Genomic DNA, 55,933 nt, shown 5'->3' with positions numbered 1-55,933 from the left:
TGATCGCGGCGACCTCCTGGATGAACGTGGCCCGGATCGTCGAGGCCCAGATCCGGGTGCTGCGCGATCAGGACTATGCGGTGGCGGCGCGCTCTTTCGGCGCCTCGCATCTGCGGGTGATGTTCCGCGAGCTCCTGCCGAACGCAATGGCGCCGATCCTGGTGGCGGCGACGCTCAACGTCGCCCGCGCCATCTTGCTCGAATCCTATGTCAGCTTCCTCGGCTACGGCATCCAGCCGCCGACCGCGAGCTGGGGCAACATGCTCAACAACGCCCAGATCTATCTGACGAGCGCACCTTGGCTTGCGATCCTGCCAGGAGTTGCCATTACACTGGCGGTGACGAGCTTCAACTTTGTAGGAGACGGGCTGAGGGATGCGCTCGACCCGCGCATGGAGATCAGGTGAGGCGCGCGGCAAGGACAGCGCGGGCGAGCCTGTGCCCTCCGAGCCGGCGGCGATGACGCGCCGGCTGCCATCGCTCAACGCCCTGCGCTGCTTCGAGATCGTGGCGGCCCAGCTCAGCATCAAGAAGGCGGCGGTCGCGCTCAATGTCAGCGAGAGCGCCGTCAGCCGGCAGGTCAAGATCCTCGAGGACCAGCTCGGCACGCCGCTGTTCCTGCGCAATCACAGCGGGCTCGAGATCACCGATGCCGGCCAGCGCCTTGCGCTCAGCGTCAAGGAAGCGTTCGACCATATCGCCGATGCGATCACGCCGTTCCGCGCCGAGCAGGAGACGGTCACGATCAAATGCCTGCCGACCTTCGCACTGCGCTGGCTGCTGCCGCGCCTGAAGGCCTTCCAGGAGCGGCACCCGCTGGTGAAGGTCAGCGTCCAGACGCGGCTGAACGACATGGTGCTGAACGACGCCGACGCCGATCTCGGCATCCGCTATGGCATGGGGAACTGGCCGCTCGACTGTGTGACCGAGCTCTATCCGGAATGGATCCTGCCGGTCTGCGCCCCGTCCTATGGCGACGGCCGGTTTTCCGGCGAGGATCTCGCCGAAGCGACACTGCTCCACCCGCTGCCGGACCGGCGCGACTGGCAGACCTGGTCCGAGAAGTCCGGGATGCATATCGAGACACGCCACGGGCTCGATTTCGATGCGCTCGACATGGCGCTCAGCGCCGCCGAAGGCGGGCTCGGAGTCGCGATGACCGACGTCGTCCTCGCTCATGAGGCGATCCAGGCCGGGCGCCTCGTCGTGCCGCTGCGCAAGGCGGTGCCGACCGGCATTTCCTATTATCTCGTCCGGCCGCCCGGCATGCGCCGGCGCCGCGAGGTCAGGCTGGTCGACGAATGGATCTGCGACGAGATCTCGGCCGCGCGTGAGCTGGTGCGGCGCTACGCCGGCTGAGCTGCGGCCCTTCTGATTTTTAGAGGCCCCCTTCTAAAAAACGCGGTCGACGCCCGCCATGGCGGCGCGATACCGCATTGCAGGCAACGAAGGAATGTCGCGCGGGCGCTCGGGCGGCAGCTTAGGTGCGTCCTGAAAAATTCATTGTTTAAAGTTATTGTAAAGTATTCGTTGCGAATATGATACAATGCTGTGCAGCTTATCGCTGAATATATATTGCAACGTCTGCGTGCTTTTCTTTTCACGATGAAGCGAACAGGGTCCCTGCCGATTGGATACGCCTCTGGCGGCCGGTTTGAAGGGTCTCTCCATGTCTAAAGCTCGTTCCGCGATCGCGCGGCGTTGTTCTGTTCCAGCCCGGGCCTCGGTCAGTGGCAGGCTCCTGCTTTGCCTGCTGGCGAGCACCGGCCTCGCGGTCGCCGCTGGTTCGGCGGGAGCGCAGGAGCGTGGCGGCGGCCAGGTACAGCTCGACGAGATCGTGGTCGAAGGCCCGGCCCGCGCCTCCGGCGTACCGGCGCCCTTCGCCGGCGGGCAGGTCGCGCAAGGCAGCCAGCTCGGCTTGCTGGGCAATACCGAGACGCTGAAATCGCCGTTCAGCACGACGAGCTATACCGCCGAGCTCGCCCGCAACCTCCAGGCCTCGACCGTCGCCGACGCGCTCATCCTCGATCCGTCGGTGCGCAGCTCGCATCCGTCAGGGGGCATCGTCGACTCCTTCAACATTCGCGGCTTTCCGATCGGCGAGGGCAATAGCGGCGAGATCGCCTTCGATGGCGTCTATGGCGTCGCGCCGAACTATCGTGTCTTCACCGATTATGCCGAGCGCATCGAGGTGCTGAAGGGGCCGGCTGCGGCCCTGACCGGCATCGCCCCCAATGGCGGCGTCGGCGGCGTGATCAACGTCGTGCCCAAGCGCGCCGAGGCCGATCTCACCCGCGTCGGCGCCGAGTTCTCCTCCAGGGCGCATGGCGGCGCCACCTTCGATGTCGCCCGGCGTTTCGGCGCCGGCCGCGAGTTCGGCGTGCGCGTCAATGGCTCCCTGCGTGGCGGCGACACGGCCGTGGACAGGCAGTCCGAGACAACCGGCATCGGCTCGCTGGCACTCGACTATCAGGGCGGGCGCTTCCGCAGCTGGCTCTATGCCCTGGCGCAACGGGATGAGTTCGATGCGCCCAACCGTCCGTTCCTGATGACACGCGGCCTGCGCGTTCCGTCCGCTCCGAGCGGACGCGAGAATGTCATCCAGTCCTGGGAATGGTCGCGCATCGATGACCGCTCGGTGCTCTGGAAGAACGAGTTCGACCTCACCGATCAGATCACCGTCTTCGGCAATATCGGCGGTTCGCAGACCCGCGTTGAACGCTTCTTTGGCTTGCCGACGATCCTCAACGCCCGCGGCGACACCAGCCACACCCCGCAATATTTCGATCTCGGTGTCGGCCGCCAGACCTATGAGGCGGGCATCCGCGCTCGTTTCGAGACCGGCTTCATCAAGCATTCGCTGACGTTGCAGGCCTCCTACTACCAGGAGACGATCGAACGCGTGCTGACGAACGGCACGCCTGTCCTCTCGAACATCTACGCGCCGGCCTGGAGCGCGCCGCAGGTTGCGACCCGCGGGGCCCGCACGCGGCTGTCCGACAGCGATCTCAGCAGCATCGCGCTGGCCGACACGATGTCGGCCTTCGGCGACCGCGTCATGCTGACGCTCGGCGTGCGCCGGCAATCGGTTGCCACGAACAATTACGCGCCGGGCAGCGGCATCCTGACCTCGGCCTATGACGAGAGCGCGACCACGCCGATGGTGGGCCTCGTGCTGCGGCCGCTGGACTACCTCTCGGTCTACGCGAACTACGTCGAGGGCTTGAGCCGCGGCGACGTCGCCCCGACCACGGCGAGCAATGCCGGCGAGATCTTCGCGCCCTACCGGACGAAACAGTACGAGGCGGGCGTCAAGCTGCAATTCGGCGGGTTCGGCGCCTCGCTGGCTGGCTTCCAGCTGACCAAGCCGAGCGGCGAATTGAACGGCGGCAGGTTCTCCGTCACCGGCGAGCAGCGCGTGCGCGGTCTCGAGCTCAGCGTCTACGGTGAGGTCACGCCGCAATTGCGGCTGCTCGGCGGGGCCTCACTGCTCGACGGAACGCTGACCAAGACTGCCGTCGCTGCCAATACCGGCAACCGGCCGATCGGCGTCGCGCCGCTGCAGCTCAATCTCGGCGCCGAATGGGACGTGCCCTGGCTCAAGGGGCTCACGCTCAACGGGGCGCTCGTCTACACCGGCAAGCAGTATATCGACGCGGCAAACACGCAGTCGCTGCCGGATTGGACGCGGATCGACCTCGGCGCGCGCTACGCCACCGAGATCGCCGGGCGCAAGACGGTGTTCCGCGCGACGGTCCAGAACGTCGCCGACACCAAGTACTGGTCGAGCGTCGCCTCCTTCGGCACCTTCTATGTCGGCGCGCCGCGCACCTTCCGGCTGTCGATGTCGATGGATCTCTGAGCATGGGGTTGCAACCGGCCCGCCGCATAAGGGCCCTGGCCTGGCTGGCGGTTGCGCTGCTGGGCTGCCTCGCGCTCATGCCGGCGCGCGCTGCGGCAGAGACGATCACGGTGACCGACGTGGCCGGGCGGCAGGTTTCCGTCTCCGTCCCGGTCCGCCGCGTCATCCTCGGCGAGGGCCGGCAGATCCACGTCACGGCGGCGCTCGACCGCGAGGACCCGTTCGGACGCATCGTCGGCTGGGGCGAGGACTTCGAGAAATCCGATCCCGACACATATGCCGCCTATCTGGCGCGCTTCCCGCAGGCAGCGTCACTGCCGCGCTTCGGCTCGCCCAATAGCGGTGCCTTCGACATCGAGAAGGCGATCTCGCTGCAGCCGGATCTCGTCGTGCTGGGCGCCGAGACGCAGCGCCCGGCCGAGGAGATTCGTCTGGTCGAGCGGCTGGCGGCGGTAGGCATCCCCGTCGTCTATGTCGATTTCCGGCACGCTCCGTCGCGGAACACGGAACCCTCCGTGCGCCTGCTTGGTCAGCTCTTCGGGCGAAGGGAGGTCGCCGAGGCGCTGATCGCCTTTCGCGCCACGGAGACCGCGCGCGTGACGACGAGGCTCGCCGCAGCCGGCCAACTGGCCAGGCCGCTCGTCATGCTCGACCGGATTCCCGGTTACACCGACGAATGCTGCCTGAGCTTCGGAAACGAGAATTTTGGCGCCATGGCCGCCGCCGCGGGCGGGGTCAATCTCGGCAGCGAGCTGCTCCCCGGCACCTTCGGAACGATCAATCCCGAGACGATCATCGTGCGCGATCCCGACGTGGTGATCGTGACCGGCGGCAACTGGGAGGCGCTGGCACCGAACGGCGCCTGGGTCGGCCTCGGTCCCGGCGCCGACCTCGGCAAGGCGCAGGCGAAGCTCGCTACGCTGGCGATGCGGCCCGCCTTTCGGTCGACGAAGGCGGTCAGGACAGGCCGCGTCCACGCGATCTGGCACCAGTTCTATACGAGCCCCTATCAGTTCGTGGCGCTGCAGCGGATCGCCCGCTGGGTGCACCTCGAGCTGTTCGCAGATCTCGATCCCGAGGAGACGCTGCGTCGGCTGCACGAACGCTTCCTGCCGATCGCCTATCGACCAGGCTATTGGATCGATCTTCAACACTAGCGTAAGGGCATTTTGCGCCATAAGCCGACATCAAGTCGATGCTTGGAAGCGCCCCCCTTGATTGGTTCGCTGAGATCCGATGTCGCTGTCGGCTAACGGGGGGCGAACCGGTCGCAGGCGGAGTTCTCCTATCCCGAAGCGGATACTCGCAAGTCCGCTGCTCCACACCTCAGCGGGACATCATTGCAAGCGGCCACATCACGATCTGCGGGAAGATCACGAGCAATACGAGCACGGTGATCTGGGCGACCATGAAGGGCATGACGCCCTTGATCACGCCGGTCATCGGCACCTTCGCGACGCCGCAGACGACGTTCAGCACGGTCCCGACCGGCGGGGTCACCAGGCCGATGGCGTTGTTCATGATGAACAGCACGCCGAAATAGACGGGATCGATGCCCGCCTGCTTGATCACCGGCATCAGCACCGGCGTCATGATCAGAACGGTCGGGGTGAAGTCGAGCGCGGTGCCGACGATGAGCACCAGCAGCATCAGTATGGCCGTGAGCAGCATCTTGTTGCCCATGAAGGGCTCCACCATCTCGGCGAGTTGCTGCGGGATGTTGGCCGTCGTGATCAGCCAGGCCGAGACGCCGGCAGCGGCGACCAGGAACATGATGACGGCCGTGGTTTCGGCGGCGCGGTACATCAGGCCGAACAGGTCGCTGACCTTGATCTCGCGATAGATCACGACGCCGACGAAGAGCGAGTAGGCGGCGGCGATGACCGCGGCCTCGGTCGGGGTGAACAGGCCGAATTTGAGGCCGCCGATGATGACCACCGGCAGGACCAGCGCCCAGAGCGCATTGCGGGTCTCGGCCAGCCGCTCGCGCATGCTGCGCTTGGGTTCGACGCGCGGATTGTCGCGCGTGATGCTCCAGCGCCAGGCCAGCATGATCGCCACGCCCATCAGGATGCCCGGAACGATACCGGCGATGAAGAGCTTGGTGATCGATACGCCGCCGGTGACGCCAAAGATGATCATGCCGATCGATGGCGGAATGACCGGCGCGATGATGCCGCCGCAGGCGATCAGGCCGCAGGAGCGGTTGATGTCGTAGCCGGCGGTCCGCATCAGCGGGATCAGCACCGAGGCCAGTGCTGCCGTGTCGGCCACCGCAGAGCCCGAAAGCGAGGCCATGATCACCGCAGCGATGACGGCGACATAGCCGAGGCCGCCGCGGATATGGCCGATCCAGGCCATCGCCATCGTGATGATCCGGCGGGTCATGCCGCCAGCATTCATCAGCTCGCCGGCGAGCATGAAGAAGGGCACGGCGAGCAGCGGGAAGCTGTTGGCGCCATCCCACATGTTCTGGATGATGATCTGCGGATCGGAGATGCCCATGTAGAGCATCATGGCGAGGCCGCAGCCGATCAGGGCGAAGGCCACGGGCATGCCGAGCGCCATCAGGCCCAGCAGCGAGGCGATGAAGACGAAAACGATCATGGCTTGGCTCCTCCAGCCATGTGCGCCTTCATATCGCGCTCGGCCTCGAGGCCTTCCGCCAGCCCCTCCTCGTGGACATCGATCAACTCGTTATCGGCGACTTCGCCCCGCGCGAGGCGAATGAGGTTCGACAGGCAGATCAGCGCGATCGCGGCCCCGGTGACGTAGCTGACGCCATAGACCCAGAGCATGCTGAGCTGAGCGACCGGCGAGGCATTGCCGGCGATGATGTCGTGCTGCAGCCAGGTCCCGTAGAAGATGAACAGCGAGCAGATCAGCATGATGACCTGGCTGATCGCCCAGCAGACCTTGCGGCCGAGCACCGGCAGGGCCTGGACGACCATGTCGACGCCGAGATGGCTGCGCCGATGCAGGCCGATGATACCGCCGAGGAAGGTCATCCAGACGAAGGCGAAGCGCGGGATTTCCTCCGACAGGTCGATGCCGGTGTTGAAGAACAGCCGCAGGACCACGTTGCCGAAGACCATGACCAGCATCGCGGTCATGCAGGCCACGAGAATGATCTCGATGATGCGGTAGAACCCGTCGACCGCGGTCTTGAGCAGGCTGCTCATCAGTCACCTCGCCGGCAATATGTGAAGGTGCCGGCTTGGCGCCGGGCCAGGACGGGCGGCCGGCGCAAGGCCAGCCGCCGCTGCGCGTGCCTCTATTTGGCGGCGCGCGCCTTTTCGATCTCGGCCACGAAGCCGGTCACGAACTCATCGCCGATCTGTCCCTTGAACTTCTCGACGACCGATTTGACCTTGTCCTGGACCTTGCGCAGGTCGTCCGCCGACACCTCGTTGACCGACACACCGGCTTCCTTGAACTTGCCGATGACGTCGCGGTCGCCCTCGTCGAGCAGCTTGCGCTGGAGCAGGCCGGCCTCGGTCGCGGCCTTCTGGATGCCGGCCTTGTCATCGGCCGAGAGCGTGTCCCAGAACTTCTTCGAGGCGACCAATGCGACCGGCGTGTAGACGTGGTTGGTGATGGAGATGTACTTCTGCACCTCCTGCATCTTGTTCGACCACATGTGCAGCAGGGGGTTCTCCTGCCCGTCGAGGGCCTTCACCTCGAGCGCGGTGAACACCTCGGAGAACGCCATCGGCACGGCGTTGGCGCCGATCGACTTCCAGGTGTCGAGCGCCACCGGATTGGCCATCACGCGCAGCTTGAGGCCGGAAACGTCCTCGGCGGTCTTTACCGGGCGACGACTGTTCGAGAGGTTGCGGAAGCCCATGCCGGTCCAGGTCAGGCCCACCAGTCCACTCGGCTCGATCTTGTCGAAGATCTTCTTCACCGAGGCGCCGTCGAGCACGGCGTAGACCTCTTTCTCGTTCTGGAACAGGAACGGCAGGTCCCAGACCTGTACTTCCTTCACCCGGGTCGAGAGCGGCGCCAGCGTGCCGATGTAGAATTCCTGCGTGCCGGCCTGGGCCGCCTGGAGCTGCTTCTCGTCACTGCCGAGCATGGCAGAGTGGAAGGCCTGCACCTTCACATTGCCCTTGGTGTAGGTCGCGGCCAGCTCCACGAACTTGTTGACCGCCGTCGCCTGCGGATGGGTGTCGGGCATGGCATGGCCGATCTTGGCCTTGACTTCGGCCATGGCGGCGACCGAGCCCAGCAGCGCTGCGGTCAAGGTCGCGATGAAAGCAAAGCGTGTCGGACGGAATTGGGTCACGGCTCTCGTCTCCTAAATCGATTAGGCGGGGGCTTGCCATTTGAGCGCTTGCCGGTTCAATGGACCTGCAAGGTTTTTCCACCACGAGGTGGCGGAGCTCATTTTCGCTGCTTCTTGATCTCGGCGTAGAAGTCGCTGACGAAGGCGGCGCCGATCACCTCGGTGTTCTTCTCGATCACGGGCTGGATCGCCTTGCGGATCGCATCGAGCTCGGCAGGCGGCATCTCGACCGCCACCATGCCCTTGGCCTTGAGCTCGTTCAGCACCTCGCCAGCCTCGCGAAGCTCGACCTCGCGCTGGAAGGCGCGCGTCGTTTCCGCCGCAGCCTGGACGGCCGCTTGCTGCTGCGGGCTCAGCGAGGCCCAGAATCTCTTCGACACGACCAGCGCGACCGGCGTGTAGACGTGGTTGGTGACCGTCAGGTGCTTCTGCACCTCGAACATCTTGTTGGCATACATGTCGACGAAGGGATGCTCGTAACCGTCGAGCGCCTTGGTCTCCAGCGCCGTATAGACTTCGGTGAAGGCCATCGGCACGGCGTTCATGCCCATGGCGTTGAAGCTCGCCAGCGCCATCGGGCTCTGCATGACCCGGACCTTCAGCCCCTTCATGTCGGCGAGCGAATTCACCGGGCGCTTGCTGTTCGACAGGTTGCGGAAGGCGCCGCCTGACCAGGCCAGGCCGTGGATGCTCATGTCCGCGAGGCTGTCCAGCAGGCGTTGGCCCGCCGGCCCGTCGAGCACGGCCGCAGCCTCCGCATCGCTCGCGAACAGGAAGGGGAAGTCGAAGATCTGCAGTTCCTTCTTGCGCGCCGCGATCGGCGAGAGCGCGCCCATGTAGAAGTCGATCGTGCCTGCCTGCGTCGCGATCAGCATCTTCTCTTCCGAGCCGAGCACAGCATTGCCGAAGGCCTCGACCTTGACGCTGCCGCCCGTCGTCTTGGCGACCTCTTCGGCGAAACGGCGCATGGCTGTCGCACGTGGGTGGGAGTCGGCGAAGGAGTGTCCCAGCTTGGCCGTCTTCGTCGCCTGAGCCGTGGCCGGCGCAATATGGATCGCGGTCAGCGCCACTCCCGCGGCGAGACTGGCAAGCATCGTCCGACGCGTTTGCTGGAGCATGGCAACCTCCCGTTGATTGGGCGCTCCTGTCCTCGCTCTGCTGGCGGGCGCCGATAAATTCTCAATAACGCCGCTCATGTCAGGTTGTCAAACAACTGATAGCATGACAACATGAGGAACCATCGGGAAACGTCCATGCAACTGTCATCGATCGGATCCAGACCCAATCTCGCCAGCGATGCCGCAGCCGCCCTGGCGAAATCGATCAAGACCGGCGCGCTGCAGCCGGGCGCACGCCTGCCCTCCGAGACCGAGCTGGCACGCCAGCTCGGCGTCAGCCGGCCCGTGGTGCGCGAGGCGATCGCCTTTCTGCGCGCCGATGGCATCGTCGAAAGCCGGCGCGGCCTTGGCCTGTTCGTCAACCAGCAGGATTCGCTGCGCCTGCGGCGGGCCGAGATCGAGGTGTCCGAGCAGTCGATCCTGCAGTTCCTCGAATTCCGCCTCGGGCTCGAGGTCGAGGCGGCGCAGCTCGCTTCCCTGCGCCACACGGCCGAAGACCTGGCGCGAATGGAGGCTGCCGATGCCGCTCTGAACGCGGCGGACGACATCGGCGAAGAGAGCTCTCAGCACGATTTGGCGCTGCACCTCGCCATTGCCGCCGCTGCGCAGAACCCTCTGTTCCTGAACGTTCTGCAGTTCGTCTCGAGCCCGCTGCTCAATTCGATCAGGGGCATGCGCGCCAAGGATCGCGGCGAAGCGTCGAACATCGCGATCCGCCGCGCCGATCATGCCGCGATCCTCGACAGCATCCGCGCGCGCGATCCGGCAGGGGCCGGGGAGGCGATGCGCAAGCATATCGGCGAGTCCTATCGCCGCTACGCCGCGCAGGTCACCACCGGCGGGCCGAAGCCGATCCATCCCGCGCTTCAGGCGACGGCGACCCAGGAGCGCTGAACGTGAATCACCTGTTCAATCTTTCCGGGCGCACCGCGCTCGTGACCGGCTCGTCGCGCGGGCTCGGCCGCGCCATGGCCGAAGGGCTCGCCGCCGCGGGCGCCGCGATCATCCTCAACGGCGCCGACAAGGGCCGGCTCGACGAGGCGGTCGCCGCACTGACAGCCGCTGGGCACAACGCGCGCGGCCTGCGCTTCGACGTGACCGACGAGGCGGCCGTCATCGCCGCATTCGAGGCGCTCGATGCGGAGGGCGTCGAGGTCGACATCCTCGTCAACAATGCCGGGATTCAGTTCCGCAAGCCGATGCTCGAACTTGAGACAAGCGACTGGCGCCGCGTGATCGACACGAACCTGACCAGCGCCTTTGTCATTGGCCGCGAGGCGGCGCGCCGGATGGCCAGGCGCGGCCGCGGCAAGGTCATCAATATTGGCTCACTGACCAGCGAGCTCGCCCGCGCCACCGTGGCGCCATACACGGTGGCGAAAGGCGGCATCAAGATGCTGACCAAGGCAATGGCCGCCGAATGGGGCGAGCTCGGCATCCAGGCCAACGCGATCGGCCCCGGCTACATGCTGACCGACATGAATCAGGCGCTGATCGACAATCCGACCTTCGATGCCTGGGTCAAGGGCCGCACGCCGGCGCGCCGCTGGGGGCGGCCGGACGAACTCGCCGGCACCTGCGTCTACCTCGCCTCGGCGGCGTCCGACTATGTCAGCGGCCAGATCATCTATGTCGATGGCGGCATGATCTCGGTGCTGTAGGCCGCCACGCCTTCCGACCACGAGGGTCGACGCGCCGGTCGCGCGGCGGCTCGACCAGACTAGAATTCAGGGAAAAGCGCCATGAAGATCACCGCCATCGAGACGCTGCGGACCGAGGAGTTCGCCAACGTCCTGTGGGTGCGCGTCCACACCGATGCCGGCATCATCGGCCTCGGCGAGACCTTCTATGGCGCCGGGGCGGTCGAGTCGCACCTGCACGATACCCTGTCGATGCGCCTGCTCGGCAAGAACCCGCTGCATATCGAGGCGCTGCATCGCGAGATGTCGAACCTGCCGATGGCCCAGGCCTCGACCGGCGTGGAATCGCGCGCCACATCGGCCGTCGACATCGCGCTCTGGGACATCTTCGGCAAGGTCTGCGGGCAGCCCGTGCACCAGATGCTGGGCGGCCTCTGCCGCGACAAGCAGCGCATCTATAACACCTGTGCCGGCTACAAATATGTGCGCTCGCACAACATCAAGCCGGTCTCGACCTGGAATCTCGGCGAATCCGCAGGGCCGTATGAAGACCTCGACGGCTTCATGAACCGCGCCGACGCCGTGGCCGAAAGCCTGCTCGAAAGCGGCATCACGGCGATGAAGATCTGGCCGTTCGATCCCCCGGCGATCGAGAACCAGGGCGTCCACATCACGCCGGCGCAGATGAAGAAGGCGATCGAGCCCTTCGAGAAGATCCGCAAGGCCGTCGGCGACAAGATGGAGATCATGGTCGAGTTCCACTCGCTCTGGAACCTGCCGACCGCGATCAAGATCGCCCGGGCGCTCGAGCCCTACAGCCCGACCTGGTACGAGGATCCGATCCGGATGAACTCGCCGCAGGCGCTCGCCGAATATGCGCGCTCGACCACCGTCTCGGTCTGCGCCAGCGAGACATTGGGCTCGCGCTTCCCCTACAAGGACATGCTCGACCGGGATGCCATGCACATCGTCATGGCCGACCTGTGCTGGACTGGCGGCCTGACCGAAGGCCGCAAGATCGCGGCGATGGCCGAGACCTATCACCGGCCCTTCGCGCCGCATGACTGCATCGGGCCGGTCGGCTTTATCGCGGCGATCCACGCCTCGTTCAGCCAGCCCAATACGCTGATCCAGGAATCCGTCCGGGCCTTCTACACCGGCTGGTACAACGAGCTCGTCACCACCATGCCGGTGTTCGAGGACGGCTATGTGCTGCCGATGGAAGGCCCAGGGCTCGGCGTCGAATTGCTGCCCGCCGTCTTCGAGCGCTCCGACCTGACCGTCCGCCGTTCGACGCTCTGAGCCCCAAACCTGTTCAGCTCCTCACCTGCGACATCGGATGAGTTCATGCGTATCATCTTCCACGGCGAGAACGCGGCGTCCTTCAGCCAGGGTTTCAAGGAACTCGTCGGCGCCGGGGCGGATATCCGGGTCCTGCCGGATGCCCTGAGCGACGAGACCGACCGGCGTGCCTATGCCGAGGCGGACGTCATCATCGGCGTGAAGTTCGACGGCACGCTCCCGAGGCCGCAGGGCCTCAAGCTCTTTCATGTTCCCGGCGCCGGCTATGACGCGGTCGATCTGGACGCGCTCCCGGCTGGCGCGAGTGTCTGCAACTGCTTCGGCCATGAGCAGGCGATCGCCGAATATGTCATGAGCGCCTTGCTGGCCCACCAGATTCCGCTGGCTGATGCCGACCGGCGCCTGCGCCAGGGCGACTGGGCCTATTGGGCCGGCGCGCCCGATCGCGTCCATGGCGAGATCGCCGGCAAGACGATCGGCCTGCTCGGCTTCGGCCATATCGGCAAGGCGATCGCCAAGCGGGCCAAGGCGTTCGAGATGAAGGTCCATGTCGCCAATCGCAGCCCTGTCGAAACGTCCGGGCTGGTCGATGCCAGCTTCACCCTCGACCGGCTGGCGGACTTCTGGGGCGGTTGCGATGCGATCGTGGTGTCCGTGCCTCTGACGACCGAGACCAGAGGATTGGTCGATGCCGAAGCCCTTTCGGCGATGCGGCGCGACGCCGTGATCTTCAATGTCGGACGCGGCCCGACGATCGACGAGGCGGCGCTCCATGCAGCACTGAAGGAGAACCGGATCGGAGGTGCGGTGATCGACACCTGGTATCGCTATCCAGGACCGGCGGACGCCAATCCGCAACCGTCGGAGCTGCCGTTCCGCGACCTGCCGAACGTCGTGATGACGCCGCACATGTCCGGCTGGACCAACGGCACGATCCGCCGCCGCCAGCAGACCATGGCCGACAATATCCGCCACAGCATCGCGGGCGAGCCGCTCGTCAACCTCGTCAGAGCCGCACAGGCCTGAACTCTCTTCAGTAGCCGGCCGGACGAAGCCGGAAACAACGAAGGCGGGCAAGCCGCCAACCAGGGAAACGTCCAATGAAACTCTTCAGGCATCTCAGAATCGCCGGCATGCTGCTGGCACTCGGCGCGGGCATGCTGACTGCGAGCCAAGTATCGGCCCAGACGGTCACGGAGATCGTCAAGCGCGGCAAGGTCAAGATCGGCGTGCTCATCGGTGCTCCGCCCTATGGCTCCGTCGACGCCCAGGGCAACGCCATCGGCTACGATGCCGACGTCACGGCACTGGTCGGCAAGTATCTGGCCGTGCCCGTCGAGATCGTGCCGCTCACGCCGCCTTCGCGCATTCCGGCGCTCGAGGCTGGCAAGGTCGATTTCCTGATCGCGACGCTGGCGCCGACGCCCGAGCGTGCCAAGGCCGTGATGTTCACCATCCCCTATAGCGCCTTCCAGACCGGCATCTATGCCAAGAAGGGCACGCCGATCAAAGGCTGGGCCGACCTCAAGGGCCGCAAGGTCGGCGTCAATCGCGGCTCCAGCGTCGAGCGCGAATTCACCAATCGCGAGAAGGAGCTCAACCTCACCATCCTGCGCTTCGAGGACGACGCCACCACCATGCAAGCGCTGTTCTCCGGCCAGGTCGAAGCGATCGCCGGGCCCGATGCCCAGGCCAATGCCGCGATCAAGGCGCGCGGCGAGACCGAGACGGAGCTGAAATTCTTCTTCGGCATGCAGCCCAACTCGATGACCGTCCGCAAGGATGCCTACGAGCTGAAGCAGTGGCTCAACAATACGATCTACTACATCAAGCAGAACGGCGAGCTGAACGCGATTTCCGAGAAATGGGTCGGCTCGCCGCTGCCGCAGCTGCCGACCTTCTGACCAGTCCCTGAACTGCCGGCGGAGCATTCCTCCGCCGGCTTTGCGCGACCTGCAGGGAAGGGATCATGCGGTATCAATTCCAGTTCGAAGCGGTCTTCGCCGAAGCCGACCGCATCTTCAACGGCGTGCTCCTGACGATCGGACTGTCCTTTGGCGCGATCGTCCTGGGCCTTGCCCTTGCCGTGCTGCTCGTCGCCGCCAAGAGCCTGTTCGGCCGCTGGATCGGCATGCTCGTCGACGCCTATGTCGAGCTGATGCGCAACACGCCCTTCCTGGTGCAGCTCTTCATGATGTTCTTCGGGCTGCCGCTGATCGGCATCCGCATGTCGGGTACCGAAGCGGCGCTGCTCGCCATGACGCTGAACCTAGGCGCCTACGCGACCGAGATCATTCGCGCCGGCGTCGACTCGATCCACCGCTCGCAGATCGAAGCCGGCCTGTCGCTCGCCATGACGAAGCGGCAGGTCTTTCAGTATGTCGTGCTGATGCCGGCGCTGGCGCGGGTCTGGCCGGCGCTGTCGAGCCAGTTCGTGCTGATGCTGCTGGCGTCCTCGATCTGCTCCTTCATCTCGGTGCCCGAGCTTTCCGGCACGGCGGCGATCATCGAGCAGAACACCTTCCGCAGCTTCGAGACCTACATCGTCGTCACGCTGATCTATCTCGCGCTGGCGCTCAGCCTGAAGGTCTCGCTGCTCTGGCTCGGCCGGCGAATCTTTCCGCGCCTCTCCAGCCTCGACCGGTTCGACGCCAAGGCGGAGGCTGCGTGATGGTGACCTTCGGTTGGCCTGAGGCCTTCTTCATCTTCCGCGCCGCGGGCTGGACGCTGCTACTGACCGCGATCGCCTTCCTGATCGGCGGCCTCATGGGCGGCGTACTCGCCATCCTGCGCCTGTCCCGGATCAAGCTGCTGCGCCGTTTCGCAGCCGGCTACATCCTGGTGATCCAGTCGATCCCGGTGCTCATGGTCCTGTTCATGAGCTATTACGGGCTATCGCTGTTCGGCATCGAGCTGCCGCCCTTCCTTGCCGCCTCGGCCTCGCTCGCGATCTATGTCTCGGCCTATCTCGCCGAGATCTGGCGCGGCTCGATCGAATCCGTGCCGTTCCAGCAATGGGAGGCCTCGGCCTCTCTGGCCCATTCGCCAGCGCAGACCTACCGCTATGTGATCCTGCCCCAGGCGATCCGCATCTCGCTGCCTCCGACCGTCGGCTTCCTGGTCCAGCTCGTGAAGAACACCTCGATCGTCTCGGTGGTCGGCTTCGTCGAGCTGTCGCGGGCCGGGCAGCTCGTCAACAACGCGACCTTCCAGCCCTTCCAGATCTTCACGCTGGTGGCGGCGATCTACTTCGCCATCTGCTTCCCCCTGTCCCGGCTCAGCCGCCATCTCGAAAAGGTGATGAATGCCAGCCGTCCTCATTGAAGACGTCCACAAGAGCTATGGTTCGCTCGAGGTCCTGAAAGGCGTGTCGCTCGATGTCGAGCCCGGCCAGGTCGTCGCGCTCATCGGCCGCTCGGGCTCCGGCAAGTCGACGCTGCTGCGTTGCGTCAACGGGCTGGAGGCCTTCCAGTCGGGGCGCATCGAAGTTGCCGGCCATGCGGTCGATCAGGACCAAAAGCGGCTGCGCGAGCTGCGCAAGGACGTCGGCATCGTCTTCCAGAGCTACAATCTCTTCCCGCATCTGACGGTCGGGCAGAACATCATGCTCTCGCCGCGCATCACCAAGAACGTGCCGCAGGCGGAAGCGCTGGCGCTAGCGAAGGACGTGCTCGCCCAGGTCGGCCTCTCCGACAAGTTCGACAGCTATCCGGACAATCTCTCCGGCGGCCAGCAGCAACGTGTCGCGATCGCCCGCTCGCTGGCGATGAAGCCGAAAGTCATGCTCTTCGACGAGGTCACTTCCGCGCTCGACCCGGAACTGACCGGCGAGGTGCTGCTGGTGATGGAAAAGCTCGCGCGGGACGGCATGACCATGCTGCTCGTCACCCACGAGATGAACTTCGCCCGCAACGTCGCCAACACCACGGTGTTCATGCACCAGGGCAAGATCTGGGAGAGCGGCCGTTCGGCGCAACTCTTCGCCGAACCGCAGACCCCCGAGCTGCGCAATTTCGTCGGCGCAGGCAGGCACTGAGTAGCCTGCGGATTGCGTCTCGCCAGGCTGGCGGGCGATTGCGTACTGAGCGCTCCGAAGCTACCGATCTGCGCCACTTCCTGACGTCGGGACACCGGCCCGGAAGCGGACGTTCCTAGAGTCAGCCACAGCCCGGGAGCTGAAATTCCGTGCATGCTCTCGTTGGTTTTAGGCCCCCGCAACCAAATACCTCCAGATCAACCAAAACCCCGCTTCGTCTCGAAGCGGGGTTTTGGTTGATCTGGAGGCGCTCGGCAGCACACAAGAAGCTCAGGCTAGCTGGCACTCAAGCTGTTTGATGAGCCTGACTGCCGCAATGCTGGTCTCTCGGGCATGGTCGGTTGTGAGCATGTTGAACTCGCGCTCCAGTTCTCGCCATTTGGTAGTGACCGCCTCCGATGAATAAAAATTTTGCCCAGTATCAGAGAAGCCAGCCGATGAGATCACCGTCGAAGCGCCCTCGTAGAAATAGCTAATTGACACTCCCAGCAAAGTTGCGGCGGCTGAGAGAGCGCCAGCGCCAATACGATGCAAGCCTCGCTCGTACTTCTGTACTTGCTGATAGCTGACACCTAATACGACTCCGAGACTGCTCTGGCTGATGCGCCGTTCCTTGCGGCGACCCCGCATGCGTGCTCCAACGTGGCGGTCGATCAGGCCGATCTGTTCTGCTGGCATAGTATAGCCTCGCTCAGCACGCATGGGTTGCGGAGCTTAGCCAGCGGATACGGACGCAGTCCAGAGGTCGTGCGTCCTCTCCTCATGGCGAGGTGAGAGCACAACCTATTGTAGTGAGCTGTTCGACGCCAAGGCAGATGAGATGAGGCTGCAAACAACCGCCAACGCAGCCGGCAAGATCCATCGCCTGGTCCTGGCCGGTGCATTGGTCCGAAAAGCAGCGGGTCGACCGCGCCCAATTCAGGCTTGGCGGAAGCCGAACCGCACGCGAGCGTGCAGCTAGCCCTTTTGGCGAAGCGACCGCGGTGTTTCTCCGAAGGTCGCCTTGAAATCCCGCGACAGATGGGCGCTGTCGGCGAACCCAGCCCCCATGGCGATGTCGGTCAGCGAGCTCTTGCTGTTGAGGATCAGCCATCGTGCATACTCCAGCCTGAGCTTGCGCTGGAACGCCGCCGGGCTCCGGCCCAATGAGGCGCCGAACAGGCGCTCGAGCTGGCGCGGGCTCACGCCGACATAGCGCGCCACGGCAGCGATCGGCGGGGGATTGTCGAGCCGCTGCTCGATGAACTGCGCCGCCTGCTGCACCCGGACGTCGAGATGGGGGCTGAGCTCGGAATAGAAATGCGGCTGCGGCATCTCGGATGGCCGCATGTCCTGCAGCATCATGTGCCGCATCGCCTGCTGGGCCTTGTCGCGGCCGCAATGGCGCGCGACGAGATAGAGGCCGAGATCGATCGCGGCCGTCGAGCCGGCGCAGGTGATCAGGTCACCCTCGTCGATGAAGAGGCGCTCCACACCCGCCGAGACCTTGGGAAACCGCTCCTTGAAGGCGTCCAGCACATTCCAGTGCACGCAGACCCGGCGCGGCCCGACGAGGCCCGCCCTGGCGATGGCGAAAGTGCCGGTGCAGATGCCGAGCAGGCGCACATTGGACGCTGCTGCGCGGCGCAGATAGCCGAGCAGGCTCTCGGGCAGGGCGTCGTTGAGATAGTCATTGCCGCCGCAGACAGCGATATAGTCGAAGCCGCCCGGGTCGAGCAGGGCCGCATTCGGTGAAACCGCGACGCCGCAGCTCGAATGTCGCGGCTCTCCGTCGAGGCTCATCACGGTCCAGCTCGCATGCAGCTGGCGACTGCGTCCGCCATGGTCCGCCGCCAGCCGCAGCACGTCGATCAAGCCGGAGAAGGCGGCGAGCGTGAACTGGTCGAGCAGGACGAAGCCGATCCGCAGCCGCGAAACGGGGGCGGGCGCTGCATGCGGCCGATCGCTCGCCGATTGAAGAAACTGTGCGTTGCTCATGTCGTGATTATTCAAATTTTCGGCCGGCGAATTCTAGTGCCTTTCGTTCACTGCGCGTCAACATGTCCTGCAGAAGCGCGAAGACGCTCAGGCAGAGGAGAACGACGATGAACCGAACCGTCCGGCTGGCCACGGCCATGCTCGCCACCACCCTGCTCACCGCCCCGGCGCTGGCGCAGCAGCCCACGTCGATCACGGTCGCCTGGTATGGCGGCAATTGGGGCGATGCCTTCAAAGCCTGCGTCGCCGAACCCTTCACCAAGGCGACCGGCATCGCCGTCAACGCCGAGATCGGCACCTCGACCGTAACGCTCGCCAAGTTGCAGCAACAGAAATCGGCTCCGACCATCGATGTCGCCTGGATGGATGGCGGCATCAGCGAGCTCGCGCTCGCCGCGGATGTCACCGACAATCTCGACGCAGCGGCAATCTCCAACCTCGCCAACACGCTGCCGGAAGCGATCTACAAGAGCGGTGCGACCACCTACGCCGTCGGCACCGGCTATTACTCGCTCGGGCTCACCTACAACACCCAGAAGGTCAAGACCGCGCCGACCTCGTGGAACGACCTCTGGAAGCCGGAATTCGAGGACGCCGTCACCATTCCCTCGCCGGCGAACTCCTCCGGCGTGCCCTTCGTGATGTTCCTCTCGAAGATCTGGGGCGGCCCTGCCGGCGATCTCGCTCCGACCTTCAAGAAGATCAAGGAACTGAAAGCCGCCCTGTTCTTCGATTCCTCGGGCGCTGCGACCAATGCCTACCAGAGCGGCGAAGCGATCATCGGCGCGCATTTCAACGTCGGCGCCTGGGATCTCGCCGACAAGGGCCTGCCGATCGGCTTCGTCGTGCCCAAGGAAGGCGCCTGGGCGACCGATGCCCGCCTGCATCTGGTGAAGGGGACGGCGAAGAAAGACGCTGCCGCAAAGTTCATCAACCAGGCGCTGACGCCCGAGGCCTCCGGCTGCCTCGCCGAAAAGCTCTATCTCGGCCCTTCCGTGAAGAACGTTGCGGTCAAGCCCGAGACGGCGCGCAAGCTGCCCTGGGGCGAGACCGGCTCGGTCAAGAACCTGCAATTGTTCGACTGGGCGGAGATCAACGGGCTGCGCTCGCGGGTCGTCGACGAGTGGAACCGCCAGATCGCCCGCAAGTAAGCGACAGGTGAACGAACCGCCACGAGCACCACGAGCCGCAGCATGAGCACCCCGATCCTTGCCATCGACGGCCTGTCCAAGCATTTCGGCGGACAGGCGGCCCTGACGGCGATCGATCTTGCCGTCGAGCAGGGCGAGTTCATCGCCCTGCTCGGGCCGTCGGGTTGCGGCAAGACCACGCTGCTGCGCTGCATCGCGGGATTCCTGACGCCCGAGGCCGGCACGGTCAGGCTGGCGGGCGAGGATGTGACGCGGCTGCCGCCCTATCGGCGCCCGCTCAACACGGTGTTCCAGAACTACGCCCTCTTCCCGCATATGAGCGTGGCGGAGAACGTCGCCTATGGGCCGCGCCGGCAAGGCACTGCGAAGGGCGAGGCGGCAAAGCGCGCCGCCGAGGCGCTGGACCTCGTCGGCCTCGCCGGCTTCGGCGAGCGCCTGCCGGCCCAGCTCTCCGGCGGCCAGCAGCAGCGCGTGGCGCTGGCGCGCGCCATCGTAAACCGGCCGCAATTGCTCCTGCTCGACGAGCCGCTGAGCGCGCTCGACCTCAAGCTGCGCAAGAAAGTGCAGAGCGAGCTCAAGCAGATCCAGCACCGGCTCGGCATCGCCTTCCTGTTCGTGACGCACGACCAGGACGAGGCGATGAGCATGGCCGACCGGATCGTGCTGATGAATCGTGGCCGCATCGAGCAGATCGGCCGTGGCCAGGACATCTACGCCCGCCCGGCGACCCGCTTCGCCGCCGACTTCATCGGCGACGCCAACCTGCTCGCGGTCGAGCGGCGCGGCGACGGCAGCCTGTCTCTGCTCGGCGGCGCCGTGACCCTTCCCGCCGCTGGCGCGCCGCAAGGTACACTGACCGGCGTGCTGCGGCCCGAGGACATCCTCATCGCGCCGACGCCCGCTGCCGACCATGTGGCTCTGCCGGCCGTCCTCTCCGACATCGTTCATGTCGGCAGCCATGCCTCGGTCACGCTGTCTGTCGGCGGCAACATCCTGACGGCACGGCTCGCGCCATCCGCGCTGGCTGGCCTGAGCGCGGGCCAAGCGGTCTTCGCCAATATCCGCCTCTCGGACCTGCGCCTCGTGCCAGGGGACGCGTCGTGAGCTGGACGCTGCGCCCGGTCGTGCTGCTCTGCGCCTTGCCGGCGGCCTTTTTCGTCGCCTTCTTCCTGGCGCCGATGGCGGTCGTCCTGATCGCGAGCCTGACCACGCCGGCCGGCCAGCCGACCTTCGCCCACTACCTGCGCATCCTTGCCGACAGCTATCACTGGGACGTGCTCTGGGTGACGTTCCGCATCGGCGCGCTGACCACGCTCATCTGCATCCTGATCGGCTATCCGCTCGCCTGGTATCTCGTCCGCACGGTGCGCTGGCGGCCCTGGCGCCGGTTCTGCGTGATCCTTCTGGTCGTGCCGCTCTTCACCAGCAACATCGTCCGCTCCTTCGGCTGGATGGTACTGCTCGGCCGCAACGGCCTCGTCAATGACGGCCTGATCGGGCTCGGCCTGATCGAGCGGCCGATGCGCTTCCTCGGCACCGAACTCGGCATCCTGATCGGCCTGGTCTATATCCTCCTGCCCTTCATCGTGCTGGCCGTCGGCAACGCGCTCGCCAAGGTCGATCCGGCGCTCGAGCACGCCTCCGCCGATCTCGGCGCGACGCCGGCCGGCACCTTTCGCACGATCATCTTCCCGCTCAGCCTGCCCGGGCTGATGGCCGGCGCGGTCATGGTCTTCATGCTGGCGGTCAGCGCCTATGTCACGCCGGCGCTGCTGAGCGGCGGTCGGATCACCGTCTTCTCGATGCTGATCTTCCAGCAATACAGCTCGGTCTTCGATTTCAACTATGGCGGCGCGCTCAGCATCACCATGCTGGTGCTGACGCTGGCGCTCGTCGCCATCGCCGGGCGCCTCAGTGAAACGAGGAGGGCCTGAGATGGTCGCGCTCATCCTCGTCAGGATCGTCTCCTTTGCGGCGCTGGCCTATCTCGCGCTGCCGCTTGTCGTGCTCGTCGGGGCGTCGCTGACCACCACCAGCTTCCTCGCCTTCCCGCCGCAGGGGCTCACCCTCGCCTGGTACGGCAAGATGCTGGGCGATCCGTCCTATGTCTCGGCCTTCATGACCAGCACGCTGCTTGCGGTCGCTGCGACCATCGTCGCGATGCTGCTGGCGGTACCCGCGGCCATCGCCATCGCACGCTATCGCTTCACTGGTCGCCGGCTGCTCTCCGAAACGTTGATGTCGCCGCTGATCCTGCCGCATGTCGTGCTCGGCGCAGCGCTGCTGCAATATGGCAGCGCGATCGGCCTCGTGCGCAGCTTTCCGGCGCTGCTCGTCGGGCATGTCGTGATCATCATGCCCTTCGTCCTGCGCGCCGTGCTGCCGCAGCTGACCGATGAGCAGCGCAATCTCGAAGATGCCTCCGCCGATCTCGGCGCCAGGCCGCTGACCACCTTCTTCCTGGTGACGCTGCCGCAGATCCGCAGCGGGCTCGTCAGCGGCGCGATCTTCGCCTTCATCGCCTCCTGGATCAATGTCGAGCTCAGCATCTTCAACACCACGGCCGAGCTGACCACGATCCCGGTCAAGCTCTTCAACTACGTCCAGTACACGATCGACCCGACCATCGCGGCAGTGTCCGGCCTGACGATCATCGTCGCCGCCATCGTGATCGTCCTGCTCGACCTCACCATCGGCCTCGACGTGCTCTCCGAGCGCCGCTGACCCCGCTGATCCCCTTCACCCTTCATCTCAAGGAGCCGCACATGCGCCAGCAGAATGTCTTCGACGTCGTCTACACCCATACCGAGGGCGAGCCCCTCTGCATCATCCATAGCGGGATTCCCTACCCGGCCGGGTCGAGCATCCTGGAGAAGCGCCGCTTCCTCGAGGAGAACTATGACTGGCTGCGCTGCGCCCTGATGCGCGAGCCGCGCGGACACAAGGACATGTTCGGCGTCTTCCTGACACCGCCATCGAGCCCGGATTACGATGCCGGCCTGATCTATATCGACGGCACGCAGTACTCCCATATGTGCGGCCATGGCACGATCGCGGTCGGCATGGCGATGGTCGCGCTCGGGCTCGTCCGGCGCGGCGCAAATGGCCGCACCACCATCCGCTTCGAGACCACTGCTGGCCTGGTGACGGCCGAGGTCGCCAATGACGGCCCGGACGTGCTCTGGACCCGGTTCGAGAACGTGCCGGCCTATGTCGCGGCGCAGGACGTGCCCTTCGATCTGCCGGGCATCGGTTCGCTGAAGGCCGATATCGTCTGGGGCGGCAATTATTTCGGGATCATCGACCTGCGCGGCACCTCGCTCAGGATCTCGCCGGAGAACGGTTCCGAGCTCTCGCGCCTCGGCATCATCGCCCGCGAGCAGCTACGTCAGAAGGTCGCAATCCAGCATCCGGCTTCGGCCCACATCAACAACTTCAACTTCGTCACCTTCTGGCACGAGCCGACGATCGAGGGCGCCTTCTACAAGAACGTCCACGTCTTCTCGGCCGGCCAGCTCGACCGCTCGCCTGGTGGCACCGGCACCAGCGCGATGATGGCGATGTACGAGGCGCGCGGCCTGATGAAGCTGCAGCAGCCGATCCGCTCGGAAGGCCTGCTCGGCTCCGGTACCTTCGAAGGCTGCCTGATTGGCGAGACCAGCCTGAACGGCACGCGCGCAGTGCGGCCGACGGTGAAGGGCACCGCGGGCCTGCTCGGCACCGCGCGCTGGACGATCAACCGCGACGACCCGGTCGACGCCGGCTTCCTTGTCGCCTGATCAAGCACGGCGCCGGGGCCGCCAAGTCAGGTAGCCCCGGCGCAGTCGGCTTTGTAGTGGCAGAAGTCAAAATCTAGATTCGGGCGAGCAGTAGGGACCTGCTGCGCCGAGCTTTTAACGGAGCTGGCGTCCTATGGCGACAGGGCGCCCGTATACATTGCCGCTTCCTCGCGGAGCCAGCCGACGAAGGCCTGGACGTTGACGTTCTCGTCGAAGCGCTTGGGATAGACGACGAAATAGGCGTCCTCGCAGCGCATCCGATGAGGGTAGGCGATAGTCAAGGCTCCCGACTGGATTTCCTCCCGAACGAGGAAGTCCGGAAGGATCGCGACGCCGATCCCGGCGATCGCAGCCTGGATGACGAGGGAATAGTACTCGAATTTCGGTCCGGCGATGCCGTTGACACCGCTGGCTCCAGCGTCGGCCAGCCAGTCGCGCCAGAGATAGGGCCGCGTCGTGTGCTGCAGCAGCGGCAGTCGGGCAAAGCCGTCGGGACTGGCGAGGACCTCGCCCCCGATCAGCGCGGGCGCGCAGACCGGGATCACATGCTCGTCCATCAGGTGATGGATGCGGGCGCCCGGCCAGGTCGGGCTGCCGAAATGGATCGCGGCGTGCGCCTTGTCCTCCTCGAAGCTGAACGGCCTGATCTTCGAGATCAGGTTGATGTCGACCGTCGGATGCGCCGCGATGAACCGTGCCAGTCGCGGCACCAGCCAGCGTGATCCGAAGGTCGGCAGGCAGGCGATCGTCAGCACGCCGCCCTTGCGCCCATGCGACAGGAGCCGCGTGGTCGCGACCTCGACCCGGTTCAACAGGCTGCGCAACTCCTCGGCATATTCCTCGGCTGCAACAGTCGGGGTAAGCCGCTGCTTGTCGCGCAGGAACAGGTTCTGGCCGAGCAGCTCTTCCAGCGCGGCCAGCCGGCGGCTGACGGCACTCTGGGTCAGATTGAGCTCCGCTGCGGCGCGCGTCACGCTGCGATGGCGGGCGACCGCCTCGAAACAGGCGAGATCCCGGGTCGGCGGCAACGTCCTGCGCACGGGTCTCGCTCCATCCAGATCATTCCAATCTGGAATGATCTGCATCGGAAATCAGCAATGGGCAAGGCCTGCACCCGGCCCTAGCCTTCCCGTCGAGGGAACACAGCAGGCAAGCGGCACAACCCGCGCTCACGAGCGGGGGACGGAGCCGTTTGCAGGCCGTAAAAGACAAAAAAGGGGGGAGACGATGAGGCTGGCGACGGCATTCGCAGGCGCGCTGATGGGGCTCGGCGGTTTCCTCGGCATCGGCGCGACAGTGGCCCTGGCGCAGGGCCAGCCGGTTCCGGAGATCAAGGTGCTGACCTGGCCGGCCGCCAAGTACCAGCACTATTTCGAGACCTCGAACTATGTCGCCGAGGGTTGGCGCAAGCTCGGCCTCAAGGTCACGCTCGACCCGCAGCCCTTTCCCAGCCCGATGCTGTCGAAATGGTTCAAGGAGCACGATTTCGACGTGGTGATGTCGGTGCTGTCAGGCTCGCCGCAGCGTTCGGAACCGGACTTCTTCACCAACGCCCAGTTCAATTCGCGCAACAGCGCGCCCGGCGATTCCAATGTCGGCTCGTTCTCCAGCCCGAAAGTCGACGAGCTCGGTGCCAGGCAGCTCGCGCTCTACGACGCGCAGGAGCGCCGCAAGGTAATCTACGAGCTGCAGCGCGTGCTGGCGGACGAGCAGCCCGAAGCGGTCCTCGCCTATGTGGTCAACACCTTCGCGATGAACACGGCCAAGGTCGAGATCCCCGGCTACGAGGACACCTCCGACGGGCCGCGCTCGCTTTGGAACATGCTGCGCCTGACCTCCAAGGCTGGCACGGCAGTCAAGATCGGCCGGACGATCGACCAGGGCACCTTCAACCCGCTGGCGGCGACGATCGTCGAGGACTTCAACACGCTGAGCCTCGTCTACGACAAGCTCGTAGAGCTCGGCGCCGACGGCTCGCCGCGCATGTGGCTGGCTGAAGCGCTCGAGGTGGTCGATCCGACCACCGTGGTGGTGAAACTCAGGCAGGGCCACAGCTTCAGCGACGGCAAGCCGGTCACCGCGGAGGATGTGAAGTTCTCCTTCGACTATCTGAAGCGCTGGGACGCCGCCTACTTCAAGAAATACCTGGAGAAGCTTGCTTCGGTCGAGATCGTCGATCCCACGACGGTCCGCTTCAAGCTGACCGAGGCCTATGCTCCCTTCATCATCAACACGCTCGGCCAGGTGCTGATCCTGCCCAAGCATGTCTGGGAGGGCGTGGTCGAGAAGACCGGCATCGCCAAGCCGCAGGACTTCCGCAACATGCCGCTTATCGGCAGCGGTCCCTATGTTCTGCGCTACTGGCGCGAAGGCCAGGAGATCTCACTGCAGCGCCGGCCAGACCATTTCGCCAAGCCGGCCTCCGATTTGCTCATCGTCGTCTTCGGCTCGGCCGAGCTTGTCGGCGCTTCGCTCAAGAAGGGCGACATCGACGTCTCCTTCCAGCCGATCGTGCCGACCGTGGTCAAGGAGTTCGCCGCCGAGAAGAATATCAAGCTGATCCAGGCGCGCTCGAACGGCCATATGTCGATGCGCTACAACACAGCGCGCCCGGCGCTTGCCAGCAAGGCGCTGCGTCAGGCCATGGCGCACGCCATCCCCTATGAAGCGATCATCGAGGAGATTCTTGGCGGCGATGCCGGCCGCAGCGCCACGCCGATCGTACCCGTCAACGCCTTCTGGCACGATGGCTCGATCCCGCTGCCGGCCTATGACATCGACAAGGCCAAGGCGATCCTGAAGGCCGCCGGCTTCAGCTGGGGGCCGGACGGCGTCTTGCGCGCTCCGGCCAAGTGACCGCTGCGCGAGCATTCCGTCGATGATCGAAGTCCGTGACCTGACCAAGCACTATGCTACGGCCGCCGGCCTGCGCTCGCTGCTGCCCGGCCGTCGCGGCGAGGTCACGCGGGCGGTCGAGGGCGTGAGCTTTACGATTGGCGCCGGTGAGGTACTCGGCCTCGTCGGCGAATCCGGCAGCGGCAAGTCGACTACCGGTCGCCTGCTGGTCGGACTGGAGACGCCAACCGCAGGCTCGGTGTCGATCGATGGCACGGACAGTGCCACCGCCCGTGCTCGTGACAGGAAGGCTTTCCACCGTCAGGTCCAGATGATCTTCCAGGACCCGTACGGCGCCCTCAACCCGCAGCATACCGTCGAGGATCTGGTCGGCCGCCCGCTGCTCTACCAGGGCGTCCGCGACCGCGCCGCCATCGCCACGAGTGTCCGCACCGTCCTCGCAGAGGTCGGCCTCAGCCCGCCGGAGAGCTATCTTAGCAAGCACCCGCACCAGCTCAGCGGCGGACAGCGCCAGCGCGTCTGCATCGCCCGCGCGATCATCCTCGAGCCGCGCTTCCTCGTCGCCGACGAGCCGGTCTCGATGCTCGACGTCTCGATCAAATGGGAGATCGTGCGCCTGCTCAAGCGCCTCGCCAGCGATCGCGGCATCGCCATGCTCTACATCACCCATGATCTCGCCACCGTCGGCGCGGTCTGCGACCGGCTGGCGATCATGTATCGCGGCCGCATCGTCGAGACCGGTCCGGTCGAAGAGGTGCTGGCGGCGCCGAGCGATCCCTATACGTGCGCCCTGATCGCCGCGATCCCCTCGGCCGATCCCGATGTCATCAGGGTCCCGCCTCCCGCCTTCGTGCAAGCGGCGGGCTGAACCATGACCGGCTATCTCCTGCGCCGCTTCTGGCACATGACCCTGACGCTGTTCGCCATGGCGACGCTGATGTTCTTCCTGTTCCGGCTATTGCCGGGCGATCCGACCGCGACGGTGATCAGCCCGTCGCTCTATCCCAAGGCGCAGGAGGCGATGCGCCAGCAATTCGGGCTCGATCGGCCGCTCTTCGAGCAGTACCTGCTCTATCTGCGCAATCTCTGCGTCCTCGATTTCGGCTTCTCGTTCCAGACCAACCGGCCGGTCTTCGAGATGATCCAGGGCCGGCTGCTCAACACGCTGCTGCTGATCCTGCCCTCGATGCTCGCCGCCTATCTGCTCGGCGCGGTCATCGGCGCCATCGCCGCCTGGAAGCGTGGTGGCGCCGCCGAGGTCAGCCTCGTCTTCACCGCGACCGCGCTACAATCGGCCCCGCTGTTCTGGCTCGGCATGCTCGCGATCCTGCTGTTCTCGATCAAGCTCGACCTCTTCCCGATCGGCCATATCGTCACGCCGGGGATGTTCCCCGAGCAGGATTGGCGGATGTATCTCTCCGCCGACTTCCTGCACCATCTGGCGCTGCCCTTCCTGGTCAACACGCTCTATCAGCTCTGCTTTCCGCTGCTGCTGATGCGCTCGACCATGCTCTCGACCATCGGCGAGGACTACATCGAGCTCGCCCGCATGAAGGGGCTGAGCGAGCGCCGCGTCCTCTTTGGCCATGCCGCCCGCAATGCGTTGCTGCCGTTGGCGACGACGCTGCCGATGATCCTCGGCTGGGCGGTGGCCGGTTCGGTGGTGATCGAGACGGTGTTCTCCTGGCCGGGACTGGGGCTTTTGATGATCGAGGCGATCAGCCGCGCCGATTATCCCGTCGCGCAGGCCGCCTTCCTGCTCATCGCGGTGTTGACCGTGTTCGGCACCTTCATCGCGGACCTGCTCTACGGTCTGCTCGATCCACGCATCGTCTACGCCTGATCATGCCGAGCATCATCCTCGACTTCTTCCGCGCGGTCTGGCGCGGCCCCTTCGGTCCCACCGGCCTGGTGATCCTCGGCCTCTGCCTCGCGCTCGCGATCCTGGGGCCGGCGATCGCGCCCTATGATCCGGTCGCCCGAAACTACGACGCCGCCGGCAAGCTACTGCGGCTTGCGCCGCCATCCTGGCAGCATTGGCTCGGCACGACCCTGCTCGGCCGCGACGTGCTCAGCCAGATGCTGGTCGGCGCCCGCCCGGCGCTGCTCGTCGGCGGGTTGACGGCGCTGGGCACAGTGCTGATCGGCGTCAATATCGGCCTGATCTCCGGCTATTTCGGCGGCCGGATCGACTCGTTCCTGATGCGGCTGACCGACATGTTCCTCGGCCTGCCGTTCCTGCCCTTCATCATCATCGTGCTCTCGCTCACCGGCCGCAGCCTGACCACGATGGTGATCGCCATGACGCTGGTGATGTGGCGCTCGACGGCGCGGGTGGTGCGCGCCCAGGTGCTGTCGCTGCGCGAGATGCCGTTCATCGCCGCCGCCCGAATCACCGGCGCCAGCGACCTTGCGATCATCTATCGCGAGATCGCGCCCAACATCATGCCGATCGCACTGGTCAGCGTCGCCTTCGCGCTGGCGTGGGCGATCATCACCGAGGCCAGCATCGGCTTCCTCGGCTTCGGCGACCCGTCGGTGGTGAGCTGGGGCTCGATCGTCTACGACGCCTACGCCTCGCAGATGATGTATCGCGCGCCCTGGTGGGTGGTGCCGCCGGGCATCGCGATCATGGTGCTGGTCTCGGCGGTCTATTTCGTCGGCCGCGCCTATGAGCAGGTCGTCAATCCACGCCTGAGGGCGGGTTGACGCCATGCCAGCGAACGAAACCCCTTCCTTGCTGTCGATCGCCGGTCTTTGCGCGAGCTACGGCACGCCGCGCGGTCCCGCCAACGCCCTTGCCGATATCGACCTCAATCTCGGCAAGGGTGAAAATCTCGGCCTGATCGGCGAGTCCGGCTGCGGCAAGAGCACCTTGCTCAAGGCTGTGATGGGCGTGATCCCGGGCAATGCCCGCATCGACGCCGGCAGCATCGCCTTCCAGGGGCGCGACCTCGTCACGGCCACTGCGGAACAGCGCCGCGCCGTGCGCTGGGCCGGTATCTCGATGGTCACGCAGAGCGCCCTCAATGCGCTAAACCCCGTCCTGCGCGTCGGCGACCAGATTGCCGAGGCGATCCTCGCTCATCGCGATGTCTCGCGTGCCGAAGCCTGGCGCCGCACTGAAGCGCTGCTGACCATGGTCGGCGTCGCGCCGGAGCGGGCGCGCGACTATCCGCATCAGTTCTCCGGCGGCATGCGTCAGCGCGCCATCATCGCCATGGCACTGGCGCTCGAGCCGCCGCTCGTCCTCGCCGATGAGCCGACGACCGCGCTCGACGTCGTCGTCCAGGACCAGATTTTCCGCAGCCTGCGCGAGCTCCAGCAGCGGCTCGGCTTCTCGCTGCTGCTGGTGACGCACGATCTCGCTCTGGTCGTCGAGAATTGCGACCGCGTCGCGGTGATGTATGCCGGCATGATCGTCGAAACCGGCCCGACGCGGGATGTCATCCGCAAACCGGCCCATCCCTATACGCTCGGCCTCAAGAACGCCCTGCCGCGGCTTGGTAGCCGCGACGAGCCGATCGCCATTCCCGGCAGCCCGCCCGACCTGACCGATCCGCCGCCGGGCTGCCGCTTCGCCGCGCGCTGCCCCTTCGCCTTGCCGTTGTGCCGGACCGAGCCGCCACCGCTCACGACCATCGAAGCGGACCGGCAGGTTCGCTGCCACCGCGCCAGCGAAATCGACGCGCTCGCCCCACTCGCAGCCTTGCCGGAGACCTGGGACGCGCTGCGCGAGGGGCTGCGATGATCTCCCCGGTCCCCGGCTGGCGAGCCGAGCTGGCAAGCTCGGAAATCAATCCAAACCTGACATGGAGATCGACGTGAACTACTTCGCCTATGCCAACCTTATGGACATCGACGTGATCCATGGCGTCGCCCCATCGGCGAAGGCGCTCAACGTCGCCTGCCTGAAGGACTACGAGCTGTCCTTCGGAACAACCACCGATGGCTCGTATAACGGCGCGCGGCTGATCCCTGCCAAGGGCGCCGAGACCTGGGGCGTTCACTACGAACTCTCCGAGAGCGATATGGCGGCGATGGACAAGTCGGCGGGCACCGAGCAGGGCCATTGGGCGCATAAATCTGTCGTGCTCCATACCGTCGACGGCCAGCTTGTGAACTCGACGACCTACGACATGCCCAATCCGTCGGGGCCGGCGGGAGCGCCGGCACATTATGCAGGACCTCTGCTCAAGGGCGCCCGCGCCAACAAGCTTCCGCCGGCCTATATCGAAAAGCTGGAGAGGTTGCTGAAGGGCGCGTGACGCGCTTGAACTGGTCAGCGCGAAAGCTTCGTTTCGTCGCTGGATGCGGCAAGGAGACAATCCTCCTGGCTGAACGCCCTACTATGGAAACCTTGCCTCCGGCTGGCCGGCTAGTCTCGCGCCTGCGGCGCGTCTGCCGTGCGGAGGCGGGGGTTCACGGTCATGGCAGAGGCGATCGAGCGCCGTTCCTTCCTCAAGATGTCGGCTGCGCTCGCGGCCGGCGCCGCCACCGGCTTCGCCTGCGTCGAGATCGCCAGCGCCGCGCCGATCGAAGTGCCCACCATCGACCGCCTGTCGATGCGTGTGCTGATCGATTCGGCCCATGACCAGTTCCTGAAGCCGAGCACGGTCCAGGGTGTGCAGCACCAGCCGCCGGGCTCGGGCCGCGGCGCCGATTATCGCCAGGTCCTGCACAATCAATGGGGCCTGTCGCTCTTCCTGGAATCGCAGCGCGCCGACGAGGCCCGCACCATCCTGCTCGACTTCGGCTACAGCCCGGATGCACTGCTGAACAATATCGGCATCCTCAAGGTCGATCCGACCAGGATCGACGCCCTGATCGTCAGTCACGGTCACCACGACCATTATGGCGGGCTGGGCGGTTTCCTCGCCAAATACCGCGACGCGCTCGCCCCGGACCTGAAGCTCTATGCTGGCGGCGAGGATAATTTCTGCCATCGCGTCAGCCCGAGCGGCGTCCAGGGCCAGTTCACCGATTTCGGCCAGCTCGACCGTCGCGAACTCACGGCGCGCAAGGTCGCGACCGTGCTCTGCGAGACGCCGACCGTCGTCGCCGGCCACGCCTTCACGACCGGGCAAATCAAGCGCCGTTCGATCGAGCGCATCCTGCCCAACACCTTCGTCGAGCGCGGCAGCAAGGACGGGCTCGGTTGCGATGCCAGCCATTACAGCCGGGCAGAGCTGCAGGGAAAGGTCATCCCGGACGAGCATGTCCATGAACACGCGACCTGCTTCAACATCCGCGGCAAGGGTCTGGTGGTGATCAGCTCCTGCGGCCATGTCGGCATCGTCAATTCGGTCCGGCAGGCGCAGGAGGTCTCGGGCGTCGAGAAGGTGCACGCCATCGTTGGCGGTTTCCACCTCGGCCCGGCGCCGAAGGATTATCTCCAGCAGGTTGTCGCGGAGGTCGGCAAGCTGAAGCCCGACGTGGTCATTCCGATGCACTGCTCCGGGCTCAACTTCGCGCTGGAGGCGCAGGCGCAGCTGCCTGAGAACGTCATCGTGCCGACGACCGGTAGCCGCCTGATCTTCTCGGCCTGAGCAATGCGCGCCCGTCAGCTGCGTATCACCAGCCTGCTTTGGCAAGCGGTGCTGGCCGCTGCGTTCACCCTGCTGTTCGTCACCATCTGGTCGGGCCTGCTGCGGGCCGAGGAGCCGCGTCGCCGCTCGGCCGCCGAGCTGATGGACATCATGATGTGGAATCGCGAGCCGGTCGGAGGCGCCTTCGCGCTGACGGACCATACCGGTCGGACCCGCCGCGACACGGATTTCCGCGGCAAGCTTCTGCTGGTCTATTTCGGCTTCAGCTACTGCCCGGATATCTGTCCGACCGATCTCCAGGAGATCACCCGCACGCTCGACCAGCTCGGCCCGGACGGCGAGGCGATCCAGCCGCTCTTCATCACGCTCGATCCCGAGCGGGACACGGCCGAGCATCTTTCGACCTATGTCTCGCTCTTCCACCCACGGCTGATCGGTCTGACCGGATCGGCCGAGGCGATCCGCCAGGCGGCCGACGCCTACAAGGTGTTCTACGACAAGGTCGAAACCGGCAAGGACGACTACACGGTCGACCATTCGGCCTATGTCTATGTGATGGATCGCGCCGGCCAGTATCTCGGCTTCTTCCCGCCGAACACGCCGGCCGAGCGCATGCTCACCATCATCCGCCCTCATCTCCAGGCGAAATGAGGGGTGTCCCCGCATGAGAGTAAAACGCCTGCCCGAGCAAATTGAAAAAGGTTGTTCTGCCAGCAAAGGGCGTAACTTTGAAAAGCCGTTTTATTGACGGCGTGGGCCGCGTGGAAGATCATTCATGACATCAGAGGCGATGCCACCGCCGATGTCGCGGGATTTGCTGGAGCAGCTTGCGCCGCGTCAACAACGCTAAAAGCACCACGATGAAATCGTGGGCTCCGAGTGCGGAGACACGTGAATGAAGTTTAGAATTACTTCGGACCCTGAGCCTCTCGCGGCTCTGTTGCGATGTTCCTGATCATTCGCCCCGCGGCCTGACCGCAGGACCCGTCGCTTTCCAGCAGTCTTCGCGTGCCGGCTTGGCCGGCAGGAGCGTCGTCGCCTGACGACGTGCGTTGCGCTGCGTCCTTTTTCAGCCGAGGCCCTCATGACCGTTGTCTCGCTCGTCAACCCCGGATCAGCAACTCCCCGCCCGCTCGGCCGATCGCCAACGGTGCAAGCCGAGGCGCCGAGCTTCCGGTCGGCGCTGCGGCATCTCGCCGGCGGTGTCAGCGTCATCACGGCCGGGCAGGGCGAGGATCGCACCGGCCTCACCGTGACCTCGCTGTCCTCGCTCTCCGCCGACCCTCCGACAGTGATGTTCGGGGTCAATCTGACGTCATCGAGCTTTCCGGTGCTCGCCCGTTATCGCAGCTTCGGCGTCAACGTCCTCAACGCCACGCAAAAGCAGATCGCCGACCGCTTCGCCGGCCGTGCCGGCGAGAAGGGCGAAGCGCGCTATGCCGGCGCGAGCTGGACGGAAGGGCTCACCGGCGCGCCACTGCTCGAAGGCGCACTGGCTGTACTCGACTGCGAGGTCGAGGAGCTGATCGAGCGGCATTCGCACGCCATCGTCATTGGCCGCGTGCGCGAGGTCAGGCTCGGCGGCGAGGACGCGGCGCTCCTCTACTGGCGCGGCGATTACGAACGTCTCGGCTGGATGGCCGAGGAAGCGCGCACCGCCCTCGGCCTGCGCAGCATCTGACTGTTCGCGAGATATCCCATGGCCTACGCCCTCAGCCTGCTCGACAAGAGCCCGATCCTCGATGGCGAGAGCGCTGTCGACGCCTTGCAGCGCACGATCGCGCTGGCACAGGCCGCCGAACGGCTCGGCTATCGCCGCTTCTGGCTTGCCGAGCATCACGGCTTTCCCGGCCTCGCCAGCTCGGCGCCCGAGGTGCTGGTCGCACATCTGATCGCCCGGACCCGGCGCATCCGCATCGGCTCCGGCGGCGTGCTGCTGCAGCACTACAGCCCCTACAAGGTCGCCGAGACCTTCAACCTGCTTTCGGCGCTGGCGCCGGGCCGCATCGATCTCGGCATCGGCAAGGCGCCGGGCGGCCTGCCGCTTTCGACTCGTGCCCTGCGGGTCCAGCACGATCCGGAGCGCGCCCGCTCCTTCGAGGCGCTGCTGGCCGAGCTCGATGGCTTCCTCGCTGGAGTGCTCGACGCGAACGATCCGCTCGCCGGCGCGCAGGCCCTGCCGAAGCCGCCCGCCCCGGCCGAGCGCTTCCTGCTTGGCGCCAGTCCGGACAGCGCGACGCTCGCGGCCGAACACGGCTGGCGCTTTGTCTTCGCCGGTCAGCTGAACGGCGATCCAAAGGCGCTGGAAGCGGCCATCGACGCCTATGCCAAGGCCGGCGCCACCGAACCGCCGCTGCTCGGGCTGGCGGCGCTCGCCGCCGCGACGGCGGAGGAGGCGCGGGCGCTGACCGAGCCTTTGCGCGTGGTCCGGCTGACGCTCGACAATGGCCAGAGCGTCAATCTCGGCAGCGAGGACCAGGCCGCCGAGTTCGCCCGCCAGGCCGGAGCGGCGTCCTACACCACCAAGATCCGTCGCCCGAGCATCCTCGCCGGCACCGCTGAGGATGTGCGGCGCGAGCTCGATGCGCTCTCGGCCCGCTTCGGCATCGCCGAATTCGTCATCGACACGCCCGCAGCCGCGACGGCGCAACGCCTCGCCTCGATCACACTGCTGGCCGGCGACGCGCCGGCCCTGGCCGCCTGAGACGACAGGAGAACCCGATGAGCAAGACCCGTCTCACCTTCGGCCTGATGCTGCAGGGCCCCGGCAGCCACATGAACGCCTGGCGCCATCCCAGCAATCCGCCCGATGCCAGCGTCAATCTCGACTTCTTCATCCGCAATGCCCGCAAGGCCGAGGAGAACGGCATCGCCTTCGCCTTCGTCGCCGACGGGCTCTACATCAACGAGAAATCGATCCCGCATTTCCTCAACCGCTTCGAGCCGCTGACCATCCTCTCGGCGTTGGCGACGACGACCTCGAAGCTCGGCCTCGTCGGCACGGTCTCGACCTCCTATAGTGATCCCTTCACCATCGCCCGGCAATTCGCCTCGCTCGACCTGATCTCGGGCGGCCGCGCGGGTTGGAATGCGGTGACTTCGCCGCTGGAAGGCTCCGGCCGCAACTACGGCCGCCCGCATCCTGAGCATTCGCTGCGTTACGAGATCGCGCACGAATATCTCGAACTCGCCAAGGGCCTCTGGGATTCCTGGGACGACGACGCCTTTGTCCGCGACCGCGAGAACGGCCGCTTCTTCGACCGCGAGAAGCTGCACACGCTCGGCCATAAGGGCCGCTTCTTCCAGGTCGAGGGCCCGCTCAACATCCAGCGCTCGCCGCAGGGCCAGCCGGTGCTGTTCCAGGCCGGCGCCTCCGATGCCGGTATCGGCCTCGCCGGTCGCCATGCCGATGCGGTCTTCGCCAACCATGTCTCGCTGGAGGAGGGCCAGGCCTTCTACCGCAGCATCAAGACCAGCGCGGTCGCGCAGGGGCGGCTGGCGGATGAGATCAAGATATTCCCGAGTGCCGGCCCGATCGTCGGCCGCACTCGCCAGGAGGCCGAGGACAAGTACCAGGCAATCCGCGCGCTCGTCTCGATCGACGACGCGCTCGCCTATCTCGGCCGCTACTTCGACCATCACGATTTCAGCGCCTATCCGCTCGATGCGCCTTTCCCGGAACTCGGCGAGATCGGCAAGAACAGCTTCCGCTCGACCACCGACCGCATCAAGCGCACCGCTGCCTTGAAGCGCCAGAGCCTGCGCGAGGCGGCGCTCGAAGCCGCGACCCCGCGCGCCGACCTGATCGGCTCGGCCGAAGAGATCGCGGATATCCTGATCGAACGCGTCGAGAAGCAGGCGGCCGACGGCTTCATCTTGGGCTTCCCGGTGATCGGGCAGGGCCTCGACGATTTCGTCGAACTCGTCATCCCGGTGCTGGAGGCGCGCGGTGTCTATGACCGCAACCTGACGGGCGCAACGCTGCGCGACCATCTCGGCCTGTCGCGCCGCGAGAGCCGCTATGCCCGTCCCGCCCCGGCATCCGTGCCGCGCAAGGTCGGCTGAGCCGATCGCATGACCGTCCACGCTCCCATTGCCAGCACTGGCATCGATCCCGGCATCGCGGCCTCGGTTGAGGAGTTCATCGCGCTGCGGCGTGATCTGCACCGGCATCCCGAACTCGCTTTCCGAGAGACGCGCACCAGCGCGATCGTCGCCAAGCGACTGGAAAGCTATGGCTATGAGGTCACGACGGGGCTCGCCGGCACCGGTGTCATCGGGCAATTGCGCAAGGGCGACGGCTCGCGCCGCCTCGGCCTGCGTGCCGACATGGACGCGCTGCCGATCGCCGAGCAGACCAATCTCCCTTACGCCAGCGAAACCGCCGGTGTCATGCATGCCTGCGGCCATGACGGCCACACAACGATCCTGCTGGCGGCGGCCAAGCGCCTGGCCGAGCGCGATTTCTACGGCACGCTCACTTTGATCTTCCAGCCGGCCGAGGAGATCGGCGCCGGTGCCCGCAGGCTTCTCTCGGAAGGTTTGTTCGAGCGCTTCCCCTGCGACGCCATCTTCGGCTTGCACAACTGGCCGGGTGTACCGTCCGGCCAGTTCGGCTTCGTCGAAGGGCCGGCAATGGCGGCGGTCGACCAGGCCCTGATCCGCATTGTTGGCAAGGGCGGGCACGGCGCCTCGCCGCATGAGACGGTCGATCCCGTCATCGCCGCGTCCAGCCTCGTGCTGGCGCTGCAGAGCATCGTCTCGCGCAATGTCGACCCGCGGCAAGCGGCCGTCGTCACCGTCGGCTCGATCCATGGCGGCGAAGCCTCGAACGTCATCCCCGATGCGGTCGAGCTGAAGCTGACTATCCGCAGCTTCGATCCGGTCGTGCGCGCGCAGCTGGAAGAGCGCATCCTGGCGTTGGCGCGGGCTCAGGCCGGGAGCTTCGGTGCGAAAGCCGAGATCACCTATCGCCGCGGCTTCCCGCCGCTGACCAACCATGTCGTGGAAACACAGCTCGCCCGCGAGGTCGCACTCGCCGCCTTCGGCGCGGGGAAAGTCGAGCAGGATTTCAAGCCGCGCATGGCGAGCGAGGATTTCGCCTTCCTGCTCGAAGCCTGTCCCGGCAGCTATTTCTTCGTCGGCAATGGCGACAGCGCCCCGCTGCACAGCCCCGCCTACGACTTCGACGACGCCATCATCGCCCCGGCGGCGAGCTTCTGGGTTCGCCTCGCCCGCACCTTCCTCGTCTAGATCCTGCAACGGAGAGGCCCAGCCGCCATGTCCGACCAGTTCCTCTACACCACCCCGCTCGATCCGCTCGCAGAACCCCTGGTCGAGCAGCTAACCTGGGAATACGCCACGCGCTACGGCACTTATTTCGGCGAGGCGCCGGGCGCCGAGATGAGCCGCTACCCGGCCTCGCTGTTCGCGCCGCCCGAGGGCAACTTCGTGCTGCTGCTGCGCGACGGGCGCGCCATCGCCGGCGGCGCCTTCAAGCGCTATGACGCGCAGACCGCCGAGCTGAAGCGGATGTGGACCGATACTGCCTTCCGCCGCCAGGGATTGGCCCGCCGCGTCGTCGAGGAACTCGAGGCACAGGCCGCGCGCCAAGGCTACGGCAAGATATTCCTGACCACCGGCTTTCGCCAGCCGGAGGCGAGGGAGCTCTACCTCAACACCGGCTACACGCCGCTCTTCGACCCCGCGGTCGATCCCGAAATCTACAAGAAGCTCGCCTTCGAGAAAGACCTGGCCGTTGCGGCCCATCTGCCGCGCCAACCGGATTTGGCCACCCTGCTCAGCAGCGCCTGACCGCGCCGCTCGCCCCAGCAAACAGAAAACGAGTTCCAGCCATGACCCTCGCCAGCGATTTCGCGGGCCTGCCGACGCACGCCGCCAGCACCCTGCCGGCCCGCGATTTCAGCCGCTACCGGATCGTGCCGGCGCGCTATCCGGCGCGCACGATCGGTACGGTTTTCGCGGTCGTCGTCATCGTCGCAGTCGCGAACTCGGTGCTCTCCAACCCGCGCTGGGGCTGGGACGTCTTCGCCGAGTGGTTCTTCGCCGAGCCGGTGCTGGCGGGCTTGGCGCGAACGCTGCTGCTGACCTTGCTCGGTAGCGTTCTCGGCTTCCTGCTCGGCACTGGTCTGGCGCTGGCGCGGGTCTCCGGTTCGCCGCTGCTGGCCTCCTTGTCCTGGGCCTATGTCTGGTTGTTCCGCTCGATTCCGCTGATCGTGCTGCTGCTGGTCCTCAACAATCTCGGCTACCTCTACTCCACGGTCTGGCTTGGCGTTCCTTTCACCGACATCACCTTCGCCTCCTGGTCGACGACGCAGCTGATCACGCCGTTCTTCGCCGCGGTGCTCGGGCTGACGCTGAATGCCGGCGCCTTCTCCTCCGAGATCGTGCGCGGCGGCATCCTCTCGGTCGATCAGGGACAGCATGAGGCGGCGGCCGCGCTCGGCCTGCCGCGGCACCGACAATTCTCGCGGATCGTGCTGCCGCAGGCGATGCGCACCATCCTGCCGAACGGCTTCAACGAGATCATCTTGCTGGCGAAGGGCACCAGCCAAGTCTACATCCTGGCGCTGCCCGAGCTGTTCTACACCATCCAGATCATCTATCGGCGCAATCTCGAGGTGATCCCGCTGCTGATGGTGGCGACGGTCTGGTACCTCGTCATCCTGAGCGTGCTGTCCTTCGTCCAGCACCATATCGAGCGCTATTATTCGCGCGGCGCGCTGCGCAATCCGCCGCCCTCGCTGATCGGTCTGGCGCTGGCACGCTTCGGCCGTTCGCGTGACGCCGCAGCGACGCGGCGTGCCGATGTCGCGCTGGCCCAGGCCAGTTCATCAGCCGCAGTGGTTCCTTCGTTGGCGAGCTTGCGGCGCAGCGGCGGCGAGATCCGCATCAGCAATGTCTCGAAGAGCTTCGGCCCGCTCAAGGTGCTCGATGATGTCAGCCTGGCGCTGCGGCCGGGCAGCGTCACCGCGATCATCGGCCAGTCCGGCTCCGGCAAGTCGACGCTGCTGCGCTCGATCAACCATCTCGAGCGCGTCGACGCTGGCTTCATCGCCATCGATGGCGAGCTCATCGGCTATCGCCAGGATGGCGACACGCTCTACGAACTCAAGGAACGCGAGATCCTGAAGCGCCGTGTCGATGTCGGCATGGTCTTCCAGAGCTTCAATCTGTTCCCGCATCTCACTGCGATCGAGAACGTTATCGAGGCGCCGCTTGCGGTACGTGGCGTCAGCCGTGAGCAGGCGCTGGCCGAGGCGCGCGAACTGCTCGCCCGCGTCGGTCTCGCCGACAAGGTCGACGCCTATCCGCGCCAGCTCTCCGGCGGCCAGCAGCAGCGCGTCGCCATCGCCCGGGCGCTCGCCCTGAAGCCCAAGGTCCTGCTCTTCGATGAGCCGACCTCGGCGCTCGACCCCGAACTCGTCAACGAGGTGCTCGACGTCATCAAGGAGCTCGCCCGCTCCGGCACGACGCTGGTCATCGTCACCCACGAGATCGGCTTTGCCCGCGAAGTCGCCGACGAGGTCGTCTTCATGGAAGCCGGCCGCATCCTCGAAGTCGGCCCGCCGGCCCGCGTCCTCGGCGAGCCCGATCATCCCCGCACCCGCGAATTCCTTGCCAAGGTTCTCTGACAGTCATTTCCAAGGAGCAAACCATGATCACCAGACGCAACACACTCGCTCTGCTCGGCGCCGCCTCGGCCGGGGCTCTGCTTCCTTCGCTCGGCCTCGCGCAGCAGCCGATCGACCTCTCGCCCGAGCAGGCCGGCCGGCCGCGCGCCGGGCGCGACGAGGCGGCGATCAAGCTGATCGGCAAGGATGCCAAGTTCGTGAAGGAGGGCGTCTTCACCGTCGCCAACGCCACCGGTCGCCTGCCCTTTGCCGGCTATATCGCCGATGCCAAGACCATCGTCGGCTCCGAGCCCGACATCGCCTACCTCGTCGCCGATGCGCTCGGCCGCAAGCTCGAGATCGTTCCGGTCTCCTGGGCCGACTGGCCGCTCGGCGTCGTCTCCGGCAAATACGATGCGGCGATCTCGAACATCACCGTCACCGAGCAGCGCAAGGAGAAGTTCGACTTCTCGACCTATCGCAAGGACCTGCTCGGCTTCTATGTGAAGAAGGACAACGAGATCCAGATCCGCGAGCCGCGCGACGTTGCCGGCCTCAAGATCATCGTCGGCTCCGGCACCAATCAGGAGCAGATCCTGCTGCGCTGGAACGAGCAGAACGTGAAGGACGGGCTGAAGCCGGCTGAGGTCCAGTACTATGACGACGATGTCGTGCTCTATCTTGCGCTCGAGACCGGCCGCGCCGACGCCTATCTCGGCCCGAACGCCCTTTTGAGCTTCAAGGCGGCGCAGGAAAGCAAGACCCGCCTCGCCGGTAATTTCAGCGGCGGCTGGCCCCTGCTGGCCGAGATCGCGGTGACGACCCGCAAGGGCGCCGGCCTCGCCGAGGCGATCACCCACGCGGTCAATACCCAGATCGGCAATGGCAACTACGCCAAGGCGCTGGGACGCTGGAACCTCGCGGCCGAGGCGATCGAGCAGTCGCGCACCAACCCGCCCGGCCTGCCGGCCAAGTGAACGCAGCGGGCGCCGCCGCGACCGGCCGCGGCGCTCACCTCATCGAGAAAGACGAAAAGACAATGATGTTGCGAGCGCGCGCCATGCTGGCCCTTCTCCTCGGTGGCCTGGCCATCTTCGGCCTGGCGCAGGGCCCGGCCGCGGCTCAGGCACTCTTCGACCTCGGGCCGGAGCAGCTGGGCCGGATCAGGGCCGAGCAGCAGCCAGCGGCGATCGCCGCTATTCCGAAAAGCTTCAAACTCGCCGCGCCCGGCGTGCTCACCGTGGCGGTGAGCCCCGGCGGGCCGCCGCTCGCGACTTATGCGACGGACGCCAAGACCGTGGTCGGCGCCGATGCCGATTTCGCCCAGCTGATCGCCGACAGCCTCGGGCTCAGGCTCGACCTGCAGCCGATCGCCTGGGCCGACTGGCCGCTTGGCCTTGCCTCCGGGAAATACGACGCGGTCATCTCCAATGTCGGTGTCACCGAGCAGCGCAAGGAGAAGTTCGATTTCTCGACCTATCGCAAGGGCCTGCACGGCTTCTTCGTCAGGGCCGACAGCCCCGTTACCGAGATCAAGGAGCCGAAGGATGCGGCCGGGCTCAAGGTCAGCGTCGGCGGCGGTACCAACCAGGAGCGCATCCTGGTCGAATGGAGCAAGCAGAACGTCGCCGCGGGCCTGAAGCCGATCGATCTTCTGCTTTTCGACGACGAGGCCGGGCGGCTGGTGGCGCTGCGCTCGGGCCGGGTCGACGTCATCGTCCAGCCGCATGCGCAGCTCGTCTTCATCGCGGCGCGCGACAGGGACATCAAGCGCGTCGGTACGCTCAGCGCCGGCTGGCCCCTGAAGTCGGATGTCGCGATCACCACGCGCAAGGGCAGCGGCCTGGTCGATGCGCTTACCGTCGCGACCAACGGGCTGATCGCCAACGGCAAGTTCCGGGAATCGCTGGCGCGCTGGAGCCTGGAGGAGGAGGCGCTCGACCGCTCCGAGACCAATCCGCCCGGCCTGCCGAAATACTGAAAGCTGCCATGTCTTCGCTCGCCATCCGGCATCTCGCCTTTCTGACACCCGGCAACTACGACGACGCCGATCCGCGCGCCGGGCTCGAGGAGACGCTTTCGCTCTTCGAATATGGCGAGGCGCTCGGCTTCGACAGCGCCTGGGTGCGTCAGCGTCATCTCGAGCCCGGCGTATCCTCCGCCGCGACCTTCCTCGCCGCAGCATCCCAGCGCACCAGCCGGATCGGGCTCGGCACCGCCGTCATCCAGATCGGCTACGAGAACCCGTTCCGACTGGCGGAGGACCTTTCGCTGGTCGACGTCCTCTCCGGCGGACGGCTCAATGTCGGCCTGAGCGCCGGCCCACCGCCGTTCGGCAAGCTCCTGGGCGAGCGCTTCTTCGACGCGGACCCGGCCGCTTACGATTTCTCGCATGCGCGCGTCGCCCGGCTCGCCGCCAATCTCGACGGCGAATGGCTCGGTGACGCCGACAGCCGTATCACCTCCGCCGCCGGCGAGCATCGCCCGCGCCTGCGCCCGCATGCACCGGGCTTGCGCCAGCGGCTCTGGTATGGCGGCGGCTCGCTGCGCTCGGCCCGCTGGGCGGCGGAGAACGGCTTCCATCTGCTCGTCGGCAATATCAACACCGGCGAGGAGACCGACGAGTTCTTCGTGGCGCAGCGCCGCCATATCGAGAGCTTCCGCAGCCATTGGCGCGGCGAGGGCGAGCCCAGGGTCGCGGTCGGCCGGGTGCTCGTGCCGCTCGACAGTGCCGATGGCGCCACGCGCCGGCGCTATCGCGACTACGCCGCCAGTCGTCATGCGCGCACCCTGCAGCCACAGGGCGAGCGCCGCACATTATTCGCCCCCGACCTCGTTGGCACGGCAGCCGAGATCGCCGAGCGCCTCGCAGGCGATCCTGTCCTGCCGCTGGTCGACACCTTGCGGCTGGAACTGCCCTACAATTTCTCCGGCGAGGACTACCGCCAGATCCTGTCGGACACCATCCAGCTCGTTGCACCCTTGCTCGGCCAGGCGATCGAGCCATCAGCGGCTTTCCGGGTAGCCGCCACGGTTGCCGGCTAAATATGCGCCGAGGCGCACGGAGCTGAGCCGGCGTCAGATGTCGAAGAACACCGTCTCGTCGTCCCCCTGGAGCTGGATATCGAAGACATAGGTGTCGCCACTGCGCGGCGCGATCAGCGTCGGCAGGCGGACCTTGTGCTCGATGCGGGCCAGCACCGGATCTTCGGCGTTGGCCACGTCCTCGTCGCCGAAATACATGCGCGTGTGCAGGCCGATATTGATGCCGCGCGCGACGATCCAGACGGTGAGATGCGGCGCCATCGGCCGCCCGTCGTTGAAGGGCACGCGGCCGGGCTTGATCGTCTCGAAGACGCATTCGCCGCTGACCATGTCGGTCGCGCGCCGGCCCCAGCCGGTGAAATGCGGATCGGCGGCGCCGCGCCGCTCGGTCGGCGAATTGTAGAGGCCGGCCGCATCGGCCTGCCAGATTTCGATCAGTGCGTCCTTGAGCGGCGTGCCGGCGCCGTCGATGACGCGCATCGTCACCGTGATCCGCTCGCCCTTGGTCTTGTCGCTGACCATGGCGGCGCCGAGATCATCAGGATAGACCCCGCCGATCTCGGCGAAGTTCGGGGTGAGGCCGATATGGACGTAAGGGCCCGCGGTCTGCGATGGGCTTTCCTTCAGGCGGTCGAGCTTCTGGGCCATCAATTGCCCTCCCGCCGGTTCTCGAACATCGTCGAGCGGCGCCCGCGCAGTACGATGTCGAACTTGTAGGCGCGCATGTCCATCGGCAGCGTCGCCTGCATGTCGAGCGCGGCGGTGAGCTGCTCGATCGCCTGCGGATCGTTGATCGTCTTCACGATCGGACATTTCCAGATCATCGGATCGCCCTCGAAATACATCTGCGTGATCAGCCGCTGGCCGAAGCCGTGGCCGAAGACCGAGAAATGGATATGGGCCGGCCGCCAGTCGTTTGGCCCGTTCGGCCAGGGATAGGGGCCGGGCTGGATCGTCCGGAAGCAATAGGAGCCGTCATCGCCGCTGATGGTACGGCCGCAGCCGCCGAAATTGGGATCGAGCGGCGCGAGATAGCTCTCCTTCTTGTGCCGGTAGCGCCCGCCGGCATTGGCCTGCCAGACCTCGACCAGCACGCCGGGGACGCCGACGCCGCGCTCGTCGAGCACCCTTCCATAGACCATGATGCGCGGACCGATGGCGCTCTCGCCGGGCTTGGCGAAGTTGACGATCATATCGTCGTCGAGCTCGCCCAGCATGTCATGGCCGAAGACCGGACCGGTGATCTCCGAGATCGTGCTGTTGAGCGAGAGCAGCGCCCGGCGCGGCGAGCGCAGCACCGAGGTCTTGTAGCCCGGCGTGAAGGCCGGCGGATGCCAGTCGCGGTCGCGCTGGAAGAAGGCGCCCGCCTCGGGCGGCCGGTTGGGAGCGACGATGTTGCTCATGACTTGGCTGCATCCATCTCGTCGAAGGTCTTCTTGGCGATCTTGATCGCATGGTTGGCCGCCGGCACGCCGGCATAGATCGCGACATGCAGCAGCGCCTCGCGGATATCCTCGCGCGTCGCCCCGGTATTGGTGGTGGCGCGTACATGCATCGCGACCTCGTCGTCCTGCCCGAGCGCTGCCAGGAGCGCGATGGTGATCAGCGAGCGCTCGCGCTTCGTGAGCTCGGGCCGCGACCAGACATGACCCCAGGCGGCCTCGGTGATCAGCTCCTGGAAGGGCAGGTCGAACTCGGTCTTGTTCGCTTCGGCACGGTCGACATGGGCATCGCCCAGCACCGCACGCCGCGTCGCCATGCCTTGCCGATAGCGGGGTGACTCCGGTTGCGTCATGTCCGCCCTCCGCTGTGGCCCATCATGAAATCGGCGATCAGTGCCGACAGCGCTTCCGGCTGTTCGACGCAAGGGATATGGCCGGCGCTGGCAATGATCTCGAAACGCGCGCCCGGAATGGCCACCGCGAGGCCCCGGACGAGCTCGGGCGGCGTCGAGCCGTCCTGATCGCCGACGACCACCAGGGTCGGCACGGCGATCGCCGGCGTTGCAGCCGAATAGTCGGCTTCGCGCAGAGCCGTGCAGGCCGCCGCATAACCCGCGGGCAATTGTCGGGAGAGCATCGCCGTGTAGCCAGTGAGCTCAGCGCTGCGGCGCTGGTGGAAGTCCGGCGTGAACCACTTCTCCATCACGCCGTCAGCGAAGCTGGCGATCCCGGTCGACAGTGTCGCCGCGATACGATCGTTCCACGACTGCGCCGTGCCGATTTTCGCCGCCGTATCACAGAAGATCAGCCTGTCGACGAGGTCGGGCCGCGTCTTATAGAGGCTTTGCGCGATCAGCCCGCCGATCGAGAGCCCGCACAGCGTCACCTGCGCGATGCCGAGATGGTCCAGTAGAGTTGCCAGGTCGGCTGCATAGGTTTCGATGCTGGCTGGCGCATCGCCGAGTTCGCTCAGGCCATGGCCGCGCTTGTCGTAGAACAGGAAACCGAACTCGCCGGCCAGCCTGTCAGCGACGTCCTGCCAGATGCGGAAATCCGTCCCGAGCGAGTTGATGAAGACCAGCACCGGCCGACCGGGCGCAGGCTCGTGGCGATAATGCAGGGAAACGCCGTTGATGCGTGCGAACACGATGCTGCCATCCTCCCGTTTTGCGAAAAATGACGCTTCAATTTGGTTATGTAAAATGATATTTATGGAGTTCGAAATAACCAATAGGTTATGGTTTGAGCCTGCCAATCAAGCTCCGCCATCTCGAAGCCTTTGTCGAGGTCGCGCGGCAGAGGAGCGTCCAGAAGGCGGCCGACGCGCTCCATGTCAGCCAGCCGGCGGTTACCAAGACGATGCGCGAGCTCGAGGAGAGCCTCGGCGTCGCCGTCTATGAGCGCGACGGGCGCGGTATCAGGCTGACCAATCACGGCGAGGTCTTCCTGCGCCATGCCGGGGCGGCGCTCGTCTCGGTCAGGCAGGGTCTGGACTCCGTCTCGGACGGGCGCGCCGGCGAGCACCAACCGATCCGCGTGGGCGCCTTGCCGACAGTGTCGTCGCTGATCATGCCGCGCGCCATCGAGCTCTTCCTGCAGGAGCAGCCGGAGCGGCGGGTCCGGATCGTCACCGGCGAGAACGCTGCGATCCTCGAACAGTTGCGCCAGGGCGAGCTCGATCTCGTGGTCGGGCGGCTGTCGGGGGCCGATTTGATGGTCGGCCTGTCCTTCGAGCATCTCTATTCCGAGGCCGTCCGTCTCGTCGTGCGCCCCGGACATCCTCTGTCGCGGATGTCAGGCTCTGTCCTGGAGCGGATCGCCGACTATCTCGTGCTGATGCCGCCGCCAGCCTCGATCATCCGGCCCTATGTCGACCGGCTGTTGCTCGCCAATGGCGTGCATGCCTTTCCCCGGCAGATCGAAACCGTGTCGGATGCGTTCGCGCGCGCCTTCCTGCGGACGAACGACGCGGTCTGGATCATCTCGGCCGGCGTCGTGGCCAACGACCTCGCCGATGGCACGCTTGTCTCACTGCCGGTCGATACGGCGCAGACGCTGGGGCCGGTTGGCCTGACGATGCGGGCCGATGGTCCCTTGCGCCCCGGGACCGAGCTTTTGGCGCGCGCGATCCGGGCGGCCTCGCGTCAGGGCGTGTGAAGCTTCGGAGCTGCGCGCTCGGGATCAGCGCAGCCGCTTCACCTCATCCGCGGTGACGCTCGGTTGCTGGCCACCCCAGCTCGCCCGCAGCCAGTTGGAGAGGTCGGCGACCTGCTGGTCGGAGAGGTGCGCGGAGAAGCCCGGCATCGGCTGCATGCGCTCCAGCCCCGGGAAGCGTTGCGCTGGGATGCCAGCGAGGATGACCCGGTTCAGGTTGCGCGCATCGGCGAGCCGCAGCGAGGCATTGGTCGCCAGCGGCACCACGACATGCGGGATGCCCTGCCCCTCGATGCCGTGGCAGCTGGCGCAGACGGCGAGATAGCTGGCGCGGGCCGAGGTCGCGACATCAGCGGAAACCGCGACCGGCTGCGGCGGCGCCGGCGGGGTCACGCGCTCCGGCAGCGTGTCGAGGTCGAAGAGATAGGCCGACATCGCGGCGAGGTCGTCGGCCGTGAAGTACTGGGTCGAGAAGTGGACGACCTCGAACATCTGGTTGGTCATCGCGCCTTGCGCCGAGATGCCAGACTTCATGAAGCTCGCGAACACCAGCGGGTCGAAGCCCATCCGCGTCAGCCCGGCCTTTGTGATGTCGGGGGCCACCACGCCTTCGAGCTCCGAGCCCTGGAGATAGCCGCTCTCCTTCATCCCCATCGCAAGGTTGCGCGGCGTATGGCATTCGCCGCAATGGGCGAGCGCATCGGTCAGGTAGAGGCCGCGGTTCCACATCGCCGAGCGCCCGGCGACCTCGGTCTTCGTGTTGGAGGAGAGGTTGACCAGGTTCCAGAAGGTCAGCCCCTGCCGGATGTTGAGCGGAAACGGCAGGTGGTTGGCCTTGTTCGCCACCTTCATCGGCTCGCGGCTCATCAGGAAAGCGTAGACCGCGTCGACATCGTCAGCCGTCAGCTTGCGATAGGAGGCGTAGGGCATGGCCGGGTAGAGATGGCCATGCTTGCCGACGCCGTCGCGCACGGCGCGATGGAACTCGGCGCGCGTCCAGCTGCCGATGCCATGATCCTTGTCGGGCGAGATATTGGTCGAGAAGATCGTCCCGAACGGCGTCTCGAACGGCAGGCCACCGGCCCAGGGCGCGCCGCCCTTGACGACATGGCAGGCATAGCAGTCGGCGGCGACGGCGACATAGGCGCCGCGCTTGGCGAGCCCCTTCATCTGCTCGGCCGTCAAGGGCTGCTCGATCTCCCTGGCGACGACGCTGCGCTCGAACAGGCCGAGGAAGACGGCTCCCGCCGCGAGCGCACCGACGACAGCGACCGCCAGAGCGGCCAGAAGCAGCTTCCTCGCCATCAGCCTTACGCCTTCACCAAGCCGGGAGTCCTGAGGACGAGATCGCGCACCGCCTCGAAATAGCGGACATAGCCGGTGCAGCGGCAGATATGGCGGTCCAGCGCCTCGCTGATCACCTGCTCCAGCGCCTCGCGCTTGACCGGGTTGCGCCTGAGCTGGTCGAGCAGCACCGTCGCGCCGGTGACGAAGCCGGGGGTGCAATAGCCGCACTGGAAGGAGAAATGCTCGATGAAGGCCTGCTGGACCGGCGAGAGCTGCGTGATCGCGCCATTGGCGTCGCGCTTGGCATGCCCCTCGACGGTCCTGATCTTGCGGCCGGCGAAAAAGTGCGCGCCGGTGATGCAGGTCCGCATCTCCTCGAGTGAGCCATCCGCCTTCTCCAGCACCACGGTGCAGGCATGGCAGATGCCCTGGCCGCAGCCCATGCGCGAGCCGGTCAGGTTGAGGTACTCGTAGAGGAAGTCCTGCATCATCATCGTCTCGGGCACATCGATCGGTCCGACGGCCTTGTCGTTGATGGTCAGGGAGAGCTTCTGGGTCGGAATCGTCATGCCAGCGCCTCTCGGATCTTCTCGGGCGTGAGCGGCAGTGTGTAGAAGCGCTTGCCGATGGCGTGGGCGACGGCGTTCACGATCGCCGGCACCACGGCGATCATCACCACCTCGGCCATGCCCTTGGGCGGGTCGGTGTCCGAGAGCGGCGGCAGGACCTCGGCCGTCTGCGACCAGACCGCGACGTCCTTTCCGGTCGGCAATTCGTAGCGATTCCAGTTCCAGGTGCCGTCGCCCGGCCCGTCCTCATAGAGCGGCAGGTACTCCTTCAGGGCGTGGCCGATGCCCATGGCGAGCCCGCCCTGGATCTGGCCGGAGACCAACTCCGGCACGATCTGGTTGCCGCATTCGAGGATAGAGTGATGCGACAGCAGGCTGACCTCGCCGCTGCCGGTATCGACGACGATCTCGGCAAGCGTCGCCATCGGCGCGTAATAGGTGACGCCGGCATTGTTGCGCTGCGCCGGCGGGTAGGAGACCGAAGCCCGCTCGACGAAATGCCAGCCGCCCTGCGTCATCAGAGCCTTGCGTTCGGCCGGTGCACCGTCGCCGTATTTCACCGCGAGCGCGTCGATGGCGAAGCGCCGCCGCCCGGTACCCGGCAGCTCGAACTCGGCCTGCGCCCACTGCCAGCGATTGAAGCTGTGCACGGTGATGCCGGTGACGAGACCGAGCCGGTGCGCCTCGGCCGCGATCTCGGCGAAGGCGAGCGGCTGCATCGCGGCGGCCGTGATCTTGCCGTCGACGACACGCAGGTCTTCGCGCCGCACCGCCTCCGGCGCCATCTGGCCGCCGCCGATACCACGCGACCAGAGCGAGCGCGCCGCCGGCCAGATCGTCAGATCGACCAGTATACGGGCGGCCTCGCGCGTCGCATGGCCGAGATAATAGACGCTGTTGGAGGCGCTCATCGGCGAGGTGAAGCTGGGCGTCCAGCGCGGATTGGCCATCCGCTTGTCTTCTTCCTCCTGCGACAGCGTATAGGGCTCGTCGCTGGTCTCCAGCGGCATCTGCGGCCAACGCACCTTGCCGAACACGGTCTCGTCCGGCTGTCGCCCGAGGATGGCGGCGGCCATCACCGCCTGCGAGGTCGTCGCGCCTGTGCCGATCTCATGCGCGACATGCGACAGCTTCAGCCGCCCGCTCGCATCGAATTCGAGCGCGCAGAGCGCGGCTTCCGCGCCGGTGCCGTAGTCCTTGTGCACATGGCCGTAGCCGACGCCGTATTTCTTGCCGGGATTGTTGGCCTCGAACTCGGCTTTCCGCTTCTGTCGGTTCGTCCAGAGGGGATGCTTTTCCGCCCGCGCCAGGATTTCGTCATGGCGCAGTGCTCCCGAGGGGATCGCGCCCTGCGAGTTCTTCATGCCCGACTTCAACGCATTGCGCCGCCGGAACTCCATCGGATCGAGGCCAACAGCCTCGGCGGCCTCGTCGACCATCATCTCGGTCGCCGCCATGGTCTGCAGCGTGCCGTAGCCGCGCATCGAGCCGCAATCGACCGCGCGCGAGGACATGATCGCCGCCGAGAAGTCGCTCTTCGGCAGGTAGTAGATCGACTGCGCCGCCGTCGCGCCGACCGTCCCCACCGAGACCGAGAAGTTCTCGCGCCCGCCGCCATCATTGCGGTAGCGCCCGGTCATCGCCCGGAACTTGCCGGTCTTGCGATCGATCACCATGACCTTGTCCATCTGGAAGGCATGGCGCTTCAGGGCGGTCTGGAATTGCTCGTAGCGATCATTGGCGAGCCGGACGGGTCGGCCCTCGCCATAAAGGCCGGCGAGCACGCAGAAGAACGGGAAGATCGCGTGGTCCTTGGTGCCGTAGCCGACCGTGTAGCCGATCTTGAGGTCGATACTCCCAAGCGGGAATTTCGACTTCGACAGCATATGGGCCGCCATCTCGGCGACCTCATGCGGCGACTGCGTCGCGATCAGCGCGTGCAGGATGCCTGTCGAACGCTCGTACCAGACATTGCCGTTATCGGCCTCCATCGCCGAGGCATCGACCGACTGGGTCGAATAGGAGCGCCGCAGCACCAGCACATCGTCGCCGGCATTGGCGATCTCGCGCTCGATCTCGGCCGCCGCCGCCATGCCGCGCGCCATCGCGTCGCCGTCGCCGGGCGCGGGCCATTGCGGCTCGTTGCCCTTGAAGCCGGTGCGGATCGTCGTGTCCTTGAGCGCGGAATAACGGTCCTCGGCGTCGGGGTTGCCGCCATCGATCCGGACATAGCGCGCCGCGCCATAGGGACCGGGTGTGGTCGACGGGCCTTCGGCGCCATAGCGCACGACCTTGTCGTTGAAGCGCAGCTTGCGCTTGGCGGCGTCATAGCGGGCGAAGTCGTGATAGATCAGCATGGCGACGGGCTGGCCGAGCAGCCGGGCCGTCTGGCCCTTCGGAACGAAGAAGACGTCGCCATAGAAACCCGGCCATGGTGCCGGCAGCACGACGCCGTCGGCGACGAGATCCTCGTGCAGCACCAGCCGATCCGGCTTGAGATCCTCGCCGAGCAGGCCGAGGTCGACGCCGTCGAAGACGCGATCGACCCGCGTCGCATTGAGCATGAAGGCGTGCGCCTGCTCCTTCGGCCAGCCGTCGAGGTCGCGGGCGCGATAGTCGCGCGTGAAGGTCTTGCCGCCGGTGACCTTGGCGATGGCGTCGAGGCGGTATTTCGGCTTGCCGCCGGCCGCCAGCCAATCGGCACCGGGACGCGGCGGCGTCTCGATCAGCTCTGCCTGGGTGGTCGAGGGCAGCAGCGAAATCTTGATGGCGACGCCGGCGGCGCCGGCCTTGAGAAAGCTTCTGCGGGACAGACCTGTCTTCACGCTGACACCCCGCTCGCTGACGAGCCGACTCTGCTCTCGTGCCGATATTATGAGCACACGTCAGGCGCGTATACGGGATATTCGAACTGGTCTGGTTTCAAGGATCGGAAGGCTGCGTGCTACGGGCCGCAATCTCGCGCGCGAGGTTGGCGAGATAGCCACATTCGTCGGCGGATTCGTTGTTCCACCACATCGCGCAGAGATTATGCGCCGGTATCGGCGGGTCGGCCTCCAGCACCCGCAACGCCAGCTTCTCGCCGGAGAGGTGGATCATCTCGCGCGGGATCATCGCGGCGCCGGTGCCGGCGCTGGCGAGACGGGCGATCACGGTCAGCGGATTGCAGGTATTGAGCCGGCGCGGTCTCAGCCCGCGCGCCCCGAACCACATCTGGATGGTGGTGAACAGGCCCGATGGCGAGCCATTGGTGAAGATCGGCAGATCGACGAGGTTCTCCGGCGTCGCCACCTTCCCCGGAAAGGGCAGCCCCTCACCGATCACCCAGACGAGATCGATCAGCCAGAGCGGGACGATCGTGATCCCTTCATGGGCGCGCGGCTGCGACAGGAAGGCGATGTCGATCGAGCGGTCGAGCAGGAGTTGTTCGAGCTTCGTGCTGAAATCGACGGTCACATCGACCTGCAGCTCGGCATGGCGCTGCGCCAACGCCGCCAGCAAAGGCGGCAGGATGGCGGCGGCGAAGGAATCAGCCGCGCCGATGCGCAGCAGGGCGCGCCCGCGTAGCCCGTCCTTGCTGTGGCGTTGCACCTGCTCGGCATGGGCCAGCATGCGCTCGATATCGGCATAGATCGTATTGCCCAGCGTCGTCGGCACCGGTCGATAATGCGAGCGGTCGAACAATTCACCGCCGAGGATGCGTTCGAGCTCCTTGATGCGCAGGCTGACCGTCGGTTGCGACAGGTTGAGATGCTGGGCGGCGGCACGGAAGCCGCCCAATCGGGCCACCCAGTAGAACGCCTCGGCCTGACCAAAGGTGTAGCGCATCGCCAAGACGATAGCCGCAGACAATCAAGCGGCAAGCACTTCTTATTTTTATTCGCCGCCTCAGCGATCTAGCTTTCCTTCGTTCGGCGCGGCGCCGGCCTCCGGCGCCGCCAAGGCATTGCCATAAAACAGGGGGACTCCGATGCTGACCGTGCCGACAAATCGCCGTGCATTTCTTGCAGCCGCAGCAGGCAGCGCTCTTGGCGGCCTCTTGCCCGCGAGCCTGCTCCACGCCCAGCCGACCAGTGGCAAGACCCTGACCATCGTCCTGCCGAGCAATCCGATCACCATCGATCCGATAAACCAACTCAATCACGATGCCATGGTGCTTGGCCAGGCCGTGTTCGAGAACCTGGTCGAATACGATGTCGACGGCGTGTTGAAGCCGCAGCTCGCCAAGGCCTTGCCGACGATTTCGGCCGACAAGAAGACCTACACCTTCGAATTGCGCGACGACGTCACCTTCCACAACGGCAAGAAGATGACGGCCGAGGACGTGAAATACTCTTTCGACTACCTGCTCGACCCCGCCAACAAGGCGGCGCGTCGCTCGCTCTTCACCCGCATCACCAGGGTCACGGTGCTGGATCCGCTCAAGGTCCAATTCGAGCTGTCGGAACCCTACGGCCCCTGGCTCTATTTCCTGACCAAATACATGGGCATCTACCCGGTCGGCTCGCGCAAAGAGCATGGCGACGACTATTTCAAGTCGAAGCCTGCCGGCGTCGGCACCGGCTTCGGCGTCTTCGAGGAGTGGAAGCCGAACGACTATATCAGCTTCAAGAAGAACCCGAATTACTGGCGCAAGGGCCTGCCGCATTGGGACCGGCTCGTCGTCAAGATGATCCCGGAGGACGCGACCCGCGTCGCCTATCTGCTGACCGGCCAGGTCGATCTGATCAGCGCCCCGCCGCCGCGCGAGTTCAACCGGCTGAAGACCATGCCGGGCATCACCGGCGCCTCGCGCCCGACGCTGGGCGGCGCGCTGCTGATGTACACCAACAACCTGAAGGCCCCCTTCGACGACGTGAGCTTCCGCAAGGCGGTTTCCTGCGCGATCGACCGCAAGACCATCGGCGAGAAGGTCTATTACGGCCTTCTCGAGCCTTCGGCGGTGCCGGCGCCTTCGCGCGGCTGGTGGTTCAACGCCGAGGCCGACAAGGAGCTCGGCTTCGACCTCGACAAGGCCAAGGCCCTGCTCGCCAAATCGAAATACGCTGCTGGCGCCGAGTTCGACCTCAGCATCCAGGCCGAGCCCTATCTGCTCGACACCAAGGATGCGGCGATCTTCGTGCAGGCGCAGCTCGCCAAGATCGGCATCAAGGTCAACCTCAAGGTCTACGAATTCTCGGTGCTGATCCAGCAGGCGATCCGCGGCGAGCATCAGGCGGCGCTGCAGGTCTTCATGTCGCCGGGGGAGCCGAGCTACATCATGCAGGTCTGCCTGACGCCGGAGCAGGTGCTGTCCAAGAGCACGGGCTACAACAATCCCGAGTTCAACCAGACGCTCGCGGCGGCCTTCGCCGAGACCGAGGAGGCCAAGCTCAAGGAGGCCTATGGCAAGCTGCAGGCGCTCGCCGCTCGCGACGCGCCGATCGGCGTGCTCGGCTATGTCCACGCCTCCAATCTTTGGCGCCAGACGCTCCAGGATGTGAAGGTCAACCAGGGCCTGACCATCGCCCCCGGCGAGATCAAGGTCTGAGCGAGCCTGCCATGCTCCGCCTCATCGCAGGCCGCATCGTCTCCTCGATCGGCACACTGCTCTTCGTCGGCCTCGCGCTGTTCGCGCTGACCCGCTCCGGTCCGGGCTCCCCGGCCCGGATCGTGCTCGGGGCCGACGCGACGACCGAGCAGATCGCGCAGTTCGAGCAGACCCACGGCCTCGACCGGCCCTTCCTCTCGCAATACGCCGGCTGGCTCGGCGACGTCATGCGCGGGGATTTCGGCAAGTCCTTCGTCACCGGCCGCGACGTCGCGACCGACATTGTGAGCGCCCTGCCGGTGACGCTGTCGATCGTGCTCTTCGCCTTCGCCATCGCGCTCGTCTGCGGCGTCGGCATCGGCGTTCTCGCCGCGCTCCGGCCGGGCGGAGCCTTCGATCGTGTCAGCCGTTTCGCTGCGGTGCTCGGCCTGTCGATCCCGGCCTTCTGGCTCGGCATCGTCTTGATCCGCTTCCTCGCCGTCGACCTGCGCCTGCTGCCGCCCGGCGGCTACTTTCCGCTCTCGGCCGGTCTGTCGCTGCACCTGCAGAGCATCCTGATGCCCTCGGTCTCGCTCGCGGTCTACTACATCGCCGTGCTCGCAAGGATGACGCAAGCGAGCCTGCAGGAGACCCTGCGCGGCGACTATGTCCGCACCGCCCGCGCCATGGGGCTCTCGTCCCGTCAGGTGGTGTTCTACGCACTGGTCAATGCGCTGCCGCCGGTGATCAACCTCGCCGCGCTCTCCTTCGGCTACATGTTCGGCTGGGCGCTGATCATCGAGCAGGTCTTCAACATCCCCGGCCTGTCGCGCGCGCTCCTCAACGCGATCTCGCAGCGCGATTTCCTGCTGCTGCAAGGCATCGTCTTCTTGTTCACCGCGATCTTCGTCTTCGCCAATCTCGGTGCCGACCTGATCAATCGCGTGCTCGATCCGCGCCAAAGGGCGGTGGTATGAGCAACCTGCGCAAAGCCCTGCACGGCCTCGACTGGAGCGGCTGGCTGGGGGCCGGCATCGTCGGGCTGATCGTGCTCGCCGCGATCTTCGCGCCGCTGATCGCGCCCTATGATCCGCTCGCGCTCAACATCGAGGACAGGCTCGCCGCGCCCGATATCAAGCATTGGCTCGGGACAGACCAGGGCGGCCGCGACGTGCTCAGCCGCATCATCTTCGGCGCGCGCGCCTCGCTCTCCGTCGGCATCGGCGCGGTGCTGATCGGTGCGCTGATCGGCGTCTCCGCGGGAATCTACGCCGCCTACAAGGGTGGGCTCGGCGAGCAGATCGTGATGCGCGTCGTCGACGGCGTCGCCTCGATTCCGCTGCTGGTCTGGGCGATCGCCATTGTCGGCATCCTCGGCGTCGGGCCGCTGCCGCTCGGGCCGCTGCTCCTGCCCAACGAGGTCAAGATCGTCGTCCTCGTCGGCTGCCTGTTCTCGCCGGTCTTCGCCCGCGTCACCTATGCGGTGGCAAGACGCATCGCCGGCGCCGACTATGTCCGCGCCCGCTTCCTGCAAGGCGCCTCGCATTGGGACATCGTGACCAGCGATGTGCTGCCGAACTGCCTGTCGCCGATCATCGTGCAGGGCACGCTGCTGGTCGCGATCGGCATCGTCATCGAGGCCTCGATCAGCTTCGTCGGCCTTGGGGTGCAGCCGCCGCAGCCGAGCTGGGGCACCATGCTCTCCGACGCCCGCAGCGCGATCTATTCCGGCGAATGGTGGCTGCCGGTCTTCCCCGGCCTCGCGATCTCGCTGACCGTGATCGGCTTCAACCTGCTGGGCGATGCTGTGCGCGAATTGTTCGATCCGCGCAGCGAAGCCAGGACGCTGGTCGCATGAGTGCCCCGCTGCTCAGCGTCGAGGGCCTGCGCGTCGGCTTCCGCTCGGCCGGTGGCGGCATCGTCGAGGCCGTCCGGGGCGTCGATTTTTCCGTCGCGCCCGGTGAAGCCGTCGGCATCGTCGGCGAATCCGGTTCGGGCAAGAGCCTTACAATGCTCGCGGTGATGCGTCTGCTCGGCGCACCGGCGCGCGTGACAGGTGGGCGCGTGATCTTCGACGGCGAGGATCTGCTCGCCGCCGACGAGAAGCGCGTGCGGGCGCTGCGCGGGCGCGACATCGCCATGGTCTTCCAGGACCCGCAGAGCTCGCTCAATCCGGCGCTGACCATCGGCCGGCAGATCACCGACGTGGTGCGTGCGCATCGCGACGTCTCGGCAGGGGAGGCGCGCCGCATCGCAGCCGAGTCGCTCGAGCGCGTCGGCATCCGGGATGCAGGCGCGCGCCTCGCCTCCTACCCGCACGAATTCTCCGGCGGCATGCGCCAGCGCGCGCTGGTCGCGATGGCCATCGCCTGCCGGCCGCGCCTCCTCATCGCCGACGAGCCGACGACCGCGCTCGACGTCACCGTGCAGGCGCAGATCGTCGACCTGATCGCGGAATTGCGCCGCGAGCTCGGCCTCGCCGTCGTGTTCATCTCGCATAATCTCCAGCTCGTCGCCGAGATCGTCGACCGCGTCGTCGTCATGTATGGCGGCAAGGTCGTCGAGGACGGCCCGGTCGAGGCGATCGAGCTTGCGCCGCGCCACCCCTACACCAGCCTGTTGAAAGCCTGCGTGCCGAGCCTCACCGGTCCGGTCGGCCCACTCACCGCGATCGAGGGGGCGCCGCCGCGGCTTGGGCGGCTGCCGGCCGGCTGCCCGTTCTCACCGCGCTGCCC

54 protein-coding genes (2 of these 54 only partly in view) are annotated in these 55,933 nt (G+C 66.1%); 39 read left to right on the top strand and 15 right to left on the bottom strand.

The window, feature by feature from the left end; all coding sequences use genetic code 11:
• The 4 genes from ACSQ3M_RS11525 to ACSQ3M_RS11510 form a co-directional block, all read left to right on the top strand.
• Nucleotides 1-407: the 3' end of an ABC transporter permease gene (locus ACSQ3M_RS11525; protein WP_436150193.1), read on the top strand. The gene continues 478 nt to the left of window position 1, outside the view; 407 of the gene's 885 nt are visible here — the last part of the coding sequence; its start codon lies off the left edge, out of view; it ends in the stop codon at nt 405-407.
• Nucleotides 376-1,359, top strand: coding sequence for a LysR substrate-binding domain-containing protein (locus ACSQ3M_RS11520; protein ID WP_436150192.1), 984 nt, complete (start codon nt 376-378; stop codon nt 1,357-1,359). The genes ACSQ3M_RS11525 and ACSQ3M_RS11520 overlap by 32 nt, the downstream gene beginning before the upstream one ends.
• Nucleotides 1,360-1,669: 310 nt before the next feature.
• Complete coding sequence (locus ACSQ3M_RS11515; protein ID WP_436150191.1) at nt 1,670-3,862, top strand: TonB-dependent receptor; 2,193 nt, start codon at nt 1,670-1,672, stop codon at nt 3,860-3,862.
• Between the two features lie 26 nt (nt 3,863-3,888).
• Nucleotides 3,889-5,019 carry an ABC transporter substrate-binding protein gene (locus tag ACSQ3M_RS11510; protein WP_436150308.1) on the top strand — a complete coding sequence of 377 codons (1,131 nt, stop codon included), beginning with the start codon at nt 3,889-3,891 and terminating at the stop codon, nt 5,017-5,019.
• Nucleotides 5,020-5,188: 169 nt separating this feature from the next.
• Here ACSQ3M_RS11510 and ACSQ3M_RS11505 read toward each other — a convergent pair whose 3' ends face one another.
• The 4 genes from ACSQ3M_RS11505 to ACSQ3M_RS11490 all read right to left on the bottom strand — a co-directional run bounded on the left by ACSQ3M_RS11505 (nt 5,189) and on the right by ACSQ3M_RS11490 (nt 9,268).
• Nucleotides 5,189-6,469, bottom strand: a complete 1,281-nt coding sequence (locus tag ACSQ3M_RS11505; protein WP_436150190.1) for a TRAP transporter large permease — start codon at nt 6,467-6,469, stop codon at nt 5,189-5,191.
• Nucleotides 6,466-7,044 (bottom strand): TRAP transporter small permease, encoded by a 579-nt coding sequence (locus ACSQ3M_RS11500; RefSeq protein WP_436150189.1) that lies wholly within the window; start codon nt 7,042-7,044, stop codon nt 6,466-6,468. The genes ACSQ3M_RS11505 and ACSQ3M_RS11500 overlap by 4 nt, the downstream gene beginning before the upstream one ends.
• A 92-nt stretch (nt 7,045-7,136) precedes the next feature.
• Nucleotides 7,137-8,150: a TRAP transporter substrate-binding protein gene (locus tag ACSQ3M_RS11495; RefSeq protein ID WP_436150188.1), complete on the bottom strand. Its 1,014-nt coding sequence runs from the start codon at nt 8,148-8,150 to the stop codon at nt 7,137-7,139.
• Between the two features lie 98 nt (nt 8,151-8,248).
• Nucleotides 8,249-9,268 carry a DctP family TRAP transporter solute-binding subunit gene (locus tag ACSQ3M_RS11490; RefSeq protein WP_436150187.1) on the bottom strand — a complete coding sequence of 340 codons (1,020 nt, stop codon included), beginning with the start codon at nt 9,266-9,268 and terminating at the stop codon, nt 8,249-8,251.
• 135 nt (nt 9,269-9,403) lie between these two features.
• On the opposite strand from ACSQ3M_RS11490, the gene ACSQ3M_RS11485 reads away from it, so the two are divergent.
• The 8 genes from ACSQ3M_RS11485 (at nt 9,404) to ACSQ3M_RS11450 (ending at nt 16,246) form a co-directional block, all read left to right on the top strand.
• The gene (locus ACSQ3M_RS11485) at nt 9,404-10,162 is read left to right on the top strand and encodes a FadR/GntR family transcriptional regulator (protein WP_436150186.1); all 759 of its coding nucleotides are present in this window, start codon (nt 9,404-9,406) and stop codon (nt 10,160-10,162) included.
• 2 nt (nt 10,163-10,164) lie between these two features.
• Nucleotides 10,165-10,929 (top strand): SDR family oxidoreductase, encoded by a 765-nt coding sequence (locus ACSQ3M_RS11480; protein WP_436150185.1) that lies wholly within the window; start codon nt 10,165-10,167, stop codon nt 10,927-10,929.
• 81 nt (nt 10,930-11,010) lie between these two features.
• Nucleotides 11,011-12,210 (top strand): mandelate racemase/muconate lactonizing enzyme family protein, encoded by a 1,200-nt coding sequence (locus ACSQ3M_RS11475; RefSeq protein ID WP_436150184.1) that lies wholly within the window; start codon nt 11,011-11,013, stop codon nt 12,208-12,210.
• Between the two features lie 45 nt (nt 12,211-12,255).
• Complete coding sequence (locus tag ACSQ3M_RS11470) at nt 12,256-13,236, top strand: 2-hydroxyacid dehydrogenase (RefSeq protein WP_436150183.1); 981 nt, start codon at nt 12,256-12,258, stop codon at nt 13,234-13,236.
• Nucleotides 13,237-13,310: 74 nt separating this feature from the next.
• Complete coding sequence (locus ACSQ3M_RS11465) at nt 13,311-14,114, top strand: transporter substrate-binding domain-containing protein (RefSeq protein WP_436150182.1); 804 nt, start codon at nt 13,311-13,313, stop codon at nt 14,112-14,114.
• A gap of 65 nt (nt 14,115-14,179) precedes the next feature.
• Entirely contained in the window at nt 14,180-14,881 is a 702-nt protein-coding gene (locus ACSQ3M_RS11460) for an amino acid ABC transporter permease (protein WP_436150181.1), read from the top strand.
• On the top strand, nt 14,881-15,534 hold the full coding sequence (locus tag ACSQ3M_RS11455; RefSeq protein WP_436150180.1) for an amino acid ABC transporter permease: 654 nt from the start codon (nt 14,881-14,883) through the stop codon (nt 15,532-15,534). The genes ACSQ3M_RS11460 and ACSQ3M_RS11455 overlap by 1 nt, the downstream gene beginning before the upstream one ends.
• Complete coding sequence (locus tag ACSQ3M_RS11450) at nt 15,515-16,246, top strand: amino acid ABC transporter ATP-binding protein (protein ID WP_436150179.1); 732 nt, start codon at nt 15,515-15,517, stop codon at nt 16,244-16,246. The genes ACSQ3M_RS11455 and ACSQ3M_RS11450 overlap by 20 nt, the downstream gene beginning before the upstream one ends.
• A 270-nt stretch (nt 16,247-16,516) precedes the next feature.
• Here ACSQ3M_RS11450 and ACSQ3M_RS11445 read toward each other — a convergent pair whose 3' ends face one another.
• Both ACSQ3M_RS11445 and ACSQ3M_RS11440 read right to left on the bottom strand, forming a co-directional pair.
• On the bottom strand, nt 16,517-16,924 hold the full coding sequence (locus ACSQ3M_RS11445) for a helix-turn-helix domain-containing protein (RefSeq protein WP_436150178.1): 408 nt from the start codon (nt 16,922-16,924) through the stop codon (nt 16,517-16,519).
• Between the two features lie 279 nt (nt 16,925-17,203).
• Entirely contained in the window at nt 17,204-18,223 is a 1,020-nt protein-coding gene (locus tag ACSQ3M_RS11440; RefSeq protein ID WP_436150177.1) for a GlxA family transcriptional regulator, read from the bottom strand.
• Between the two features lie 107 nt (nt 18,224-18,330).
• Between ACSQ3M_RS11440 and ACSQ3M_RS11435 the strand changes: the two genes are divergently transcribed.
• The 5 genes from ACSQ3M_RS11435 to ACSQ3M_RS11415 are packed head-to-tail and all read left to right on the top strand — an operon-like array spanning nt 18,331 to nt 23,153.
• A complete protein-coding gene (locus tag ACSQ3M_RS11435) occupies nt 18,331-19,374 on the top strand; it encodes an ABC transporter substrate-binding protein (RefSeq protein WP_436150176.1) in 1,044 nt (347 codons plus the stop codon).
• 42 nt (nt 19,375-19,416) lie between these two features.
• Nucleotides 19,417-20,478, top strand: coding sequence for an ABC transporter ATP-binding protein (locus ACSQ3M_RS11430; RefSeq protein WP_436150175.1), 1,062 nt, complete (start codon nt 19,417-19,419; stop codon nt 20,476-20,478).
• Entirely contained in the window at nt 20,475-21,308 is an 834-nt protein-coding gene (locus tag ACSQ3M_RS11425; RefSeq protein WP_436150174.1) for an ABC transporter permease, read from the top strand. Before ACSQ3M_RS11430 ends, ACSQ3M_RS11425 begins: the two co-directional genes overlap by 4 nt.
• Nucleotide 21,309: 1 nt before the next feature.
• Nucleotides 21,310-22,098 carry an ABC transporter permease gene (locus ACSQ3M_RS11420; protein WP_436150173.1) on the top strand — a complete coding sequence of 263 codons (789 nt, stop codon included), beginning with the start codon at nt 21,310-21,312 and terminating at the stop codon, nt 22,096-22,098.
• Between the two features lie 41 nt (nt 22,099-22,139).
• Nucleotides 22,140-23,153 (top strand): proline racemase family protein, encoded by a 1,014-nt coding sequence (locus ACSQ3M_RS11415; protein WP_436150172.1) that lies wholly within the window; start codon nt 22,140-22,142, stop codon nt 23,151-23,153.
• 131 nt (nt 23,154-23,284) lie between these two features.
• On the opposite strand, the gene ACSQ3M_RS11410 is transcribed toward ACSQ3M_RS11415, so the two are convergent.
• Nucleotides 23,285-24,193, bottom strand: a complete 909-nt coding sequence (locus ACSQ3M_RS11410; RefSeq protein WP_436150171.1) for a LysR substrate-binding domain-containing protein — start codon at nt 24,191-24,193, stop codon at nt 23,285-23,287.
• A gap of 187 nt (nt 24,194-24,380) precedes the next feature.
• On the opposite strand from ACSQ3M_RS11410, the gene ACSQ3M_RS11405 reads away from it, so the two are divergent.
• The 17 genes from ACSQ3M_RS11405 (at nt 24,381) to ACSQ3M_RS11325 (ending at nt 42,237) form a co-directional block, all read left to right on the top strand.
• Nucleotides 24,381-26,009: an ABC transporter substrate-binding protein gene (locus ACSQ3M_RS11405; protein WP_436150170.1), complete on the top strand. Its 1,629-nt coding sequence runs from the start codon at nt 24,381-24,383 to the stop codon at nt 26,007-26,009.
• Nucleotides 26,010-26,031: 22 nt separating this feature from the next.
• Nucleotides 26,032-26,877: an ATP-binding cassette domain-containing protein gene (locus ACSQ3M_RS11400; RefSeq protein ID WP_436150169.1), complete on the top strand. Its 846-nt coding sequence runs from the start codon at nt 26,032-26,034 to the stop codon at nt 26,875-26,877.
• Nucleotides 26,878-26,880: 3 nt separating this feature from the next.
• Nucleotides 26,881-27,852: an ABC transporter permease gene (locus ACSQ3M_RS11395; protein ID WP_436150168.1), complete on the top strand. Its 972-nt coding sequence runs from the start codon at nt 26,881-26,883 to the stop codon at nt 27,850-27,852.
• Between the two features lie 2 nt (nt 27,853-27,854).
• Nucleotides 27,855-28,718, top strand: a complete 864-nt coding sequence (locus ACSQ3M_RS11390; RefSeq protein ID WP_436150167.1) for an ABC transporter permease — start codon at nt 27,855-27,857, stop codon at nt 28,716-28,718.
• Between the two features lie 4 nt (nt 28,719-28,722).
• Complete coding sequence (locus ACSQ3M_RS11385) at nt 28,723-29,760, top strand: ABC transporter ATP-binding protein (RefSeq protein ID WP_436150166.1); 1,038 nt, start codon at nt 28,723-28,725, stop codon at nt 29,758-29,760.
• Nucleotides 29,761-29,833: 73 nt separating this feature from the next.
• Complete coding sequence (locus ACSQ3M_RS11380; protein WP_436150165.1) at nt 29,834-30,277, top strand: gamma-glutamylcyclotransferase family protein; 444 nt, start codon at nt 29,834-29,836, stop codon at nt 30,275-30,277.
• A 162-nt stretch (nt 30,278-30,439) separates the two neighbouring features.
• Nucleotides 30,440-31,558, top strand: coding sequence for an MBL fold metallo-hydrolase (locus ACSQ3M_RS11375; protein ID WP_436150164.1), 1,119 nt, complete (start codon nt 30,440-30,442; stop codon nt 31,556-31,558).
• A gap of 3 nt (nt 31,559-31,561) precedes the next feature.
• Nucleotides 31,562-32,209 (top strand): SCO family protein, encoded by a 648-nt coding sequence (locus ACSQ3M_RS11370; protein ID WP_436150163.1) that lies wholly within the window; start codon nt 31,562-31,564, stop codon nt 32,207-32,209.
• 433 nt (nt 32,210-32,642) lie between these two features.
• The gene (locus ACSQ3M_RS11365; protein WP_436150162.1) at nt 32,643-33,239 is read left to right on the top strand and encodes a flavin reductase family protein; all 597 of its coding nucleotides are present in this window, start codon (nt 32,643-32,645) and stop codon (nt 33,237-33,239) included.
• 18 nt (nt 33,240-33,257) lie between these two features.
• The gene (locus tag ACSQ3M_RS11360) at nt 33,258-34,262 is read left to right on the top strand and encodes an MsnO8 family LLM class oxidoreductase (RefSeq protein WP_436150161.1); all 1,005 of its coding nucleotides are present in this window, start codon (nt 33,258-33,260) and stop codon (nt 34,260-34,262) included.
• A gap of 17 nt (nt 34,263-34,279) precedes the next feature.
• The gene (locus tag ACSQ3M_RS11355; protein WP_436150160.1) at nt 34,280-35,623 is read left to right on the top strand and encodes an LLM class flavin-dependent oxidoreductase; all 1,344 of its coding nucleotides are present in this window, start codon (nt 34,280-34,282) and stop codon (nt 35,621-35,623) included.
• 9 nt (nt 35,624-35,632) lie between these two features.
• A complete protein-coding gene (locus ACSQ3M_RS11350; protein ID WP_436150159.1) occupies nt 35,633-36,811 on the top strand; it encodes a M20 aminoacylase family protein in 1,179 nt (392 codons plus the stop codon).
• A 27-nt stretch (nt 36,812-36,838) separates the two neighbouring features.
• A complete protein-coding gene (locus tag ACSQ3M_RS11345) occupies nt 36,839-37,372 on the top strand; it encodes a GNAT family N-acetyltransferase (protein ID WP_436150158.1) in 534 nt (177 codons plus the stop codon).
• A gap of 41 nt (nt 37,373-37,413) precedes the next feature.
• Nucleotides 37,414-39,213 carry an amino acid ABC transporter permease/ATP-binding protein gene (locus ACSQ3M_RS11340; RefSeq protein ID WP_436150157.1) on the top strand — a complete coding sequence of 600 codons (1,800 nt, stop codon included), beginning with the start codon at nt 37,414-37,416 and terminating at the stop codon, nt 39,211-39,213.
• A gap of 23 nt (nt 39,214-39,236) precedes the next feature.
• Nucleotides 39,237-40,169 (top strand): ABC transporter substrate-binding protein, encoded by a 933-nt coding sequence (locus ACSQ3M_RS11335; protein WP_436150156.1) that lies wholly within the window; start codon nt 39,237-39,239, stop codon nt 40,167-40,169.
• Between the two features lie 65 nt (nt 40,170-40,234).
• Complete coding sequence (locus ACSQ3M_RS11330; protein ID WP_436150307.1) at nt 40,235-41,173, top strand: ABC transporter substrate-binding protein; 939 nt, start codon at nt 40,235-40,237, stop codon at nt 41,171-41,173.
• Nucleotides 41,174-41,181: 8 nt separating this feature from the next.
• Complete coding sequence (locus tag ACSQ3M_RS11325) at nt 41,182-42,237, top strand: LLM class flavin-dependent oxidoreductase (RefSeq protein ID WP_436150155.1); 1,056 nt, start codon at nt 41,182-41,184, stop codon at nt 42,235-42,237.
• A 33-nt stretch (nt 42,238-42,270) separates the two neighbouring features.
• Here ACSQ3M_RS11325 and pcaG read toward each other — a convergent pair whose 3' ends face one another.
• The 4 genes from pcaG to pcaD are packed head-to-tail and all read right to left on the bottom strand — an operon-like array spanning nt 42,271 to nt 44,829.
• The gene (gene pcaG, locus ACSQ3M_RS11320) at nt 42,271-42,885 is read right to left on the bottom strand and encodes a protocatechuate 3,4-dioxygenase subunit alpha (RefSeq protein WP_436150154.1); all 615 of its coding nucleotides are present in this window, start codon (nt 42,883-42,885) and stop codon (nt 42,271-42,273) included.
• Nucleotides 42,885-43,640, bottom strand: a complete 756-nt coding sequence (pcaH, locus tag ACSQ3M_RS11315) for a protocatechuate 3,4-dioxygenase subunit beta (RefSeq protein WP_129156527.1) — start codon at nt 43,638-43,640, stop codon at nt 42,885-42,887. Before pcaH ends, pcaG begins: the two co-directional genes overlap by 1 nt.
• Complete coding sequence (gene pcaC, locus ACSQ3M_RS11310; protein WP_436150153.1) at nt 43,637-44,032, bottom strand: 4-carboxymuconolactone decarboxylase; 396 nt, start codon at nt 44,030-44,032, stop codon at nt 43,637-43,639. The genes pcaH and pcaC overlap by 4 nt, the downstream gene beginning before the upstream one ends.
• Entirely contained in the window at nt 44,029-44,829 is an 801-nt protein-coding gene (gene pcaD / locus ACSQ3M_RS11305) for a 3-oxoadipate enol-lactonase (protein WP_436150306.1), read from the bottom strand. The genes pcaC and pcaD overlap by 4 nt, the downstream gene beginning before the upstream one ends.
• A 92-nt stretch (nt 44,830-44,921) precedes the next feature.
• On the opposite strand from pcaD, the gene pcaQ reads away from it, so the two are divergent.
• Complete coding sequence (gene pcaQ / locus ACSQ3M_RS11300; protein ID WP_436150152.1) at nt 44,922-45,836, top strand: pca operon transcription factor PcaQ; 915 nt, start codon at nt 44,922-44,924, stop codon at nt 45,834-45,836.
• 24 nt (nt 45,837-45,860) lie between these two features.
• Here the strand turns inward: pcaQ and ACSQ3M_RS11295 are convergent, their stop codons facing one another.
• The 4 genes from ACSQ3M_RS11295 to ACSQ3M_RS11280 all read right to left on the bottom strand — a co-directional run bounded on the left by ACSQ3M_RS11295 (nt 45,861) and on the right by ACSQ3M_RS11280 (nt 51,517).
• Nucleotides 45,861-47,138, bottom strand: a complete 1,278-nt coding sequence (locus tag ACSQ3M_RS11295) for a cytochrome c (RefSeq protein WP_436150151.1) — start codon at nt 47,136-47,138, stop codon at nt 45,861-45,863.
• A 5-nt stretch (nt 47,139-47,143) separates the two neighbouring features.
• Nucleotides 47,144-47,689, bottom strand: coding sequence for a (2Fe-2S)-binding protein (locus ACSQ3M_RS11290; protein WP_436150150.1), 546 nt, complete (start codon nt 47,687-47,689; stop codon nt 47,144-47,146).
• Nucleotides 47,686-50,514, bottom strand: a complete 2,829-nt coding sequence (locus tag ACSQ3M_RS11285; RefSeq protein ID WP_436150149.1) for a xanthine dehydrogenase family protein molybdopterin-binding subunit — start codon at nt 50,512-50,514, stop codon at nt 47,686-47,688. Before ACSQ3M_RS11285 ends, ACSQ3M_RS11290 begins: the two co-directional genes overlap by 4 nt.
• A 97-nt stretch (nt 50,515-50,611) precedes the next feature.
• Entirely contained in the window at nt 50,612-51,517 is a 906-nt protein-coding gene (locus tag ACSQ3M_RS11280) for a LysR family transcriptional regulator (RefSeq protein ID WP_436150305.1), read from the bottom strand.
• A 211-nt stretch (nt 51,518-51,728) separates the two neighbouring features.
• Here ACSQ3M_RS11280 and ACSQ3M_RS11275 point away from each other — a divergent pair, with 211 nt between their 5' ends.
• The 4 genes in view from ACSQ3M_RS11275 to ACSQ3M_RS11260 are tightly spaced (at most 11 nt apart) and all read left to right on the top strand, a layout consistent with a single transcriptional unit that may run on beyond the window.
• Nucleotides 51,729-53,219, top strand: a complete 1,491-nt coding sequence (locus ACSQ3M_RS11275; RefSeq protein ID WP_436150148.1) for an ABC transporter substrate-binding protein — start codon at nt 51,729-51,731, stop codon at nt 53,217-53,219.
• Nucleotides 53,220-53,230: 11 nt separating this feature from the next.
• Nucleotides 53,231-54,175 carry an ABC transporter permease gene (locus tag ACSQ3M_RS11270; RefSeq protein ID WP_436150147.1) on the top strand — a complete coding sequence of 315 codons (945 nt, stop codon included), beginning with the start codon at nt 53,231-53,233 and terminating at the stop codon, nt 54,173-54,175.
• Nucleotides 54,172-55,056: an ABC transporter permease gene (locus ACSQ3M_RS11265; RefSeq protein WP_436150146.1), complete on the top strand. Its 885-nt coding sequence runs from the start codon at nt 54,172-54,174 to the stop codon at nt 55,054-55,056. The genes ACSQ3M_RS11270 and ACSQ3M_RS11265 overlap by 4 nt, the downstream gene beginning before the upstream one ends.
• Nucleotides 55,053-55,933: the 5' portion of an ABC transporter ATP-binding protein gene (locus ACSQ3M_RS11260; RefSeq protein WP_436150145.1), read on the top strand. Its footprint extends 85 nt past the window's final position; only the first 881 of its 966 coding nucleotides appear in the window; the start codon lies at nt 55,053-55,055; its stop codon lies beyond the right edge, outside the window. The genes ACSQ3M_RS11265 and ACSQ3M_RS11260 overlap by 4 nt, the downstream gene beginning before the upstream one ends.

The organism is Allobosea sp. LjRoot90 (assembly GCF_964254315.1).
Lineage (GTDB): Bacteria > Pseudomonadota > Alphaproteobacteria > Rhizobiales > Beijerinckiaceae > Allobosea.
The sequence above is the reverse complement of the archived record's forward strand: the minus strand, read 5'-3'. Positions and strand labels throughout refer to the sequence as shown.

Excerpts from the sequence above, each read along its gene's own strand:
- ACSQ3M_RS11520 (WP_436150192.1), top strand. The coding sequence starts at position 376 with ATGCGCTCGACCCGCGCATGGAGATCAGGTGAGGCGCGCGGCAAGGAC.
- ACSQ3M_RS11515 (WP_436150191.1), top strand. The coding sequence starts at position 1,670 with ATGTCTAAAGCTCGTTCCGCGATCGCGCGGCGTTGTTCTGTTCCAGCC.
- ACSQ3M_RS11505 (WP_436150190.1), bottom strand. The coding sequence starts at position 6,469 with ATGATCGTTTTCGTCTTCATCGCCTCGCTGCTGGGCCTGATGGCGCTC.
- ACSQ3M_RS11500 (WP_436150189.1), bottom strand. The coding sequence starts at position 7,044 with ATGAGCAGCCTGCTCAAGACCGCGGTCGACGGGTTCTACCGCATCATC.
- ACSQ3M_RS11490 (WP_436150187.1), bottom strand. The coding sequence starts at position 9,268 with ATGCTCCAGCAAACGCGTCGGACGATGCTTGCCAGTCTCGCCGCGGGA.
- ACSQ3M_RS11485 (WP_436150186.1), top strand. The coding sequence starts at position 9,404 with ATGCAACTGTCATCGATCGGATCCAGACCCAATCTCGCCAGCGATGCC.
- ACSQ3M_RS11475 (WP_436150184.1), top strand. The coding sequence starts at position 11,011 with ATGAAGATCACCGCCATCGAGACGCTGCGGACCGAGGAGTTCGCCAAC.
- ACSQ3M_RS11470 (WP_436150183.1), top strand. The coding sequence starts at position 12,256 with ATGCGTATCATCTTCCACGGCGAGAACGCGGCGTCCTTCAGCCAGGGT.
- ACSQ3M_RS11465 (WP_436150182.1), top strand. The coding sequence starts at position 13,311 with ATGAAACTCTTCAGGCATCTCAGAATCGCCGGCATGCTGCTGGCACTC.
- ACSQ3M_RS11460 (WP_436150181.1), top strand. The coding sequence starts at position 14,180 with ATGCGGTATCAATTCCAGTTCGAAGCGGTCTTCGCCGAAGCCGACCGC.
- ACSQ3M_RS11455 (WP_436150180.1), top strand. The coding sequence starts at position 14,881 with ATGGTGACCTTCGGTTGGCCTGAGGCCTTCTTCATCTTCCGCGCCGCG.
- ACSQ3M_RS11450 (WP_436150179.1), top strand. The coding sequence starts at position 15,515 with ATGCCAGCCGTCCTCATTGAAGACGTCCACAAGAGCTATGGTTCGCTC.
- ACSQ3M_RS11445 (WP_436150178.1), bottom strand. The coding sequence starts at position 16,924 with ATGCCAGCAGAACAGATCGGCCTGATCGACCGCCACGTTGGAGCACGC.
- ACSQ3M_RS11440 (WP_436150177.1), bottom strand. The coding sequence starts at position 18,223 with ATGAGCAACGCACAGTTTCTTCAATCGGCGAGCGATCGGCCGCATGCA.
- ACSQ3M_RS11435 (WP_436150176.1), top strand. The coding sequence starts at position 18,331 with ATGAACCGAACCGTCCGGCTGGCCACGGCCATGCTCGCCACCACCCTG.
- ACSQ3M_RS11430 (WP_436150175.1), top strand. The coding sequence starts at position 19,417 with ATGAGCACCCCGATCCTTGCCATCGACGGCCTGTCCAAGCATTTCGGC.
- ACSQ3M_RS11420 (WP_436150173.1), top strand. The coding sequence starts at position 21,310 with ATGGTCGCGCTCATCCTCGTCAGGATCGTCTCCTTTGCGGCGCTGGCC.
- ACSQ3M_RS11415 (WP_436150172.1), top strand. The coding sequence starts at position 22,140 with ATGCGCCAGCAGAATGTCTTCGACGTCGTCTACACCCATACCGAGGGC.
- ACSQ3M_RS11405 (WP_436150170.1), top strand. The coding sequence starts at position 24,381 with ATGAGGCTGGCGACGGCATTCGCAGGCGCGCTGATGGGGCTCGGCGGT.
- ACSQ3M_RS11400 (WP_436150169.1), top strand. The coding sequence starts at position 26,032 with ATGATCGAAGTCCGTGACCTGACCAAGCACTATGCTACGGCCGCCGGC.
- ACSQ3M_RS11395 (WP_436150168.1), top strand. The coding sequence starts at position 26,881 with ATGACCGGCTATCTCCTGCGCCGCTTCTGGCACATGACCCTGACGCTG.
- ACSQ3M_RS11390 (WP_436150167.1), top strand. The coding sequence starts at position 27,855 with ATGCCGAGCATCATCCTCGACTTCTTCCGCGCGGTCTGGCGCGGCCCC.
- ACSQ3M_RS11385 (WP_436150166.1), top strand. The coding sequence starts at position 28,723 with ATGCCAGCGAACGAAACCCCTTCCTTGCTGTCGATCGCCGGTCTTTGC.
- ACSQ3M_RS11375 (WP_436150164.1), top strand. The coding sequence starts at position 30,440 with ATGGCAGAGGCGATCGAGCGCCGTTCCTTCCTCAAGATGTCGGCTGCG.
- ACSQ3M_RS11370 (WP_436150163.1), top strand. The coding sequence starts at position 31,562 with ATGCGCGCCCGTCAGCTGCGTATCACCAGCCTGCTTTGGCAAGCGGTG.
- ACSQ3M_RS11365 (WP_436150162.1), top strand. The coding sequence starts at position 32,643 with ATGACCGTTGTCTCGCTCGTCAACCCCGGATCAGCAACTCCCCGCCCG.
- ACSQ3M_RS11360 (WP_436150161.1), top strand. The coding sequence starts at position 33,258 with ATGGCCTACGCCCTCAGCCTGCTCGACAAGAGCCCGATCCTCGATGGC.
- ACSQ3M_RS11355 (WP_436150160.1), top strand. The coding sequence starts at position 34,280 with ATGAGCAAGACCCGTCTCACCTTCGGCCTGATGCTGCAGGGCCCCGGC.
- ACSQ3M_RS11350 (WP_436150159.1), top strand. The coding sequence starts at position 35,633 with ATGACCGTCCACGCTCCCATTGCCAGCACTGGCATCGATCCCGGCATC.
- ACSQ3M_RS11345 (WP_436150158.1), top strand. The coding sequence starts at position 36,839 with ATGTCCGACCAGTTCCTCTACACCACCCCGCTCGATCCGCTCGCAGAA.
- ACSQ3M_RS11340 (WP_436150157.1), top strand. The coding sequence starts at position 37,414 with ATGACCCTCGCCAGCGATTTCGCGGGCCTGCCGACGCACGCCGCCAGC.
- ACSQ3M_RS11335 (WP_436150156.1), top strand. The coding sequence starts at position 39,237 with ATGATCACCAGACGCAACACACTCGCTCTGCTCGGCGCCGCCTCGGCC.
- ACSQ3M_RS11330 (WP_436150307.1), top strand. The coding sequence starts at position 40,235 with ATGTTGCGAGCGCGCGCCATGCTGGCCCTTCTCCTCGGTGGCCTGGCC.
- ACSQ3M_RS11325 (WP_436150155.1), top strand. The coding sequence starts at position 41,182 with ATGTCTTCGCTCGCCATCCGGCATCTCGCCTTTCTGACACCCGGCAAC.
- pcaG (WP_436150154.1), bottom strand. The coding sequence starts at position 42,885 with ATGGCCCAGAAGCTCGACCGCCTGAAGGAAAGCCCATCGCAGACCGCG.
- pcaH (WP_129156527.1), bottom strand. The coding sequence starts at position 43,640 with ATGAGCAACATCGTCGCTCCCAACCGGCCGCCCGAGGCGGGCGCCTTC.
- pcaC (WP_436150153.1), bottom strand. The coding sequence starts at position 44,032 with ATGACGCAACCGGAGTCACCCCGCTATCGGCAAGGCATGGCGACGCGG.
- ACSQ3M_RS11295 (WP_436150151.1), bottom strand. The coding sequence starts at position 47,138 with ATGGCGAGGAAGCTGCTTCTGGCCGCTCTGGCGGTCGCTGTCGTCGGT.
- ACSQ3M_RS11290 (WP_436150150.1), bottom strand. The coding sequence starts at position 47,689 with ATGACGATTCCGACCCAGAAGCTCTCCCTGACCATCAACGACAAGGCC.
- ACSQ3M_RS11280 (WP_436150305.1), bottom strand. The coding sequence starts at position 51,517 with ATGCGCTACACCTTTGGTCAGGCCGAGGCGTTCTACTGGGTGGCCCGA.
- ACSQ3M_RS11270 (WP_436150147.1), top strand. The coding sequence starts at position 53,231 with ATGCTCCGCCTCATCGCAGGCCGCATCGTCTCCTCGATCGGCACACTG.
- ACSQ3M_RS11265 (WP_436150146.1), top strand. The coding sequence starts at position 54,172 with ATGAGCAACCTGCGCAAAGCCCTGCACGGCCTCGACTGGAGCGGCTGG.